Origin of the sequence: Nonomuraea sp. NPDC049750 (assembly GCF_040659625.1) — a bacterium.
In the GTDB taxonomy this organism is placed as follows: domain Bacteria; phylum Actinomycetota; class Actinomycetes; order Streptosporangiales; family Streptosporangiaceae; genus Nonomuraea.
In genome coordinates this window covers 1-54472 of sequence record NZ_JBFANB010000018.1, presented here as the reverse complement: position 1 = coordinate 54472, position 54472 = coordinate 1, and the positions used below count along the sequence as shown (strand labels likewise).

General features: G+C 69.1%; 59 protein-coding genes and 2 pseudogenes (1 of these 61 cut by a window edge). 37 read left to right on the top strand and 24 right to left on the bottom strand.

The window, feature by feature from the left end; all coding sequences use genetic code 11:
- Positions 1-302: the beginning of an FtsK/SpoIIIE domain-containing protein gene (locus tag AB0J16_RS37095; RefSeq protein WP_358548549.1), read on the bottom strand. Its footprint begins 5179 nt before the window's first position; 302 of the gene's 5481 nt are visible here — the first part of the coding sequence; it begins with the start codon at positions 300-302; the stop codon falls past the left edge of the window.
- A 453-nt stretch (positions 303-755) separates the two neighbouring features.
- Here AB0J16_RS37095 and AB0J16_RS37090 point away from each other — a divergent pair, with 453 nt between their 5' ends.
- From AB0J16_RS37090 to AB0J16_RS37035, 12 genes are all read left to right on the top strand, one after another.
- Positions 756-1421 (top strand): hypothetical protein, encoded by a 666-nt coding sequence (locus AB0J16_RS37090; RefSeq protein WP_358548546.1) that lies wholly within the window; start codon positions 756-758, stop codon positions 1419-1421.
- A gap of 1 nt (position 1422) precedes the next feature.
- Positions 1423-2139 (top strand): hypothetical protein, encoded by a 717-nt coding sequence (locus AB0J16_RS37085; RefSeq protein WP_357948777.1) that lies wholly within the window; start codon positions 1423-1425, stop codon positions 2137-2139.
- Positions 2140-2224: 85 nt separating this feature from the next.
- Positions 2225-3523, top strand: a complete 1299-nt coding sequence (locus tag AB0J16_RS37080; protein ID WP_358548543.1) for an ATPase, T2SS/T4P/T4SS family — start codon at positions 2225-2227, stop codon at positions 3521-3523.
- Complete coding sequence (locus AB0J16_RS37075) at positions 3520-4362, top strand: type II secretion system F family protein (RefSeq protein WP_358548541.1); 843 nt, start codon at positions 3520-3522, stop codon at positions 4360-4362. The genes AB0J16_RS37080 and AB0J16_RS37075 overlap by 4 nt, the downstream gene beginning before the upstream one ends.
- Before the next feature lie 66 nt (positions 4363-4428).
- Complete coding sequence (locus AB0J16_RS37070) at positions 4429-5349, top strand: type II secretion system F family protein (RefSeq protein ID WP_358548539.1); 921 nt, start codon at positions 4429-4431, stop codon at positions 5347-5349.
- Positions 5349-5570, top strand: a complete 222-nt coding sequence (locus AB0J16_RS37065; protein ID WP_358548536.1) for a hypothetical protein — start codon at positions 5349-5351, stop codon at positions 5568-5570. Before AB0J16_RS37070 ends, AB0J16_RS37065 begins: the two co-directional genes overlap by 1 nt.
- 89 nt (positions 5571-5659) lie before the next feature.
- Positions 5660-6052: a TadE/TadG family type IV pilus assembly protein gene (locus tag AB0J16_RS37060; protein ID WP_358548533.1), complete on the top strand. Its 393-nt coding sequence runs from the start codon at positions 5660-5662 to the stop codon at positions 6050-6052.
- A complete protein-coding gene (locus tag AB0J16_RS37055; RefSeq protein WP_358548530.1) occupies positions 6049-6513 on the top strand; it encodes a TadE family protein in 465 nt (154 codons plus the stop codon). The genes AB0J16_RS37060 and AB0J16_RS37055 overlap by 4 nt, the downstream gene beginning before the upstream one ends.
- Positions 6514-6548: 35 nt before the next feature.
- Positions 6549-6977: a flp pilus-assembly TadE/G-like family protein gene (locus AB0J16_RS37050; protein WP_358548528.1), complete on the top strand. Its 429-nt coding sequence runs from the start codon at positions 6549-6551 to the stop codon at positions 6975-6977.
- 75 nt (positions 6978-7052) lie between these two features.
- Positions 7053-9749: a BTAD domain-containing putative transcriptional regulator gene (locus AB0J16_RS37045; protein WP_358548525.1), complete on the top strand. Its 2697-nt coding sequence runs from the start codon at positions 7053-7055 to the stop codon at positions 9747-9749.
- Positions 9746-10336 (top strand): hypothetical protein, encoded by a 591-nt coding sequence (locus AB0J16_RS37040; RefSeq protein ID WP_358548523.1) that lies wholly within the window; start codon positions 9746-9748, stop codon positions 10334-10336. Before AB0J16_RS37045 ends, AB0J16_RS37040 begins: the two co-directional genes overlap by 4 nt.
- Positions 10336-11265: a hypothetical protein gene (locus tag AB0J16_RS37035; protein WP_358548521.1), complete on the top strand. Its 930-nt coding sequence runs from the start codon at positions 10336-10338 to the stop codon at positions 11263-11265. The genes AB0J16_RS37040 and AB0J16_RS37035 overlap by 1 nt, the downstream gene beginning before the upstream one ends.
- 8 nt (positions 11266-11273) lie before the next feature.
- On the opposite strand, the gene AB0J16_RS37030 is transcribed toward AB0J16_RS37035, so the two are convergent.
- A complete protein-coding gene (locus AB0J16_RS37030; protein ID WP_358548519.1) occupies positions 11274-11705 on the bottom strand; it encodes a MarR family transcriptional regulator in 432 nt (143 codons plus the stop codon).
- A gap of 90 nt (positions 11706-11795) precedes the next feature.
- Between AB0J16_RS37030 and AB0J16_RS37025 the strand changes: the two genes are divergently transcribed.
- The gene (locus AB0J16_RS37025; protein WP_358548517.1) at positions 11796-12956 is read left to right on the top strand and encodes an MFS transporter; all 1161 of its coding nucleotides are present in this window, start codon (positions 11796-11798) and stop codon (positions 12954-12956) included.
- 21 nt (positions 12957-12977) lie between these two features.
- Here the strand turns inward: AB0J16_RS37025 and AB0J16_RS37020 are convergent, their stop codons facing one another.
- The 6 genes from AB0J16_RS37020 to AB0J16_RS36995 form a co-directional block, all read right to left on the bottom strand.
- A complete protein-coding gene (locus AB0J16_RS37020; RefSeq protein ID WP_357948808.1) occupies positions 12978-13175 on the bottom strand; it encodes a hypothetical protein in 198 nt (65 codons plus the stop codon).
- Positions 13176-13219: 44 nt separating this feature from the next.
- A complete protein-coding gene (locus AB0J16_RS37015) occupies positions 13220-13720 on the bottom strand; it encodes a methylated-DNA--[protein]-cysteine S-methyltransferase (protein WP_358548515.1) in 501 nt (166 codons plus the stop codon).
- A complete protein-coding gene (locus AB0J16_RS37010) occupies positions 13717-15171 on the bottom strand; it encodes an Ada metal-binding domain-containing protein (RefSeq protein ID WP_358548513.1) in 1455 nt (484 codons plus the stop codon). The genes AB0J16_RS37015 and AB0J16_RS37010 overlap by 4 nt, the downstream gene beginning before the upstream one ends.
- A gap of 107 nt (positions 15172-15278) precedes the next feature.
- A complete protein-coding gene (locus tag AB0J16_RS37005) occupies positions 15279-16220 on the bottom strand; it encodes an NYN domain-containing protein (RefSeq protein ID WP_358548511.1) in 942 nt (313 codons plus the stop codon).
- 104 nt (positions 16221-16324) lie between these two features.
- Positions 16325-16525, bottom strand: coding sequence for an acyl-CoA carboxylase subunit epsilon (locus AB0J16_RS37000; RefSeq protein WP_358548508.1), 201 nt, complete (start codon positions 16523-16525; stop codon positions 16325-16327).
- Entirely contained in the window at positions 16522-18111 is a 1590-nt protein-coding gene (locus tag AB0J16_RS36995; protein WP_358548506.1) for an acyl-CoA carboxylase subunit beta, read from the bottom strand. The genes AB0J16_RS37000 and AB0J16_RS36995 overlap by 4 nt, the downstream gene beginning before the upstream one ends.
- A 35-nt stretch (positions 18112-18146) precedes the next feature.
- Here AB0J16_RS36995 and AB0J16_RS36990 point away from each other — a divergent pair, with 35 nt between their 5' ends.
- From AB0J16_RS36990 to AB0J16_RS36970, 5 genes are all read left to right on the top strand, one after another.
- Positions 18147-18920, top strand: a complete 774-nt coding sequence (locus tag AB0J16_RS36990; RefSeq protein WP_358548504.1) for an ABC transporter ATP-binding protein — start codon at positions 18147-18149, stop codon at positions 18918-18920.
- Positions 18917-20476 (top strand): hypothetical protein, encoded by a 1560-nt coding sequence (locus AB0J16_RS36985; RefSeq protein ID WP_358548502.1) that lies wholly within the window; start codon positions 18917-18919, stop codon positions 20474-20476. The genes AB0J16_RS36990 and AB0J16_RS36985 overlap by 4 nt, the downstream gene beginning before the upstream one ends.
- Before the next feature lie 67 nt (positions 20477-20543).
- On the top strand, positions 20544-23165 hold the full coding sequence (locus AB0J16_RS36980; RefSeq protein ID WP_358548499.1) for a phosphoenolpyruvate carboxylase: 2622 nt from the start codon (positions 20544-20546) through the stop codon (positions 23163-23165).
- Between the two features lie 29 nt (positions 23166-23194).
- Positions 23195-24430: an AAA family ATPase gene (locus AB0J16_RS36975; RefSeq protein WP_358548496.1), complete on the top strand. Its 1236-nt coding sequence runs from the start codon at positions 23195-23197 to the stop codon at positions 24428-24430.
- A 44-nt stretch (positions 24431-24474) separates the two neighbouring features.
- Positions 24475-25098, top strand: a complete 624-nt coding sequence (locus tag AB0J16_RS36970; protein WP_358548493.1) for a hypothetical protein — start codon at positions 24475-24477, stop codon at positions 25096-25098.
- Positions 25099-25148: 50 nt separating this feature from the next.
- Here the strand turns inward: AB0J16_RS36970 and AB0J16_RS36965 are convergent, their stop codons facing one another.
- Genes AB0J16_RS36965 through AB0J16_RS36955 form a run of 3 tightly spaced genes read right to left on the bottom strand, consistent with a single transcriptional unit; the run spans position 25149 to position 29339 of the window.
- The gene (locus tag AB0J16_RS36965; protein WP_358548491.1) at positions 25149-26228 is read right to left on the bottom strand and encodes an epoxide hydrolase family protein; all 1080 of its coding nucleotides are present in this window, start codon (positions 26226-26228) and stop codon (positions 25149-25151) included.
- 58 nt (positions 26229-26286) lie between these two features.
- Positions 26287-27138, bottom strand: a complete 852-nt coding sequence (fdhD, locus tag AB0J16_RS36960; protein ID WP_358548488.1) for a formate dehydrogenase accessory sulfurtransferase FdhD — start codon at positions 27136-27138, stop codon at positions 26287-26289.
- Entirely contained in the window at positions 27135-29339 is a 2205-nt protein-coding gene (locus AB0J16_RS36955) for an FdhF/YdeP family oxidoreductase (protein WP_358548485.1), read from the bottom strand. The genes fdhD and AB0J16_RS36955 overlap by 4 nt, the downstream gene beginning before the upstream one ends.
- A gap of 61 nt (positions 29340-29400) precedes the next feature.
- On the opposite strand from AB0J16_RS36955, the gene AB0J16_RS36950 reads away from it, so the two are divergent.
- The 9 genes from AB0J16_RS36950 to AB0J16_RS36910 all read left to right on the top strand — a co-directional run bounded on the left by AB0J16_RS36950 (position 29401) and on the right by AB0J16_RS36910 (position 36494).
- Positions 29401-30222, top strand: a complete 822-nt coding sequence (locus AB0J16_RS36950; RefSeq protein ID WP_358548482.1) for a biotin--[acetyl-CoA-carboxylase] ligase — start codon at positions 29401-29403, stop codon at positions 30220-30222.
- Positions 30223-30254: 32 nt separating this feature from the next.
- Complete coding sequence (locus AB0J16_RS36945; RefSeq protein WP_358548480.1) at positions 30255-30767, top strand: PH domain-containing protein; 513 nt, start codon at positions 30255-30257, stop codon at positions 30765-30767.
- A gap of 41 nt (positions 30768-30808) precedes the next feature.
- Complete coding sequence (locus AB0J16_RS36940) at positions 30809-31729, top strand: adenylate/guanylate cyclase domain-containing protein (RefSeq protein ID WP_358548850.1); 921 nt, start codon at positions 30809-30811, stop codon at positions 31727-31729.
- 15 nt (positions 31730-31744) lie between these two features.
- Entirely contained in the window at positions 31745-32830 is a 1086-nt protein-coding gene (locus AB0J16_RS36935) for an S-(hydroxymethyl)mycothiol dehydrogenase (protein ID WP_358548477.1), read from the top strand.
- A complete protein-coding gene (locus AB0J16_RS36930; protein ID WP_358548474.1) occupies positions 32831-33451 on the top strand; it encodes an MBL fold metallo-hydrolase in 621 nt (206 codons plus the stop codon).
- Positions 33452-33549: 98 nt separating this feature from the next.
- On the top strand, positions 33550-33726 hold the full coding sequence (locus AB0J16_RS36925; protein ID WP_357651140.1) for a (2Fe-2S)-binding protein: 177 nt from the start codon (positions 33550-33552) through the stop codon (positions 33724-33726).
- 16 nt (positions 33727-33742) lie between these two features.
- On the top strand, positions 33743-34228 hold the full coding sequence (bfr, locus tag AB0J16_RS36920) for a bacterioferritin (protein ID WP_358431745.1): 486 nt from the start codon (positions 33743-33745) through the stop codon (positions 34226-34228).
- A 316-nt stretch (positions 34229-34544) separates the two neighbouring features.
- Positions 34545-35213 carry a response regulator transcription factor gene (locus AB0J16_RS36915; RefSeq protein WP_043620820.1) on the top strand — a complete coding sequence of 223 codons (669 nt, stop codon included), beginning with the start codon at positions 34545-34547 and terminating at the stop codon, positions 35211-35213.
- Positions 35214-35216: 3 nt separating this feature from the next.
- Positions 35217-36494, top strand: coding sequence for an ATP-binding protein (locus tag AB0J16_RS36910; RefSeq protein WP_358431747.1), 1278 nt, complete (start codon positions 35217-35219; stop codon positions 36492-36494).
- Here AB0J16_RS36910 and AB0J16_RS36905 read toward each other — a convergent pair.
- A complete protein-coding gene (locus tag AB0J16_RS36905) occupies positions 36478-36951 on the bottom strand; it encodes a GtrA family protein (RefSeq protein WP_358548472.1) in 474 nt (157 codons plus the stop codon). The genes AB0J16_RS36910 and AB0J16_RS36905 overlap by 17 nt on opposite strands.
- 250 nt (positions 36952-37201) lie before the next feature.
- On the opposite strand from AB0J16_RS36905, the gene AB0J16_RS36900 reads away from it, so the two are divergent.
- Genes AB0J16_RS36900 through purE form a run of 3 tightly spaced genes read left to right on the top strand, consistent with a single transcriptional unit; the run spans position 37202 to position 39755 of the window.
- The gene (locus AB0J16_RS36900; protein ID WP_358548469.1) at positions 37202-38056 is read left to right on the top strand and encodes a hypothetical protein; all 855 of its coding nucleotides are present in this window, start codon (positions 37202-37204) and stop codon (positions 38054-38056) included.
- Positions 38057-38080: 24 nt separating this feature from the next.
- A complete protein-coding gene (locus AB0J16_RS36895) occupies positions 38081-39229 on the top strand; it encodes a 5-(carboxyamino)imidazole ribonucleotide synthase (RefSeq protein WP_358548466.1) in 1149 nt (382 codons plus the stop codon).
- 28 nt (positions 39230-39257) lie between these two features.
- Entirely contained in the window at positions 39258-39755 is a 498-nt protein-coding gene (gene purE / locus AB0J16_RS36890; RefSeq protein WP_357948859.1) for a 5-(carboxyamino)imidazole ribonucleotide mutase, read from the top strand.
- An 80-nt stretch (positions 39756-39835) separates the two neighbouring features.
- On the opposite strand, the gene AB0J16_RS36885 is transcribed toward purE, so the two are convergent.
- A complete protein-coding gene (locus AB0J16_RS36885; RefSeq protein WP_358548464.1) occupies positions 39836-41149 on the bottom strand; it encodes a UDP-glucose/GDP-mannose dehydrogenase family protein in 1314 nt (437 codons plus the stop codon).
- A gap of 123 nt (positions 41150-41272) precedes the next feature.
- On the opposite strand from AB0J16_RS36885, the gene AB0J16_RS36880 reads away from it, so the two are divergent.
- The gene (locus tag AB0J16_RS36880) at positions 41273-42436 is read left to right on the top strand and encodes an acyl-CoA dehydrogenase family protein (RefSeq protein ID WP_358548462.1); all 1164 of its coding nucleotides are present in this window, start codon (positions 41273-41275) and stop codon (positions 42434-42436) included.
- Between the two features lie 267 nt (positions 42437-42703).
- On the opposite strand, the gene AB0J16_RS36875 is transcribed toward AB0J16_RS36880, so the two are convergent.
- From AB0J16_RS36875 to AB0J16_RS36835, 9 genes are all read right to left on the bottom strand, one after another.
- Positions 42704-43087: a hypothetical protein gene (locus AB0J16_RS36875; protein ID WP_358548460.1), complete on the bottom strand. Its 384-nt coding sequence runs from the start codon at positions 43085-43087 to the stop codon at positions 42704-42706.
- 90 nt (positions 43088-43177) lie between these two features.
- Positions 43178-44455 (bottom strand): site-specific integrase, encoded by a 1278-nt coding sequence (locus AB0J16_RS36870; protein ID WP_358548457.1) that lies wholly within the window; start codon positions 44453-44455, stop codon positions 43178-43180.
- A 3-nt stretch (positions 44456-44458) separates the two neighbouring features.
- Positions 44459-44635 (bottom strand): helix-turn-helix domain-containing protein, encoded by a 177-nt coding sequence (locus tag AB0J16_RS36865; RefSeq protein ID WP_358548455.1) that lies wholly within the window; start codon positions 44633-44635, stop codon positions 44459-44461.
- Entirely contained in the window at positions 44632-45975 is a 1344-nt protein-coding gene (locus tag AB0J16_RS36860) for a replication initiator (RefSeq protein WP_358548453.1), read from the bottom strand. Before AB0J16_RS36860 ends, AB0J16_RS36865 begins: the two co-directional genes overlap by 4 nt.
- Before the next feature lie 211 nt (positions 45976-46186).
- A complete protein-coding gene (locus AB0J16_RS36855) occupies positions 46187-46348 on the bottom strand; it encodes a hypothetical protein (RefSeq protein ID WP_358548450.1) in 162 nt (53 codons plus the stop codon).
- A gap of 18 nt (positions 46349-46366) precedes the next feature.
- Positions 46367-46693, bottom strand: a complete 327-nt coding sequence (locus AB0J16_RS36850; protein ID WP_358548448.1) for a hypothetical protein — start codon at positions 46691-46693, stop codon at positions 46367-46369.
- 13 nt (positions 46694-46706) lie between these two features.
- Positions 46707-47414 carry a DUF2637 domain-containing protein gene (locus AB0J16_RS36845; protein ID WP_358548445.1) on the bottom strand — a complete coding sequence of 236 codons (708 nt, stop codon included), beginning with the start codon at positions 47412-47414 and terminating at the stop codon, positions 46707-46709.
- 27 nt (positions 47415-47441) lie between these two features.
- Positions 47442-48776 carry an FtsK/SpoIIIE domain-containing protein gene (locus tag AB0J16_RS36840; protein ID WP_358548443.1) on the bottom strand — a complete coding sequence of 445 codons (1335 nt, stop codon included), beginning with the start codon at positions 48774-48776 and terminating at the stop codon, positions 47442-47444.
- Positions 48769-49098 (bottom strand): hypothetical protein, encoded by a 330-nt coding sequence (locus AB0J16_RS36835; RefSeq protein WP_358548441.1) that lies wholly within the window; start codon positions 49096-49098, stop codon positions 48769-48771. The genes AB0J16_RS36840 and AB0J16_RS36835 overlap by 8 nt, the downstream gene beginning before the upstream one ends.
- A gap of 152 nt (positions 49099-49250) precedes the next feature.
- Here AB0J16_RS36835 and AB0J16_RS36830 point away from each other — a divergent pair, with 152 nt between their 5' ends.
- From AB0J16_RS36830 to AB0J16_RS36820, 3 genes are all read left to right on the top strand, one after another.
- Positions 49251-49643: a winged helix-turn-helix domain-containing protein gene (locus AB0J16_RS36830; RefSeq protein WP_358548438.1), complete on the top strand. Its 393-nt coding sequence runs from the start codon at positions 49251-49253 to the stop codon at positions 49641-49643.
- A 544-nt stretch (positions 49644-50187) separates the two neighbouring features.
- Positions 50188-50919, top strand: a complete 732-nt coding sequence (locus tag AB0J16_RS36825) for an AAA family ATPase (RefSeq protein WP_358548435.1) — start codon at positions 50188-50190, stop codon at positions 50917-50919.
- The gene (locus tag AB0J16_RS36820) at positions 50916-51482 is read left to right on the top strand and encodes a guanylate kinase (RefSeq protein ID WP_358548433.1); all 567 of its coding nucleotides are present in this window, start codon (positions 50916-50918) and stop codon (positions 51480-51482) included. The genes AB0J16_RS36825 and AB0J16_RS36820 overlap by 4 nt, the downstream gene beginning before the upstream one ends.
- Before the next feature lie 285 nt (positions 51483-51767).
- On the opposite strand, the gene AB0J16_RS36815 is transcribed toward AB0J16_RS36820, so the two are convergent.
- Positions 51768-51977 (bottom strand): hypothetical protein, encoded by a 210-nt coding sequence (locus AB0J16_RS36815; RefSeq protein WP_358548431.1) that lies wholly within the window; start codon positions 51975-51977, stop codon positions 51768-51770.
- Between the two features lie 140 nt (positions 51978-52117).
- Here AB0J16_RS36815 and AB0J16_RS36810 point away from each other — a divergent pair, with 140 nt between their 5' ends.
- Both AB0J16_RS36810 and AB0J16_RS36805 read left to right on the top strand, forming a co-directional pair.
- Positions 52118-52357, top strand: coding sequence for a winged helix-turn-helix domain-containing protein (locus AB0J16_RS36810; protein ID WP_358548429.1), 240 nt, complete (start codon positions 52118-52120; stop codon positions 52355-52357).
- Positions 52358-52378: 21 nt separating this feature from the next.
- Positions 52379-52631 (top strand): annotated as a pseudogene (locus AB0J16_RS36805) (NUDIX domain-containing protein); the annotation flags it as partial.
- A 55-nt stretch (positions 52632-52686) separates the two neighbouring features.
- Here AB0J16_RS36805 and AB0J16_RS36800 read toward each other — a convergent pair.
- Entirely contained in the window at positions 52687-53928 is a 1242-nt protein-coding gene (locus AB0J16_RS36800; protein ID WP_358548426.1) for an IS256 family transposase, read from the bottom strand.
- Between the two features lie 123 nt (positions 53929-54051).
- Here AB0J16_RS36800 and AB0J16_RS36795 point away from each other — a divergent pair.
- Positions 54052-54246, top strand: a pseudogene (locus tag AB0J16_RS36795) (NUDIX hydrolase); the annotation flags it as partial.
- Positions 54247-54472: the final 226 nt, after the last annotated feature.

Genomic DNA, 54472 nt, shown 5'->3' with positions numbered 1-54472 from the left:
GCGCGGCCGAGGCCACGTCCATCAGGGCTGCGGGCGCCCGGGATGTCAGGTGAGTGGGGAGCGTCGAACCGGCTGGTCTCGGACGATCCGCCGGACCGGGTGTGCCGCGCCGAGGGGCGGGCGCCGGGCTCGGTCGCCGACATGCCGTAGGGGGCTCGCGCCCTGGGCAGGCGGACGACCTCGGCCAGCGGCGCCTGACCACTGAGGGCTTCACTCACCCTCGCCACCGTGGCGCCGTTGTCACCCTCGATCACAACGTCACGATCGCCTTGCTCGCCGAGCACGGTGAGCATGATCCGCATGTGCCGTCTCCTCGATCGGGCCTGGGCGCAAAGGTAACGCCAGAACAAAGGGTAGGTCCCGAGGTTGTCGGCAATGGCATGGATGGGCCGACCTGTGGATAACCGCGGACGGTAATTACGGCCTGTGGAAAGCGGCTGATTCGGCTGCCCTTTTAGGGTCCAGGAGCCATCGCGCGTTAAGGGAGGGAATGATGTGAGAAAAGGGACGCAAGGGATCGCCCCACGTCAGCAACCTTTAGTTCGCCAAAAAACCCTGCTCTGTCCCGTCATTGCGGCGCTTATCCTGAAAAACCACCCAGGTCAACTCACTGTAAACAATAGGCATTGATTATTTCTTGTTGACACCACGCCACCTGCGAAACGAGCATGGTTCCTCGCATTCCAGCCCCGCCCCCACCGGCGGGTGCACATAATGGCGTGAATTCGACAATTCACAATGGGAGCCCCCCACCCATGAGGACCAGTGAAAAGCCTGCCGTCAACACGGCGGGGTTGTCCGGCCCTGCCTCGCGCAAGCTCCCCGTGCCACCCCGCGAACGCAAACCCGCCCTGGCCGCTCTCGCCGTGCTCCTGATCCTCGGCGGCGCGCTCGCCACGACGCTGCTCGTGCTGCGCAGCGGCGACCGCGTCTCGGCGATCAGGGTCACCCAGCAGATCGGCGCCGGCCAGCAGTTCACCCCGGCCGCGCTCGAAGAGGTGCAGATCGCCAACACCGGCCTCGACTACGTCTCCTGGTCACAGAGGTTCGAGGTGGTCAAGAGCTTCGCGGCCGTCACGATCGTGCCCGGCACCCTGCTGACCCACAACATGGGCGTCAGAGCCAGCAGCGAGCTGGTGCCCGGCAAGGCCAAGGTGGGCCTCTCCCTGAAACCGGGACAGTTCCCAGCGGGCCTGGACAGAAGCCATCGAGTCCAGATCGTGTACGTCCCGGGCCGCACCGACCAGGCGGAAAGCCGCGTACTCGCACAGAGCGCCCTCGTCGAGAGCGTCAGCGACGGCGGCAGAGCCGGCGGATCCATCCTGATCACCGTGATCGTCGACGCCCCGGCGGCGAAGACCATCGTCCAATACGCCTCCAGTGGCGAGATCGCCGTGGCCGACCTGCCCGGAGTAAGTTGACGTGGCGCTGATCGTACTGGCCGCCGACAAAGGCGCGCCTGGTGTGACCACTGCCGCGACGGCCCTCGCGGCGGTGTGGCCGCGTCCCGTACTCCTCGCCGAATGTGACCCCGCAGGGGGCGACCTCGCCTACCGGCTGCCCGCGGCCGACGGCGGCGTGCTCAACCCGGGCAAGGGCCTGCTCACGCTGGCCGCGACCGCCCGGCGCGGCCTGGAGCCCGCGCAGATCCACCAGCACACCCAGAAGATCGTCGGCGGCCTCGACGTGCTGGCCGGGCTCACCCACGGCGAGCAGGCGGCCGGGCTCACCTGGCTCTGGGGTCCGCTGGGCAGGGCGCTGGCCGCCATCCCCAACGCCGACGTGATCGCCGACTGCGGGCGGCTCGGCGGCCATCCGCAGCTCGGCGACCTGATGGCGCAGGCCGAGCAGGTCGTGCTGCTCACCAGGGCCACCCTCGACCACGTCGCCCACCTGCGCGAACGCCTGTCCATCACCAAGGCCCACGGCGTGGCCGTGATCGCCGACCCGCGCAACTACCGTTCCTCGATCGACGACGTACGCAGGATCGTCGGTCCGAGCGTCAAGTTCGTCCACGGTCTCGCGCACGACCCCAAGGGCGCTGAGCTGCTGCGCGGCCAGTGGGGCGGGCGCCTCGACCGCTGTCTGCTCATCCGCACGGCGCGCGATCTCGCGGGACGGTTGGTGAGCAACCTATGAATTTCGGCATGGCATTCAACCTCGCGAGAGGTCCGCTACGTACAACCGGGAGTACGACACGCGTCCTCGCGAAAGTGAGCAGCCCGTGATCGATCACTCCCTGGTCAAGCGCTTCCGCCAAGAAGTCGGCGACCGCCTGGCCCACCAGCGCCGCCTCGACCAGGTCAACGGCCTGGTGTCGATGACCGGCGAAGACGAGCGCCAGTTCGCCAGGGCGCTGATCTCCCAGGTCCTGGAGGAGCACGCGCGCAGCGAGATCGGCCTGGGCCGCACCCCTCCCACGGTCGAGGAGGAGGAGGCGCTGGCGGCCGGCATCCACGCCGCGCTGTTCGGCGTGGGCCGCCTGCAGCCGCTGCTCGACGACACCGAGGTCGAGAACATCGACATCAACGGCTGCGACCGCGTCTTCGTCAGCTACGCCGACGGCCAGGAGCTCATGCGGGAGCCGGTCGCCGAGTCCGACGACGAGCTCATCGAGCTGATCCAGATCCTGGCGGCCTACTCGGGACTGTCGAGCAGGCCCTTCGACACCGCCAACCCGCAGCTCGACCTGCGCCTGCCCGACGGCTCGCGGCTGAGCGCCGTCATGGACGTCACGCTCAGGCCGGCCGTCTCGATCCGCCGCGCCCGTCTGGGCAAGGTGTTCATGTCGGACCTCGTGGGCAACGGCACGTTGAGCCCGGAGGTGGGCAGGTTCCTCAGCGCGGTGGTCGGCGCCCGCAAGAACATCATGATCGCCGGCTCCACGAACGCCGGTAAGACGACCCTGCTCAGGGCCCTGGCCAACGAGATCCAGCCGCACGAGCGCCTGATCACCGTCGAACGCGCCCTGGAGCTCGGCCTCGACCAGTTCCCCGAGCTCCACCCCAACGTCGTCGCCTTCGAACAGCGCCTGCCCAACTCCGAGGGCCAGGGCGAGATCAGCATGGCCGAGCTGGTCAGGAGATCGCTCCGGATGAACCCCAGCCGGGTGATCGTCGGTGAGGTGCTCGGCGACGAGATCGTCACGATGCTCAACGCGATGACCCAGGGCAACGACGGCTCCCTGTCCACCATCCACGCCAACTCCAGCATGGAGGTGTTCAACCGCATCTCCACCTACGCCCTGCAGGCCCGCGAGCGGCTGCCGATCGACGCCACCCACATGCTCATCGCGGGCGCGATCGACTTCGTGGTCTTCGTCGAGAAACGCAACGACTACAGCCGCGGCGGCACGTTGCGGCGCTACGTCTCCAGCATCCGCGAGGTCAACGGCTGCGACGGCCGCGTCCTGTCGAGCGAGGTGTTCATCCCGGGCCCCGACGGCACCGCCCTGCCCCACGCCCCCGTCTCCTGCCTGGAGGAGCTCGCCGCCCACGGATACAACCCCGGAGGCTGGCTGTGATCGACCTCGACCCCCTCGCCCTGCTCGCCGGCGCGCTCGTCGGCGGCGGACTGTTCCTGTTCTTCCTCTCCCTGTACGGCATGCGCGTCCGGCCCGCCCGCCCCAAGCGCGAGCTGCTCAAGACGCTCACCACCCGCACCGCGATCGCCGCCGTGGCCGCCACCCTGGTGCTGGTCGTGACCGGCTGGGCGGTCGCGGCGGTGGGCACGGTGCTGCTGGTGTTCGCCTGGCGCGGCCTGTCGGGCGGCGCCGCCGAGGAACGAGCCGCGATGCGCCGCCTCGAAGGGCTGGCCGCCTGGACGGAGTCGCTACGCGACACGATCGCCGGCGCGGCCGGGCTCGAACAGGCCATCCCGTCGTCGATCAGGGCCGCCGCGCCCACGCTCAAACCGCACCTGCGCGCCCTGGTCGACCGCCTGCACACCCGCATGGCGCTGCCGGAGGCGCTCGCGCTCTTCGCCGACGAGCTCGACGACCCCTCGGCCGACCTGGTGGTGGCCGCGCTGATACTCAACTCCAAGTTGCGCGGACCCGGCCTGCGCGACGTGCTCGGGGCGCTGGCCGTGTCCGCCCGCGAGGAGCTCGACATGCGCCGCCGCGTCGAGGCCGAACGCCGGGCCACCAGGCGCAGCGTCCAGATCGTGGTGATCACCGCGCTGGTCTTCGCCGGGCTGCTCGTCGTCTTCAACCCCTCCTACGTCAGCGAATACCGCGGCCTCCTCGGTCAGGCCGTGCTGGCGGTCGTGGCGGGGCTGTTCGGCGCCGGATTCGCCTGGATGCGGCGACTGGCCCGGTTCGACAAGCCCACCCGCCTGCTCGTAGGAGGCGGCAATGGATAGCAAGCCCACTCGCCTGCTCGTCGGAGACGGTCATGGATAGGGCGGCAATGGAGAGAGGGGGCGGTCATGGTTGAGGGTGTGCTGGCCGGCTGCGTGCTGGGGCTCGGCCTGTTCCTGCTGCTCCGGGCGCTGTTCCCGGCCCGCCCCGGCCTCGTGTCGCGGCTGTTGGCGATCGAGGCCGTCCGCGAGGACGCCGACGCGCCGCGCATCCAGCTGGCCCTGCCCGACGAGGAGGTCTCCGCCTTCCGCCGCGGCCTGGGCGTCCGGCTGGCCCGCCTCTACCACGCGCGGGGGTGGGAGGTCCGGTCGGTCAAGGCCGACCTGGCGCTGGTCGGGCGGTCGTTCGAGGGCTACCTGGCCACGAAGGCGTTGCTCGCGTCGGCCGGGCTGCTGGCGTTCCCGGTGCTGCTCGGCTGGCTGGTGCTGATGGAGTGGGGCACATCCCTGACCATCCCGTTCTGGTCGGCCGTACTCGTGTCGCTGGTCTTCTTCTTCCTGCCCGACGTTCAGGTACGGCGCGACGCGGCGGCCAAGCGGCGTGACTTCCGGCACGTCGTCGGCGCCTTCCTCGACCTGGTCTCGATGAACCTCGCGGGCGGCCGCGGCGTGCCCGAGGCGCTGATGATGGCGGTCTCGGTCAGCGGTGACCAGCCCAACTGGGCGATGTCGCGCATCCGCGAGGCGCTGGCCGGCGCCAGGATCGTCGGCATCACCCCCTGGCAGGCGCTCGGCCAGCTCGGCGAGGAGATCAACGTCGACGAGCTGCGCGACCTGTCCGCCGCGCTCGGCCTGGTCGCCGACGACGGCGCCAAGGTACGCGCTTCCCTGACCGCGAGGGCCGCCACGCTGCGTCGCCGCGAGCTGGCCGAGATCGAGGGCCGCGCCGGTGAGCGCTCCCAGTCGATGCTCGTCGCCCAGCTGCTGCTCTGCGCGGGCTTCGTGATCTTTCTCAGTTATCCCGCCGCTATGAAGATGTTGGGGTCCTAATGAATCATCCCTGGGTCATCTACCTGCAGGCATGCCTCAGCGTGCGTATCCAGCGCGCCCGCAACGCCCCCAGCCGGGGCGCCTCGGCGGTCGAGTGGGTGATCATCTCCGCGATCATCGCCGGCGTCGCCCTCGGCCTGGCCACGCTGATCAAGCAGCTGGTCGAGGGGAAGCAGAACGACCTCCAAACCAGCTTCGGCCAGACCGGCGGGCGCACGTGACAGGTGCCCGGCGCCCGCGCGGGCAGCCTCGGCGACCGAGCCGACCTCCGGGGCGGCGCCGCCGGGCACGACGCGACCGCGGCGCCTCCGTGATCGAGCTCGCCCTGCTGATGCCGGTCATCCTGGCGGTCGTGCTGCTCATCGTGCAGGTGGCGCTCTGGTTCCACGGCCGTCAGGTGGCCGAGGCGGCCGCCAAGGAAGGCGCCAGGGTGGCCAGGTCGGCCCCCTTCGACTCGGGCGACTGGGAGGGCGCGGCCTCCACCAAGGCCACCGACATCGTCCGGGCCATCGGGCCCCGCCTGCTCTCCAACGCCGCGGTCACGACCGCGGAGAAGGAGCCCGACGAGCGCTTCGTCACCGTGACCGGCAGCGCCGTACAGGTCATCCCGCTCCTGCCGGAGCTCACGTTCACGATCACGGCCACCTCGGGCGGTCCCGTCGAGTGCTTCCGCCCGGACGACGGGGGTGACGACTGCGGATGAACCAGAACCGGGTGCGGACGAACCAGAACCGGCTGTGGACGAGCCAGCACCGGCGGCGGATGAGCCAGAACCGGTGGCGTGAGCGCGGCTCGATGGCCGTGGAGACGGTCATGCTGGCGCCCATCTTCTTGCTGTTCCTGATGTTCCTGGCGGGGGCGGGCCGGCTGGTCGAGGCGCAGGGCGAGGTCAACGGCGCGGCACGGGACGCGGCGCGGGCCGCCTCGGTGCGGCGGTCGTTCGGCGACGCGGGCGACGCGGCCGACAGGAGCGTCAAGGCCGCGCTCGACGGGCGGTGCCAGAGCCCGGCGGTGTCCCTCGGCGGCTCCAAGTGGGAGGAGGGCGGCCAGGTGCAGGCCGCGGTCACCTGCGAGCTGGACCTGAGCTTCCTGGGGTTCTCCGGCACCAAGCGGATGACCGGCACCTCGGTGGTGCCCCTGGAGCAGTTCAGGAGGACCGAATGAGCCGCCGTGTCCCTGGAACGGTTCAGGAGCGGCGAATGAGCCGCCGCGACCGCGTGAGCGACCGCGGGACGATGTCGGTCTTCACCGTGCTGTTCTCCGTGGCGGTGTTCCTGCTGGCGGGGCTGCTCGTCGACGGCGGCGGGGCGATCAACGCGCGGCTGCGGGCCGCCGACGTCGCCGAGCAGGCCGCGCGGGCGGGCGCCGACCAGATCGACGCCGACCACCTCCACGAGACGGGCGAGATCCGGCTGCTCGGCGACGGCCAAGTGTGCGACCGGGCCGACGAGGTGATCGCGGCGGCGGGCAGCGCCGACGTGACCAGGGGAACCTGCACCGTCGCGCAGGGACAGGACGGCGTGACCGTCTCCGTGAAGGTGCGGTGGACGGCCTTCTTCCTGCAGGCCATCGGCTTCCCCGGCACCGAGATGGAGGGCGAGGCCACGGCCGGGCCGCAGGCCAGGTGAGCCAGACCGATTCCGCTCACTCGATGGATCAGAACACCACCACGCAGGACCCTGAACACGGAGAAGGGAGAGGCGATGCCGACGCGAGACCCAGCGCGTCCAGCGGGCCGGCCGCGCGGGCCCGGGCAGGCGCCCGTGCGCATCCCGGCCAGGCGGAGCGTGGGCGACGTGCTGGCCGGCCTCGGCGCGCTCGCGGTGCTCGTGGCGATCGTCGGCGGTGTGCCGTACGCGCTGCTCACGTTCGTCGGGCCGCCGATCTCTCCCGAACTGCTCGATCTCGACGTGCTCAACAGCCGCGTGGGGCCGAGCACGATCATGGCCGTCCTGGTGCTGTTCGTGTGGCTGGCCTGGCTGCAGTTCTTCTCGTGCGTGATCGTCGAGGTCTACGCGGGCGTACGCAGGGTGGGCATGCCCGCCAGGGTGCCGCTCTCCGGCGGGTCCCAGGCGCTGGCCAACAAGCTCGTCTCGGCCGTACTCGTGCTGTTCACCGCCGGGGCCATGGTCGTGCCCATCATCAAGCTGGCGGCGCCGCCGCCCACCGCGCCGCCCATGACGACGGTCGCCTACTCCGCGCCGATCGTGGAGCAGCCGGTGCAGGCGCAGGCCACCAAGAAGGTGTACGTGGTCCAGCCGCCCCACGGCCGCCACCACGAGAGCCTGTGGGAGATCGCCGAGAAGTGCCTGGGCGACGGGCGCCGATATCCGGAGATCTACCGGCTCAACCAGCACAAGGAGCAGCCCGACGGCACCCGCCTGCGGATGGCCGACCTGATCAGGCCGGGCTGGGTGCTCGACATGCCCGACGACGCGCGCCACGCGCATGTCGTACCCGTGAACCAGGCGCGGGCCCAGACGCTGAAGCAGCACCCGGCGGGGTCGCACAGCGAACACCGGCGAGTCGCCGACGAGGCGCGCCAGACCTCCAGCGTCAAGCAGGGCCCGGCGCACGCGCGACACGAGACCGGAGCCGAGCAGCCCGTGGTGCAGAGCCCAGGAGTCGACCTGACCGACTACCTGGCCGCCGCGTCGCTGGCCGCGGCCGGTCTGCTGGTCGTGCTGGCCAGGCGGCGGCGCGAGCAGTTGTGGCGGCGCGCGTTCGGCCGCCGCATCGTCCGGCCGCGCGACGACGCGGCCCAGGCCGAGGTAGCGCTGAGGTTGGGCGCCGACGCGCCGGGCACTCGCATCCTCGACATCGGGCTCAGGCTGCTCGGCGCCGAGCTGGCCACGCAGGGCCGTACGCCGCCGACCGTCTACGCCGCCCACCTGTCGCCACGCAACCTCGACCTGTGGATCCACCCGCCTGACGGCGACGCGCCCGCGCCGTGGATCGCCCAGGACGGCGGCCAGGTGTGGCGGCTGGCCGCGCACGAGGGCCGCCTGCTGGAGGAGCAGCCCGGCGGCGCCCCGTACCCCGGGTTGGTCTCGCTCGGCGCCGACGAGAGCGGCCGGGTGCTGATCGACCTGGAGGCGGCGCAGGGCCTGATCAACATCCGCGGCCCGCAGACCACCGCGGCGCTCGCGGCGCTGGCCGTGGAGCTGGCGACCAACCGCTGGTCCGACCGGATGCGCATCACGCTCGTCGGCTTCGGCGACGAGCTGACGGCGATCGCGCCCGATCGGATCAGGGCCGTGGGCAGCCTGGCCGAGGTGCTGCCCGAGCTGGAGGCGACCGCCGCCCCGCGCCAGGAGGTGCTCACCGGGCGCGTCACCGGCAGCCCGCGCGACGCCCACTACCTGTTGTCCGCCGTGGCCCCCACCCATGAGGAGGCGCGCCGCCTGGCGCTGCTCGCCCGCAAGGACACCGCCGGATACGTGGTGACGGGCGACGTGCCGCACGCCACCTGGACCCTGGAGATCACCGAGGACGGCAAGGCGAAGATCGCGGAGCTGGGCTTCGAGGTGACCGCGCAACTGCTGCCGCGCCGCCACTACCAGGCGCTGATCGACCTCTTCCGTACGGCGGAGCAGCTCGACGGCGAGGCGGTGCCCGAGGCGGAGCCGCTGGAGGAGCTGGCGCCGCCCGCGGTGGAGGTCAGGATGCTCGGCCCCATCGAGATCGTCGGCCGCGACCCGCTCGAAGAGGGGCGGATGGCGCTGGCCACCGAGCTGCTGGTCTACCTGGCCACGCATCCCGGCGGCGTGCATCCCGTCGTGCTGGGCGGCGTCCTGTGGCCGCGTGGCGTGCAGCCCATGGTCAGGGACGCCACGATCGCCAGGGTCGTCGACTGGCTGGGCCGCGAGCACCTGCACGTCGACGAGGCGGGCAGGCTGCGGCTGGGGCCCGCGGTACGCACCGACTGGGCGCTCTTCCGCGAGCTGGTCCGCCGCTCGCACGGCGATCCCACGGCGCGGACCGTACTCCTGGAGAAGGCGCTCGGCCTGGTCAGAGGCCCGCTGCTGAGCGGGCGGCCGCTCGGGAGATACGCGTGGCTGGCGGGCGACGACCTTGAGTACGACGTCGCGGCCGGCGTCGCCGACGCCGCCCACCGGCTGTGCGAGCTGCGGCTGGCGCACGGCGAGCCGGACGCCGCGGTCGCGGCCGTACGCGCGGCCCTGCTGCTGGCCACCGACGACGAGGGGCTCTGGCGCGACCTGCTGCGGGCCACGCATGCCACCGGGGACATGCTGCGGCTCCGGACGGTCGTCGAGGGGCTGACCAGGCGCTCGTCCTCCCACCCCTATGGCGGCGGGATGGCGCCCGAGACCGAGGCGCTGATCGACGAGCTGCTGCCGTCGTGGCGTATCCACATAGTGAGGGAGTCGACGGCATGAGGCGGATGGCGGTAATGCTGGCGCTCCTGCTCGCGGCGGGCTGTGGGCCGCCCGACCGGCCGTACACCCCCGGCGACGTGCCGACCCCCGTCACCGGCGAGACCACCGCGGCGCCCGCTCCCACGTCCACCCAGGGCAAGACGGTCGATGTCGGCGACGAGCTGAAGGTCAAGGTGGAGAAGGGACCGTCGGCCGGCGCGCTGCAGCGGCTCTTCGCCGACTACTACGTGGAGCGGTGGAAGGCGGTCGTCACCGGCGACACCGGCTACCTGCGTCATGTCGAGCCGTCGGTGATTCCGCAGGCCGGCGAATGGGTACGCGGGTTCGCCGACCGGCAGGAGTCGGCGCGCGGCGTCGCGCGTCTCTCCAGACTGCGGATCACGTCGGTCATGGGTAAAGGTGCCCAGGTCGACACCTGCGTGGACGAGCGGGGCGTACGCCTCGTCTCCACGCCCACCGGCAAGGCGGTCGCGCCCCAGCCCGACTGGGTGCGCGCTCCTTACCTCCAAACCGTGCTCGCGCATCGCGGCGACGACGGTGTGTGGCGGATCAGGGAATTCCGCCAGGACAAAGAAGGGTGCACCTGATGAACCCCCTGATCCCGGTGCTCATGGCAGGGTCGCTCCTGCTGGCCAACCCCACGCCCGCCCCCCAATCCACCACGGAGGTCAGGACGGGCCAGCACGGCACGACGGCGTTCGTCAACCTCAAGCACTCCGATGTCGTGTTCAGCGGCGATGTGGGCAAGGGCGGCAAGCGCGACGGCTACCGGGTCAAACGGCCCTGCTGGTACGAGCCGGGACTCGACGCCGACGAGATGCTCAAGTTCCAGACGGACTCGAAGACCCAGTTCGCCAGGGTGAAGGCCGACGAGGAGAGTTTCAATAAGTTCGTCCAGCAGTTCAAGGACAAGAAGGGGAAGCCGGGGCGCTGGTGGACGCCCGCCTACGACGCGTCCGACCCCGACGGCGCCACCTGCTGGGCCGGGCTCGAACTGTTCGTCTTCGTGCCGCCGAACGACACGCCGCCCTCCGGGATCACCTTTGAGCAATTGGCCGAGCTCGCGCGGGCGGCGATCACCGTGCCCGAGCCGACGGTCAAGCTGAGCCCGGACGCCAAGAGCTTCGTCAACCTGCCGACGTTCGTGTGGCTCGAAGGCATCGGCCAGCCTCGGCGTACGGCGACCGCGACGCTGCCCGGCGTCATGAGCGCGACCGTGGTCGCCACGCTCCAGGACATCAAGATCGACGCGGGCACCGGCAAGGACCGGGCCGAGGTGCGCGAGCAGTGCGGGGCCACCGGCAAGCCGTACGCCAAGGGGGCCCCGTTCACCTGCGGCGTGCAGTATCTGCGCTCGTCGATCGACCAGCCGCGCCAGGTCTACCAGTTGACCGTGACGACCGTGTGGCCGGTGACGGTTGCGGGCCAGGCGGCGCCGGTCCAGTTCGCGCCGATCGAGGTGGGGGCGACCCGCGACGTGCCGGTGGGTGAGGTACAGAGCAACGTCCGGCCGTAGAGGCTGCCTCAGGCGATGACGGCGGCGAGCGGGGCGAGCTCCGGCAGCTCCGCCGCCTCCGCCAGCACTTCCTTGAGCACGGTGTCGTGTGTGGGGCTCGCCTGGGCGAGCAGCTCGCGGCCGGCCGGGGTGACCTCGGTGTAGATGCCCCTGCGGTCGTCGTCGCACAGGTAGCGGGCCAGCAGCCCACGGTTCTCCAGCCGCGTCACCAGCCGGGTCGTGGCGCTCTGGCTCAGCACGACCGCGCGGGCGAGTTGCTGCATGCGCATGTGCCAGCCGTCCTGGCGGCCCAGCACGTCGAGCACGGTGTACTCGCTCACGCTCAGCTCGTGCTCCTTCTGCAGGGCCCGCTCCAGCCGGTCCTCGATCCTGGCGTGCAGCGCGGCGAGCGTGCGCCAGCCCTGGGCGCGCGCCTCGACGGCGTCATCGGCTAGCGGCATGTGACACCTTCCCGGACAAGGTTGTATGGTCGGTTAGTCGGCGTGTGCAAATAATGTCTACGCTGACTAACGTCGTCTGAGGAGTATTCTATGCCACTCGCCCTGTTCGCCCTCGCGATCAGCGCCTTCGGCATCGGCACCACCGAGTTCATCATCAACGGGCTGCTGCCGGAGCTGGCCGCGGACTTCGCCGTCACGATCCCCGCCGCCGGCCTGCTCGTGTCCGGCTACGCCCTGGGCGTGGCCATCGGCGGGCCGCCACTGACCATGCTCGGCGGCCGGTTGTCCCGCAAGACCATGCTGCTGTCGCTGATGGTGCTGTTCATCGTGGGCAACCTGCTCTCCGCGCTCGCGCCTTCGTACGGTGTGCTCATGGTCGGCCGGTTCCTGTCGGCGTTCGCGCACGGCGCCTACTTCGGCGTCGGATCCGTGGTGGCCGCCGACCTGGTCGCTCCGCAGAAGCGGGCCAGCGCCATCGCGCTCATGTTCACCGGCCTGACCTTGGCGAACGTGCTCGGGGTGCCGCTCGGCACCTGGATCGGGCAGGCGTTCGGCTGGCGGGCGACGTTCTGGGTCGTGGTGGCCATCGGCGTCGCCGGGCTGATCGGCGTGCTCGCCCTGGTGCCCGCCCAGCCGCGGCCCGAGGGCGGCGGGATGCTGCGCGAGCTGGCGACCTTCCGCAAGGGCGGCGTATGGCTGGCGCTGGCCATGACCGTGTTCGGGTTCGCGCCGGTGTTCGCGGTGATCACCTTCATCTCGCCGATCATGACGAGTGTCGGCGGATTCTCCCCTGGCGCCGTGCCGGTCGTCATGGCCCTGTTCGGGGTGGGGCTCGTAGTCGGCAACCTGATCGGCGGCCGGCTCGCCGACCGCGCCGTCATGCCGAGCATCTACGGCTCGGTGGCCCTGCTCACGCTGCTGGGCGTGGTCCTGGCGCTGGTGGCGGGGAACCAGGTCGCGTTCATCGTGACGATCACCCTGTTCGGCGTGGCCGCCTTCGCGACCGTGCCGCCACTGCAGACCCGGGTCCTGGACGCCGCCGCGGGCGCCCCGACGCTGGCCTCAGCGGCCAACATCGGGGCCTTCAACCTGGGTAACGCGATCGGGTCGTTCGTGGCGGGGCTGACCATCGACGCGGGCTTCGGCTACACGGCTCCGGCCTGGACCGCCGCGCTGCTCGGGCTGACCGGGCTGGCGGTGGCGGGACTCGCGGGCGTGCAGGCCCGCCGCCAACTTGTCCCGGCCACCTGACACGGGCTTCGTGGGTTCGGTTCAGCTGAACAGCTCGTCCACGCTCAGCGCGGTCACGGCCCTGACGGTCCAGCGGTCGAGGAGGCTCTGATCCGTGCATGTGCGGATGCGGGCCCGAGCCTCCTCGGGCACCGAGATGTCGCGTGCGTCCAGAAATCCCAGGATCAACTGAGCCGGCGTCCGTTCCGGCTCGCCCCTGTATTCGTGTGCTCCGGCCATCCACCCAATCGTACAGAGCGCTGCCGCGCCATGACGGGGAGTTGCTAGAGCCGGCCGGACTCGTGGGCGAGCAGCCACTCCTTGACCGGTACGCCGTAGTAGTAGCCGCCATAGCCGCCCGAGCCGGGCAGCACCCGGTGGCAGGGGACGAAGGGGGCGATGAGGTTCTGGGAGCAGGCCGACCCGGCCGCGCGGGCCGCCGTCCTGGGCATGCCGGCGCGTTCGGCCAGCTCGGCGTACGTCACCGTGGTGCCCGGCTTGACCTCGCGGAGCGCCTGGTGGAGGCGCTTGCGGGTGGCCGTGCCCGGCTGCTCGACCGGGATGGCGTCCAGGGCCAGGAGGTCGCCGTCCAGATAGTCGCGTACGGCCTGCGCGGCGGCGCCGAGGTCGTCGACCACGTCCAGCCCTTCGGCCTGCAGCGCGGGCGACAGCCGGACGAACATGTCCGAGGGGTCGGCGGTGAAGCCGGCCGCGACCAGTACGCCGTCACGGCACAGCACGGACAGCGGGCCGATCGGGGTCGGCATGACTTGGGCGTCGATCATGATGAGCTCCAGAGATGCAGGGCGGCGTAGGCCCGCCAGGGCCGCCACCGTTCGATGTGGTCGTCGGGAATGCCCAGGCAGGCCATGCGCTTCTTGAGCACCAGGTCGCCGATGGGCCAGGCGTCGGGGTCGCGCAGCGCGCGCAGCGCGACATAGCTGGCGGTCCAGGGGCCGATGCCGGGAACGTCGAGCAGCTCGGCCACGGCCTCACCCGGATCCTGGCCGCCGTCGAGGTCGATCCGGCCCTCGGAGACGGCGATGGCCAGCTCCTTGAGCGTCGCGACGCGGCGGTTGGTGAGCCCCAGCCCCGTGAGGTCCGCCTCGAGCAGCTCCGCGGCGGTGGGGAACAGGTGGGTCAGGCCGGGGCGCTCGGTGAGCCGCCCGGCTCGCTCGACGATCCGGCCGAGCAGGGTGCGGGCGCCCGCGACGGAGATCTGCTGGCCCACGACGGCGCGTACGGCCAGCTCGAAGCCGTCGAACGTGCCCGGCACCCGCAGCCCGGGCCGGGACTCGATGAGCGGGCGCAGCGAGGTCTCGCCCAGCGCGGCCGCGATGGCGTCGGGGTCGGCGTCGAGGTCGAGCAGGCGGCGGCAGCGGGCCACTATGCGGGCCAGCTGCCGGGTGTCGTCCACGGCGACGTCGAGCGCGATGTGACCCGGCTCGGGGGTGAGCGTGATCGTCCCGCCGGGGACGGCCCGGCTGTAGGACGTCGGGCCGGCCACCTCCAGGCCGGGGATCGCGCGCGAGGTCAGGAAGGAGAGCACGCCCGCGATGTCGTACGGCTCCCGCCGGTGCAGGCGCAGCCGGAGCGTCGCGGGCCCGGCCACGACCTCGACCGCCGGCGTCGCGGAAACAGCGGAAACGGAGGGGCCTGAAGGGCCGCCCGCGGTCGCGCGCAGCTCGCTCGGCGTGAACCCGTACGTCTCCCGCATCGTGGCGTTGAACTGCCGCACACTCCCGAACCCGGCCGCGAACGCCACCTCGGTGACCGGCAGCCGCGTCTCGGTCAGCAGCTGCTTGGCCAGCAGCAGCCGCTTGGTCCTGGCCACCGCCAGCGGCCCCACGCCCAGCTCGGCCACGAACAGCCGGTGCAGGTGCCGCTCGGTGATGTGCAGCCGCGTGGCCAGACCCGCCACGCCGCGCTCGTCGGCGGCCCCGTCGTCGATCAGCCGCAGCGCCCGCCCGATGAGGTCACCGCGCAGGTCCCATCCCGGATCGCCGGGGGAGAGCTCCGGGCGGCAGCGCTTGCACGGGCGGAAGCCCGCCGCCTCCGCCGACGCGGCGTGCCGGTAGAACCGCACGTTGCGCGAGGCCGGCGTGCGAGCCGGACAGATCGGACGGCAGTAGATCCGCGTCGAGGTCACCGCCGTGTAGAAGCGCCCGTCGAATCGGGCGTCCCGGGCGGCTACCGCCCGGTAGCAGGAGTCGAAGTCGAGCTCAAGTGGTGACATGACACCGAGCGTATGTGTTCGCCCGGCCTGTCGACTGGCGGGAATCGGACCTGATCGTTAAATCGCTGGTCAGCAGGTCAAACCCGCCGACCAGCGGAAATCAGACGTCACTTGGACGAGACGCCCACGCCCAGGTCGAACTCCCGGTAGACACGCGCCCAGAACCCGTCGCGCAGCCACACCCGCGCCTCGGGGAACGGCCGCAACGAGTGGCCGAGCTCCTTCTCCGCCTCGATGAGCAGTTCGGTGTCGATGACCGTCGGCAGGATCGGCCCCGGCAACAGGTCGCGGATGTTGTCGCGGCCACGCGTGAGGATCCACTTCTGCGCCACGTGCTCGCCCACGTCCTCGACACGTGGCCGGCTGGGCCCGAGCTTGGCCACCTGGCCGGGCTTGACGTGCGGTTTGACGGGCGCACGGCCGGCGAACACCTGCGCGGGCGACGGAGCGGCCACCGGCGGGGCGACCGGAACGGGTTGTGGAGCACGACTGAAAAAGGGCCTCAGGAATTCAGCAGTGATCACTTCCACGGTGTCCGACTCCCAAACCAGCCGTTCGGCCTGGTTGGTGCCGTACGGCGGCTCGACGCCCCACAAGTGGATGCGCACCCCGTACGCCTGCGCCGCCTCCACCGCGGGGACCATGTCCTCGTCTCCGGCGAGCAAGATCGTGTCAGTCACCGCGTGATGCCGGGCCAGGGCCTCCAGATCGCTCCTGATCTGCGCGTCCACGCCCTTCTGCTGGCCACGGGCGTTCAGGTTGCCAAGCCGTACCTTGACCCAGGGCAACTGGGCGATTACCCGCTGATCGACGGTCGGCACACGGTCGCGAGCGGCGTCATACCAATAGATCCGCAGCAGTTCGCCAGATATACGTTCCAGCGCATGTTTCTGTAGACTCTGGATCAGCTCATCGGCGGCCACTCGATATTCTTTGCGCTCCTTGGCGCCCAGCAGCACTTCGCCTGCGGCAGCATAGAGATAACCGACGTCCACCAGGACGGCGTACTTCGCTGCCACAGCATGCGGCATGAGGTCTGGGATGGCCATGTGTCCTCCAGGCCGCGGTTAGTTGATCGGCTGACTATATACGCCTACTTTCTCTAGATAGTCCCAACTCCTCGAGAACTTGACACCCGATTCCCGGGATCTATCTAGGGCAGGGCGCTCATCCGCCAACCCGACTTCCCCGGTGGGGCTGCCTTACGCATCGCTCTCGCCGGGTTTCGCCATGTTTGACTTCGCGGTATGACCGCCGGCTCCGGCACGGCCTGCCGCGTCGCGAGAACGGTCACGAGGGCGGCGATCTCCTCCGGCGTGGCGTCCCCACGAACAATCCGCAGATAGGCGTTCATAGCGGGATGTTCCCATGCTTCTTCGGCGGCAGCGAGGCCCGCTTGTTCCGTAGTGCCCGCAGCGCCCTGACGACCTGAGCCCGGGTCTCGGCGGGTCGGATCACCGCGTCGACGTAGCCGCGCTCGGCCGCGATGTACGGGTTGGCCAGCGTGTCCTCATATTCGGTCACCAGCCTGGCCCGCTCGGCGTCGGCATCGTCGCCCGCCGCGCTGAGCTCGCGCCGGTAGAGGATGTTGACGGCGCCCTGCGCGCCCATGACCGCGATCTGCGCCGTGGGCCACGCCAGGTTGACGTCGGCGCCCAGGTGCTTGGACCCCATGACGTCGTACGCCCCACCGTACGCCTTGCGGGTGATGACCGTCACCAGTGGCACGGTCGCCTCGGCGTAGGCGTAGAGGAGCTTGGCGCCGCGGCGGATGATTCCGTTCCATTCCTGATCGGTCCCTGGGAGGAATCCCGGGACATCTACAAAAGTCAGGATCGGGATATTAAAAGCATCACATGTTCGAATAAAACGGGCTGCCTTCTCGGAGGCGTTGATATCCAGGCACCCGGCGAAATGCATGGGCTGGTTGGCCACCACGCCCACCGCCTGCCCGTCGACCCGGCCGTACCCGACCACCACGTTGGGCGCGAACAGCGCGTGGACCTCCAGGAACTCACCGTCGTCGAGCACGTGCTCGACGACCCGGTGCATGTCGTAGGGCTGGTTCGCCGAGTCAGGGATCAGCAGGTCGAGCTCGGGATCCGGCTCCAGGTCACCGGCGCCCTCGAACACCGGCGCCTCGTCCAGGTTGTTGGAGGGCAGGTAGGACAGTAGCGCCTTGACGTAGTCGAGCGCGTCGCTCTCGTCGGTGGCCTGGTAGTGGGCCACGCCTGACTTGGTGTTGTGCGTGTGCGCGCCGCCGAGCTCCTCGAACGTGACCTCCTCGCCGGTCACCGTCTTGATCACGTCGGGCCCGGTGATGAACATCTGCGACGTCTGGTCGACCATCACCACGAAGTCGGTCAGCGCGGGGGAGTAGACGTGCCCGCCGGCCGCGGCGCCCATGATGAGCGAGATCTGCGGGATCACGCCCGAGGCATGCACGTTGCGCTTGAAGATCTCGGCGTAGAGGCCGAGCGCGACCACGCCCTCCTGGATGCGGGCGCCGCCGCCCTCGTTGATGCCGATGATCGGGCAGCCGGTCTTCAGCGCCAGGTCGAGCACCTTGACGATCTTCTCGCCGTAGACCTCGCCGAGCGAGCCGCCGAACACGGTCACGTCCTGCGAGAACACGCACACCTGGCGCCCGTCGATCGTGCCATGGCCGGTGATCACGCCGTCGCCGTACGGTCGCCTGCTCTCCAGCCCGAACATCGTGGACCGGTGCCTGGCGAACTCGTCGAACTCCACGAACGAGTCCTCGTCGAGCAGCGCCAGCACCCGCTCCCGCGCGGTCATCTTGCCCTTGTCGCGCTGCTTGGCCACGGCCGCCGCCGAGCCGGCGTGGACCGCCTCGTCCAGCCGGCGCTCGAGGTCGGCGATTTTCCCGGCGGTGAGGTGAATGTCCGGCGGGTCCGGTACGGCCTCGGCAGCAGTCATGCGCGCAACATTAACCCGGCTCCTACAGTGGATCCATGACGGAGGCGGTTCACACGCACGGCCTGTTCAAGCGATACGGCCCGCAGATCGCGGTGGCCGGCATCGACCTCGTGGTCCCGGCGGGCAGCTTCGCCGGGCTCGTCGGCCCCAACGGCGCCGGCAAGACGACTTCCCTGAGCATGATCACCGGACTGCTCCGCCCCGACGGCGGCCAGGCCGAGATCGACGGCTTCAACGTGTGGCGCGATCCCGTCGAGGTCAAAGCCCGCATCGGCGTGCTGCCCGAGGGGCTGCGGCTGTTCGAACGCCTGTCGGGGCGCGAATTACTCCTCTACAACGGCAGGCTGCGCGGCATCGCCAAGGCCGACGTCGAGCAGCGCGCCGAGGAACTACTGCGGGTGATGGACCTGGCCGACGCCGCCGACAAGCTCGTCGTCGACTACTCCACCGGCATGCGCAAGAAGATCGGCCTGGCGGCGGCGCTGCTGCACAACCCCTCTGTGCTCTTCCTCGACGAGCCGTTCGAGGGCGTCGATCCGGTCAGCGCCAACACGCTCACCGAGGTGCTCCGGCGCTTCACCGCCTCGGGCTCGACCGTCATCTTCTCCAGCCACGTGATGGACCTCGTCGAGCGGCTCTGCGACTGGGTGTCGGTGATGAGCGCCGGGCACATCGTGGCCCAGGGCCCGCTGGAGAAGGTACGCGCCGGACGCAGCCTCAACCAGGCGTTCCTGGAGCTGGTCGGCGGTCCGCGCGACAACGGCGACGCGGGCCTGAACTGGCTCGGCCGGGGGAAGGAACCCGCGTGAGCACCGTCGCGCTCTTCGCCCAGCTCAAGCTCCGGCTGCTGGCCGGCAACCTCCGCGGCGACATACAACGCAAGCTCGGCTTCATTTTCACCCTCATCATGTCCGTGTTCGTGAGCGTCATCGGCTTCCTGCTCATGAGCCTGCTCCGGCTGGCGCCGCACGACGTCGCGGCGTCGATCGTCGTCGTGGTGTTCTCGGTCATGCTCATCGGCTGGATGGTCGTGCCGCTGCTGGCGTTCGGCCTGGACGACACGCTCGACCCGGCGCGGCTGTCGCTGTTCCCGCTGCCCACCCACCGGCTCGCGGTCGGCATGTTCACCGCCTCCGCCACCGGCGTCTGGCCGCTGGCCACCCTGATCGTCACGGCGGGCGCCCTGGTGGGGCTCGCCACCGGCGTGGGCGGCGTCCTGCTCGGGATCGTCGCTGTGCTCCTGCAGTTCGCGCTCTGCCTGGTCGCCTCCCGGCTGGTCACCACGGCGCTGTCCAGCGCCCTGCGCACCAGGCGCGGCCGGGACGTGCTGGCCGTGGCCGCGATCTTCGTCGTGCTGCTCGCGCAGCTGCCGAACCTGCTGCTCAACAGCAACATCGGCGACCCGGCGGGGATGCTGCGCCAAGTCGCGGCCCTGCTCAGGTGGACGCCCTCGGGCATGGCCGCGCACGCGATGGCCGACGGCGGCCTGACCGGCCTGGCCGAGCTCGTCGTCGTGGCCCTCGTGGTCGTGGTGGTCGGCTGGCTGTGGATCAAGGCGCTGAGCCGGGCCCTGGTCACACCCGACTCCTCCACCCGCGCGGCCTCCGTACGCAGGGGGAGCGGCCTGGTCGACCGGTTGGTGCCGAGCGGGCCGCTGGCCGCCGTGGTCACCAAGGAGCTCAAGTACATCATGCGCGAGCCCCGCTACCGGGTCGGCTGGTTCTCCTCCGTCCTGGTGGCCGTCGTGCTGGGCTTCTCGGTCACCCGCTCCGGAGACGCCGGAGCGTCGACGCCGATCCTGCTCACCGCGTCGGCCGGGATGATGATCGCCCTGCAGTCGGCCAACTCGTTCGGCATCGACGGCCGCTCGCTCTGGATGAACGCCGTGACCATCGGCTCGGAACGCGGCCTCAGCACCGATCTGGCCGGCCGCCACCTGGCCGGCGCGCTGGTCGCGACGCCGCTGCTCACGCTGATCGCCGTCGCCGCCGGGCTGTTCGCCGGCCACCCGGAGGGGATCGTGCCGGCGGTGCTCATCGGCCTGGGCGCGCTCGGGACCGGGTTCGGCGTCGGCTCCGTGACCAGCGTCGTCATCCCGTACACCATGCCTGAGCGGATGAACGCCTTCAGCGGAGCCGCGCCCGGTCAGGGCGGCCAGGCGTTCGTCTCCGGCCTGGGCGCGCTGCTGGGCATCTCCCTCCTGTCGTTGCCGTTCGTGGTGCCGCTGCTCTTCGGGCTGCTCTGGGTGTCGGTGCTCGCGCCGTTCTACGGGCTGCTGGCCGAGGTGCTGGGCCGGCGGCTTGGCGCGAAGATCGGCTTCCCCCGCCTTCCCGAGCTGCTCGCCGCCGTGTCCCGGCCCACCTGAGCATTGGTCTAGTCCAATACGTGAGACCGCCTTACCGACATTCCTCGCTTGTGGATACCTTTGAAGCATGATTGACCAGGGGATTGAGCGTCGCAGTGCCGCGGTCACCGAGATGCCCGATGAGCTGCGCAAGGACGTGCGATTGCTCGGCAAGCTGCTCGGGCAGGTGATCGCCGAGCAGGGCGGCGAGGATCTGCTGGCCGACGTCGAACGCCTGCGCAAGGCCGTGATCGCCGCCCGCAGGGGCGAGGTCACCGGCGACGAGATCACGGCCATGGTCGCGCAGTGGGAGATCGACCGGGCCGTGCAGATCGCCCGCGCGTTCACCTGTTACTTCCATCTGGCCAACCTGGCCGAGGAGCACTACCGCATCCGCATCCTGCGCGAACGTGACACCGAGGGCCGGGTGGAGCGGGAGTCGCTGGCTCAGGCCGTACACGAGCTGGGCCCCGAGCGCGTCGCCGAGCTGGTCGAGGGGCTGGAGCTGCACCCGGTCCTGACCGCGCACCCGACGGAGGCGCGCCGGCGCGCGGTCGTCACCGCGATCCAGCGGGTCAGCGGCCAGCTCAGCGAGTACAACGCCGCCGGGCGCGGCGCCTCCGAGCGCGCCGAGAGCCGCCGCCGGCTGCTGGAGGAGATCGACCTGCTGTGGCGTACGGCCCAGCTGCGCTCCACCAAGCTCGACCCGCTCGACGAGGTACGCACCGCCATGGCCGCCTTCGACGAGACGCTGTTCCGCATGGTGCCGCAGGTCTACCGCTCGCTCGACGCGGCACTCGGCGAGGGCACCGGCACCCGCCCGCCGCTGGCCAGGCCCTTCATCCGCTACGGCAGCTGGATCGGCGGCGACCGCGACGGCAACCCCAACGTGACCGCCAAGGTCACCCGCGAGACCGTCCAGATCCAGTCCGACCACGTGCTGACCGCCCTCGAGACGGCCTGCACGCGCATCGCCCGCACGCTCACCTCGGCCGAGCAGTTCGCGCCGCCGTCGCCGGAGCTCAGGGCGGCGCTGGCCGCGGCCGTCGACGCCCATCCCGAGGTGGTCTCGGAGATGGCCACCCGCTCGCCGCGCGAGCCGCATCGGCAGTGGCTGATGTTCGTGGCCGCCCGCATCGCCGCCACCCTCCGCCGCGACCTCGACCTCGCCTACCGCGCCCCGGCCGAGCTGCTCGCCGACCTGCGCCTGGCCCAGGACTCGCTCTCCGGCCACGCCGCGCGTCAGGCGTACGGGGAGCTGCAGCAGCTCATCTGGCAGGTCGAGACGTTCGGCTTCCACCTGGCCGAGCTGGAGGTACGCCAGCACTCCCAGGTGCACGCGGCCGCGCTGGAGGAGATCAGGGCGGGCGGCGAGCTGTCGGAGCGCACCGAGGAGGTGCTGGCCACGATCCGGGTGATCGCCTGGATCCAGGAGCGGTTCGGTGTCACGGCCTGCTCCCGCTACGTCGTCTCCTTCACCCGCTCCGCCGACGACATCGCCGCCGTCTACGAGCTGGCCGAGCACGCGCTCGGCAAGCGCGCGCCGGTGCTCGACGTGGTGCCGCTGTTCGAGTCGGGCCAGGACCTGGCCAACTCCCCGGACGTGCTGTCCGGCATGCTGGAGCTGCCGCCGATGCGCGAGCGGCTGGCCGCCAACGGCCGGCGCATGGAGATCATGCTCGGCTACTCCGACTCGGCCAAGGAGCTCGGCCCGGCCGCCGCGACACTGCGCCTGTACGAGGCGCAGGAGCAGCTGACCGCCTGGGCGCTAAAGCACGACGTCAAGCTGCGCATGTTCCACGGCCGCGGCGGCGCGCTCGGCCGTGGCGGCGGCCCCGCCAACCGCGCGGTGCTCGCGCAAGCACCCGGCTCGGTCGCCGGTCGCTTCAAGGTCACCGAGCAGGGCGAGGTCATCTTCGCCCGCTACGGCCACATCGCCATCGCCCGCCGCCACCTGGAACAGGTCACCAACGCGGTGCTGATGGCCTCCTCACCCACGGTCGGCTCCCGCACCGCCGCCGCGGCCGACCGCTTCCGCTCGCTCGCCGAGCAGGTGGCCACGGCCTCGGAGCAGGCATACCGTGCGCTCACCGAAGCCCCCGGCTTCCCGGAGTGGTTCGCCTTGGTCAGCCCGCTGGAGGAGATCGGCTCCCTGCGCCTCGGCTCCCGCCCCGCCCGCCGCGGCCTCGGCGCCCCCCGCTCACTCGACGACCTGCGCGCCATCCCCTGGGTCTTCGCCTGGGCCCAGACCCGGGTCAACCTGCCCGGCTGGTACGGCCTGGGCACCGGCCTGGCCGCGGTCGCCTCACTCGACGAGCTGAAGGCGGCCTACGCCGAATGGCCGCTGTTCAACGCGCTGCTCGACAACGCTGAGATGTCGCTGGCCAAGACCGACAGATCGATCGCCGAACGCTACCTGGCTCTCGGCGGCCGCGGGGACTTCGCCCGCCAGGTCATGGAGGAGTATGACCGGACCCGCAGCCTGGTGCTGCAGGTCACCGGCCACACTCGCCTCCTGGAGAACCGCAAGGTCCTCTCCCGCGCCGTCCAGCTCCGCGACCCGTACGTGGACGCGCTGTCCCACCTGCAGCTACGCGCGCTGACGGCCATGCGCACCGGCACCTTGTCGGACCACGAACGCGAACGCCTGTCGACGCTGCTCCTGCTGTCGGTCAACGGGGTGGCGGCGGGCCTGCAGAACACCGGCTGAGTCGCCGCCCAGATGAGAAGATGACCAGCATGGCGGAGCAGCGGCTTACCGAGCTACGGGTGGAGAACTTTCGCAGTCTGCGACAGATCACCATGCCTCTCGGGCCCGTCAACGTGCTGGTCGGGCCGAATGGCGCGGGTAAGACGAATGTGCTGAAGGTCTTCGACTTTCTGGCCGACATCGTCAGGACCGACCTGGAGCCTGTGCTGGCCGCCCGCGGTGGCTTCGATGAGTTGGTGTTCAGGGGCGGCGCCGAGCGGCCTGATCATCTTCTCATCGGGATCAAAGGAGCATGGTCTTCCTCTTTGGCAGGGGCTCCCGACGAATACGTATTGAAGATCACAAATGCTCCTCTCGCCAGGGAGGAGGTTTTCCGGTCTGCCGACGTGCAGCATCGCTTGCGGACCATCACTGTGGAAGGGACGAGGGCGAAGGCTCAGCTACAGACCCTCGGCCAAGGCGGTTTCGAGAGTCGTTCCGAATGGCCGTCGCTCGAGGTCGGCACCGCTGACCGGAAGTCGGACGAGGTCGGTATTCAGCCCCTGAGCAGCGGACTTTCGACACTCCCGCGACTGGCGGAGAAGAAGTTCAGCATGGCGCCCACCCTTGTGGCGGACATGCTGCGGGCCTTCAGGGTCTTCGACGTTGACGTCTCCAAAGCGAGCATGCCATCGCGGGTGCATCGTGGCGGGCAAGAACCGATCGCCGACAACGCCGCCAATCTCGCGGCGTTCCTCCTCGCCCTCCGAAACTCGGATGAGGACGCGTGGAGTCGGCTCCAGGCCGATGCCGTGGAGGCGCTTCCCCAAGTCGAATCCCTCGATTTCGAGTATCCGTCCGGGGGGGCTCACTCGGTCGTGGTCGTACTCAGGGAGCGCGGTCTGCGCGAACCCACCCCCCTGCTCGACGCCTCCTACGGAACCATCCGCCTGCTCGGCCTCCTAGCCATGCTCTACGACCCCGCTCCACCCGCGCTGACCTGCGTGGAGGAGATCGACCACGGACTTCACCCGCAGGCACTCGAACTGCTGGTGGAACGGGTCCGGGAGGCGAGCGAGAAGACCCAGTTCATCATCGCCACTCACTCTCCCGCTCTCGCCGACCGGCTCAAGCCCGAGGAGATCGTCATCTGCGAGCGTGGTGACGACGGTTCCTCTCTGATTCCGGCCATCTCCACGGTCAAGGTCGAGGAGATCGTCCGGGCCAGCGAAGGACTCCCGCTTGGCGAGCTGTGGTTTTCCGGTGTGCTGGGCGGCGATCTGTGAGCCGACGGGGAGGCACCCGTGTCCGGCCCACGAAGAAGCCTGTCGTGGTCGTAGCGGGAGAGGACAGGAACGACCGCCTCGCCCTTCGTGTGCTCTTGGAGGAGTTCTGTCCGCAGATGGCGGGTCGGATCGTGGAAATCAATGACAAGGTGCGGTTGCACCAGGCCGGTGACGCGAACCTAGCCGCCCGCGCGGAGACCCTGGCGAGCAAGGTGCGGGCGCGGGCTGTACGGGATGACACCAGCGTGGCATGCGTGTTCGTCCACGAGGACCTTGACGACACTGATAGCGACGCCTATCCGATCATCCGTGAACGCGTCCAGAAGGATCTCGAATCCGCCCTCGGCAACGTCCACTACGCCCTCGCGGTGTCGGAGATCGAAGCCTGGCTGTTGCTCTTCCCCGATGCGTTGTCGGCCATCGCCGCGTCCTGGTCTCTCCCCGCCAAGCACAAGGGCAAGGACACAGGGCGATTCCCAGACCCCAAGAAGATTTTGATGAACGAGGTCAGTGGAGTCGGCCGCCGCTACCGCGAGTCCGATGCTCCCGAGATCCTCGATCGGGCGGCGAAGCTCGGCGTGCTGGGCAGGCCGGTGGGCCGTAACCGATCGTTCGACCAGATACGCGTGGACGCGGCGCGATGCTGCGCAGAACACATACGTAAGTGAGCGGCCCGGTCGAAGGAGCATGACCGGGCCGCTTCTTGCTTGCCGAAAGCTCAGCCAAGGCCATCGAAGAAGGCTTTGATGTCGGCGGTGACGGCTTCTGTGGCGGTGTGGGCCGTGTAGTGGCCGTGGGCCGGGGCTTCGAGGGTCTTCCAGGAGACGATGCCGGTGTGGTCGCGCTCGGCGAACGCGCGGATGGACTTGAAGTCGCCCTCCGCCATGGCCAGCGCCGTCGGCACCGTGGTGGGCTCCTTCGGCGTCTCCATGCGGGCGTTCTCCCAGTACAGGCGCAGGGCCGAGCCGGCGGTGCCGGTGAACCAGTGGATCGCCGCGTTGGTCAGCACGAAGTCGTCGTCCAGGTCCTCGTCGAAGAGCTGGGCGAGCCAGCCGAGCAGCCCGGCGGGTGAGTCGGTGATGGCGTGGGCGAGCGTCTGCGGCTGCTGCGACTGCAGGACGTTGAAGGCGCCCTTCTCCTTCCAGAACCAGTCGAGTACGGCCAGCCCGGCCTGGTCCTCCTCACTCAGGTTCGCGAACTCGGCCGGGTCGCCGGAGGGGAAGGAGAACAGCTGCGTCACATGGACGCCGACGACGCTGTTGGGGGCGAGCCGGCCGAGTTCGGGGGAGATCATCGAGCCCGCGTCGTTGCCCACCGCGCCATAGCGGTCGTAGCCCAGGCGGGACATCAGCTCGGCCCAGGCCCGGGCGATGCGCTGGTTGTTCCAGCCGAGCTCGGTGGTCGGGCCGGAGAAGCCGTAGCCGGGGAGTGAGGGCACGACGAGGTGGAAGTGCCGCGACAGCGGTTCGATGGCGTCGAGGTATTCGACGATCGAGCCCGGCCAGCCGTGGGTCAGGATCAGGGGAAAGGCGTCGGCCGAAGACGAGCGGACGTGGATGAAGTGGATGTTCTGCCCGTCGATCTCCGTGGTGAACTGCGGGTAGGCGTTGAGCCTGGCCTCCTGGGCCCGCCAGTCGAAGCCGTCGAGCCAGTGGCCGACCAGGCGGCGGACCCGCCCCACGCCCACGCCCTGGTCGGCGTCCGCGATCTCGTCGGTGAAGCGGGTCATGGCGAGTCGGGTCCGCAGGTCGTCGAGGTCGGCCTGCGGGATCTCGACGCGGAAGGGGTGAACGCTCATCGCGGGGCTCCTTGTCGGAACGGGTTGTTCTGTTCCAACAGTAGCAGAACGGAACGCTTCATTCCACTAATACGCGCTCCTGACCCGCGTACACGTTGCACCGCTGCCCGCGCAGGAACCCGACGAGCGTCATGCCGAACTCCCTGGCCAGGTCAACGGCCAGCGACGAGGGGGCCGACACCGCGCACACCGCCGGTACGCCAGCGGCCAGGGCCTTCTGCATGATCTCGTAGCTGGCCCGGCCGCTGACCATCAGCACGTGCTCGGTCAGGGGGAGCCGCTGGCCGAGCGATGCCCAGCCGACCAGTTTGTCCACCGCGTTGTGCCGGCCCACGTCCTCCCTGAGCGCCACCAGCGTCCCGTCGGGCCGGAACAGCCCGGCCGCGTGCAGGCCGCCCGTCTTACCGAAGACGCCCTGGCCCGCCCGTAGCGCGTCCGGCAGGCCGTACAGGACCTCGGGGGTGAGGACGAGATCGCCGCGGGGAAGCGGCGAGCAGCGGTCGTGCAGGTCGTCGAGGCTGGCCGAGCCGCACACGCCGCAGGCGCTGGAGGTGAGGAAGTGGCGGTCCAGTGTGGGCAGGTCGGGGATCGGGCCGTGCAGGCGTACGGTGACCGTGTTGTAGCGGGCCTCCGGCGGGAGGTCCTCGTCGGTGCAGTACGCGATGGCCGCGATGCCGCCGGGCTTGACCAGGCCCTCCCCGTGCAGGAACCCGGCGGCCAGCTCGAAGTCGTGGCCGGGGGTGCGCATGGTGATGGCGACGGTCTTGCGCGTCCCGTCCAGTGCGCTGAGGCGGATCTCCAGCGGCTCCTCGGTGGCGAGGTCGTCGCGCCGGTCGCGGACCGTGGAGCCGGACAGCTCGCGGACGCGGATGCGGGTGGTGGGACCCACGCGGGTCAGCCGGTCGGTCATAGTCGCCGCACGGTGACGAGCGCGTTGTAGTCGGGGATCCTGGCCTGGGGCGAGCGCCTGGTCTCGTCGAGGAGTACGTTGCCCTCCGGCCAGTGGATCTGCAGGTTGCCCGGCATCAGTGGCGCGCGGAGGACTTTGCCCCCGTACGTACGCTCGCCCGAACGCAGCTCGACCGGAGTGCCGTCGGGCAGGCCGAGGCGGTCGGCGTCATAGGGGCTCATCAGCACGGCCTCGCGCATCGCGCCGTTGAAGCCGTCGAGGCGCTCGTGGACCATGCTGTTGAACTGCTTGCCGCGCCGCGTGGCCACCATGAACGTGCCGTCGGGGCGCTCCAGCGCGGGCGGCTCGACGGCGGAGAACACGCCGCGCCCGTCAGGGGTGTTGAAGCGGCCGTCGGCGAACAGGTGGCGCCCGCCGTACTGGACGTTGTCCCCGAACGCCTTGAGGTCGGAAATGCCCTGGTAGAACGGCACGGCCTGCTCGATCTCCTCGCGGATCCGCGAGGTCCCGGTGAAACGGACTTTTGCCGAAATTTCGGGGTTTGTGTGGGCGGCCAGTTCGCCGAAGATCTTCCACTCCGGCCACGCCTCGCCGATCCGCGGCCCCTCGATCTCGGGCGAGAAGATGATCCGGCGCTCGGTGGAGGTCTCGGTCACCCCGCCGGTCATCTCGTAGCGGGTCTGGGCGGGCAGCAGCAGCACGTCGCCCTCGGACGGCACCAGCATCTGCGAGGACAGCACGATGTCGATGTGCACCCGGAGCTTGAGCCGGGACAGCGCCTCCCGGCAGTAGCTGGGATCGGGCAGCACCTCCAGGAAGTTGCCGCCCGAGGAGATGAGCGCGTCGAGGTCGCCCGAGTGGGCCGCGTCGATCATGTCGGTCGCGGTCAGACCCGGCGCCGTCGGCACCTCAAATCCCCAAATATCGGTAAATCTTGCGGCGTTTTCTGGGGTGATCGGCAGGCCACCCGGCAGGCCGGTGGCGTACGCGCCCATCTCGGCCCCGCCCTGCACCCCGCTGTGCCCGCGGATCGGCATCAGCCCGCAGTTGTCGCGCCCCAGGAATCCGCGCGCCAGGGCCAGGTTCACGATCGAGCGGACGTTGTCCTCGCCGAAGGCGTGCTGCGTGATGCCCATCGACCAGACCAGCACCGCCGACTTCGCCTCGCCGAGCAGCCGGGCCAGCCGGAGCATCTCGTCGCGGGTCGCCCCGGACAGCGCCTCCAGAGCCTCCCACGACTGGTCGGCCAGCGCCTGGCGTACCTCCTCGAAGCCGGAGGTCCGCTGGTCGACGAACGCCTTGTCCACCCAGTCGTTCTCGATCAGGTGCTTGAGCACGCCGTTGAGGAAGCCGATGTCGCCGCCCACGTTCACGCCGAAGAACTCGTCAGTGATCTTCGTCCCGAACACCGCCGACTCGGCGTTCGACGGCACCCAGTAGCGGTCCATGCCGGGCTCGCGGTAGGCGTTGACCATGGCCACGCGCGTGCCGGCCTTCTTGGCGTGATAGAGGTACTTCATCGCCACGGGCTGATTGTTGGACGGGTTCGACCCGATGAAGACGATCAGGTCGGAGCCGATCCAGTCGGTGTAGGAGCAGGTGGTGGCCGCCGCGCCGATCGTCTGCTTGAGCGCGACGGTCGAGGGGGAGTGGCAGATGCGCGCGGCGTTGTCCACGCTGTTGGTGCCCAGCGCGCGGACCGCCTTCTGCGCCACGTAGTAGTTCTCGTTCGGCATGCCGCGGCTGGTCAGGTAGGCGCCGAAGCGCGCGTCCCGCAGCCCGCCGGCGGCCACCCCCAGCGCCTCGTCCCACGAGATCCGCCGGAAGCCCGGCTCACCCGCCCGCCGGAGCATGGGGTACGGAAGCCGCCCGAGCTCTCGCAATTCGGCGCTCTTCTTACCGGCCAGCCCGGAGACGTCACCCAGCAGCGAGACGTCGAGCGCCGGCATCGTGTTCAGCGGCAGCAGCCGCAGCCGGATGTTGCACAGGTGGATCTCGTCCATGGTCCAGTCGCGCATGCCCCGCGTGCCCAGCGCGCACCCGTCACACGTGCCCTGCTGGAGAATCCGCCAGGCGTAACGCCTGTTGCCCTTGACCGATCGAAACGCCTTCAGCAGTTCCAGATAGTTGTTCGGCTTGCGCAACCCGAGGCCGAACGGTCGCCACGAGGCCCAGTTACGTGGATCCAGACGTCTGCTCATCTCCCCATCTTCACCCGCGTGGGGCGTCAGAGGACAGCCGACCTTGGGCGAAGATGGAGGAATGCCGGACTCGCGCTACTCCGACCTCGACCGTCCGCCCCTGTCCGAGGTGGCGCTCAACCACGCCCTCGTACGCCCCGGCAGCCTGTGGACCGGCGTGAGCGTCGTCGAGAGCACCGGCTCGACCAACGCCGACCTCGCCGAGACCGCCAGACAGGGTGTCGAGGAGGGCCGGATCCTGGTCGCCGAGTCGCAGGTGGCCGGCCGGGGCCGGCTGGGCCGCACCTGGATCGCGCCGCCGCGCTCAGGGCTGACCGTCTCCGTCCTGCTGCGCCCACGGGTGCCCATCGCCGCGCAGGGATGGCTGGCGCTGCTGTTCGGCGTGGCGGCGGCCTCGGCCGTGCGCCGGCTGGCGGAGGTGGACGTACGGCTCAAGTGGCCGAACGACCTGCTGATCGGCGAGCGCAAGCTGGCCGGGATCCTGGCCGAGCGGGCGGAGGACGCCGTGGTCATCGGAATGGGCCTGAACGTCTCGCTCAAGCCCGAGGAGCTCCCCGTGGAGACGGCCACCTCGCTGGCCATCGAGCAGGCCGCGTGCGTGGACCGGGATCCGCTGCTCAGGGCCGTGCTCAGGGAGGTCGAGAGGCACTACCGCGACTGGTCCGAGGCGGGCGGAGACGCCGACGCGTGCGGCCTGCGCGCCGCCTACCAGGCGTCGAGCGCCACCATCGGGCGGGAGGTACGCATCGAGCTGCCCGGCGACCAGGTGCTGACCGGCCAGGCGACCGGCATCGACCAGGCCGGACACCTCCAGGTGACCGCCAGCGGCCAGCGGCACACATTGAGCGCGGGCGACGTCGTCCACGTTCGCGCGTCCTCGTAGCCCCGGCGGCGCGGAGGTGACACCATTTGCCCATGACCCTCCCCGACCACCACTTGACGCAGGGTGAGCGACGCATCAGGTCGTTCCACCCGCACTGGAAGCGGCTCGTGGTGCCCTTCATCGCGCTCGTGCTGATCGTCGCCGCCTCGGGCGTGGCGATCTTCCTCATTCCCGGCAGCTTCGAGTACGCCAACTACGCCAGGATCGCCGTCGGCGTCGTCGCCGTGCTGCTGCTGACGGTCTGGTCGTTCGTGCCGTACCTGCAGTGGAAGAACACCGGCTACGTGCTCACCACCCACCGCTTCACGATCAGCATGGGCGTGCTCAACAAGTCGACGGACGAGATCCCGATGGCCAAGGTCAACACGGTCAGCTCCGACCAGACCTTCTTCGAGCGCATCCTGGGCTGCGGCACGCTCACCGTCGAGTCGGCGGGCGATCGGGGGCAGATCGCGCTGCGCGACATCCCCCACATCCAGGACGTCAGGACCGACCTGTTCCGCCTCCTGGAGGACGCCTCCGACGGAGATATCGACGGCCATTGAACAGGCCCACCGCTGAGGAGATCGACCGGCTGCTGGTCGGCATGCCCGCCCGTCACACCAAGGCGGAGGTGTCGGCCGAGGCCGGCGTGTCACCGGCGCTGGCCGAGCGCATCTGGCGGGCGCTGGGCTTCGCCTCCCTCGCCGACGACGCGGTGGCCTTCTCCGACGGTGACGTCGACGCGCTGCGGCGGGTGAGCGGGATGCTCGCCAACGGCCTGCTCGACGAGCCGACCGTCATCCGGATGGCCCGCGCGCTCGGCCAGACCACCGCCAGGCTGGCCCAGTGGCAGGCCGAGATCATGATTGGCGCGATGCTGCCGCCCGGCGAGCGGCCCTCCGACGACGACCTCGGCCGGGTGCTCGACACGGCCCGGCAGCTCCTGCCCGACTTCGAGCAGGTGCTGATCCACGTCTGGCGGGCGCAGCTGGCCGCCGCGGGCACCCGGCTGCTATCTGTCGCCGACCTCGATGAGGAGAACATCCCCGCCCGCGTGTCGATCGCCGTGGGCTTCGCCGACCTCGTCTCCTTCACCCGGCGCTCCCGCGAACTCGACGAGCGGGAGCTGGCCGCGCTGGTCGAGGGGTTCGAGGCGCGGGCCTCCGACGTGGTGGCCGCGCACGGCGGCCGGCTGGTCAAGACGCTCGGCGACGAGGTCCTGTTCACCGCCCACACCCCGGCCGACGCGGCGGCGATCGCGCTCGATCTGGTGGAGCCGGGCGACTTGCGCATCGGCCTGGCCTACGGGCCGGTCCTGCCCATGATGGGCGACGTCTTCGGCACGACGGTAAATCTTGCCGCCCGGCTCACCGCCATCGCCCGGCCGGGCACCATCGTCGTGGACGCCGAATTGGCCGAGGGTCTCGACGGCGACACGGGCTTCGAGCTCCGCAGGATCCGGCGCAGGCCGGCGCGGGGGATCGGGATGGTGCAGCCCTACGCCTTGCGGAGATCATCCCCTTGACACAAGATGGCTGCCATGCCGTACGAAGTGCAGGGAGTCATCGCCCGAGGTAAGGGCCAGGAAGTATCGGTCGAGACGGTGCTGGTGCCCGATCCCGGACCAGGGGAGGCGGTGGTGACCGTCAAGGCCTGTGGGGTCTGCCATACCGACCTGCACTACCGGGAGGGCGGCATCAACGACGACTTCCCGTTCCTGCTCGGGCACGAGGCCGCGGGCGTGGTCGAGGCGGTGGGCGAGGGTGTCACCGGGGTCGCGCCCGGCGACTTCGTGATCCTCAACTGGCGGGCCGTGTGCGGCCAGTGCCGGGCCTGCCTGCGCGGGCGCCCGTGGTACTGCTTCAACACCCACAACGCCGCCCAGAAGATGACACTGGCCGACGGCACCGAGCTCTCGCCCGCGCTGGGCATCGGCGCGTTCCTGGGCAAGACGCTGGTCGCCGCGGGGCAGTGCACCAAGGTCTCCGCCGACGCGCCCGCCGAGGTGGCCGGGCTGCTCGGCTGCGGCGTCATGGCCGGGCTCGGGGCCGCGCTCAACACGGGCAACGTCTCCAGGGGCGACACGGTCGCCGTCATCGGCTGCGGCGGCGTGGGCGACGCCGCGGTCCTGGGCGCGTCGCTCGCCGGCGCCGCGAAGATCATCGCGGTCGACGTGGACGACAGCAAGCTCGAATGGGCGCGCGGCTTCGGCGCCACCGACACGGTCAACTCGCGGGCGAACGACCCGGTTGAGGCGATTCGCGACCTCACCGGCGGCTTCGGCGCCGACGTGGTCATCGAGGCCGTCGGCCGCCCCGAGACGTACAAGCAGGCGTTCTACGCCCGCGACCTGGCCGGCACCGTCGTGCTCGTCGGCGTGCCGACGCCCGAGATGGCGCTGGAGTTGCCGCTGCTGGATGTGTTCGGGCGCGGCGGCTCGCTCAAGTCCTCGTGGTACGGCGACTGCCTGCCCTCGCGCGACTTCCCCATGCTGATCGACCTGTTCCTGCAGGGGCGGCTCCCGCTCGACAAGTTCGTGTCGGAGACCATCGCGCTGGACGAGGTCGAGGAGGCCTTCGCCAAGATGCATCGCGGCGAGGTGCTGCGCTCGGTGGTGGTCCTCTAGATGATCGACAGGGTCATCACCTCGGGGACGTTCTCGCTCGACGGCGGCACCTGGGACGTCGACAACAACGTCTGGCTGGTCGGCGACGCCCGCGAGGTGGTCGTCATCGACGCGGCGCACGACGCGCGCGCCATCGCCGACCGCGTCGGCGAGCGTACGGTCAAGGCCGTCCTCTGCACGCACGCGCACAACGACCACATCAACGCCGCGAAGGAGCTCGCCGAGCTGACCGGGGCGCCGATCCGGCTGCACCCCGCCGACCAGGTCCTCTGGGACCAGGTGTACGGCCAGGAGGTGCCGTACGAGCCCCTGGCCGACGGCGAGAAGGTCGAGGTCGGCGGGATCGCGCTGGAGGTGCTCCACACCCCCGGCCACGCGCCGGGCGCGGTCTGCCTGTACGCCCCCGACCTCGGCGTCCTGTTCAGCGGCGACACGCTGTTCAAGGGCGGGCCCGGGGCGACCGGCCGGTCCTACTCGTCGTTCGACAACATCGTCGACTCGATCGCCCGGCGGCTGCTGGGTCTGCCCGGCGAGACGGTCGTGCACACCGGCCACGGTGACTCGACGTCGATCGGGGCCGAGGCGCCGCACCTGGAGGAGTGGATCGCCCGGGGTCACTGATCTGTGTCGTACCTAACATAGGCAAGCCTTACCGAAGTGGGTTACCTTAGGTGTGCCTAACCTCTGGTGTCCCTTCGTCGTGAGAGGCTTTTCCCCGCATGTACGTCTGTGTCTGTCGTGCCGTGACCGAGAACGAGGTCCACGACTGCATTGCCGCGGGCGCGAGGAGTGCCAAGCAGATCCGCGACACCACGGGCGCCGGGGGCGACTGTGCGACTTGTGTCAGGAAGATATGTGCGATCCTGAAGCGGTCTGAGGAACTCGCAACCGCATAGCACGAGGAGCCCGTTCATGCAGGGCGACATCCAGATCATCGAGCTGCTCAACGAGCAGCTCACTGCGGAATTGACCGCGATCAACCAGTACTTCCTGCACGCCAAAATGCAGGAGAACTGGGGCTACACCAAGCTCGCCGAGCACACCCGAGCCGAATCCATCGATGAGATGCGCCACGCCGAGCGTCTCACCGATCGCATCCTTTTCCTTGAGGGACTGCCCAACTACCAGCGTCTCGGCACGCTGCACATCGGCCAGACGGTCGAGGAGCAGCTGCGGGCCGACCTGGAGGTGGAGCTGTCGGTCGTGGCCCGGCTGCGGCCGGGCATCCAGCTCATGCGGGAGAAGGGCGACGCCACCTCCGCGCGGATCTTCGAGGACATCCTCGCGGACGAGGAGCTCCACATCGACTACCTGGAGACCGAGCTGTCTCTGATCAGGGCGCTGGGCGAGCAGCTCTACCTCGCCCGCTACGCCGAGCCGCCCTCCAGCGACGACTGAGTCTCCATCGCTTTGAGTCTCCATCGCTGGAGTCTCCATCGCTGGAGTCTCCATCGCTTGAATCTCCATCGAGCCCGTCCCACGCGCCCGCCGGTACTCCCGGCGGGCGCGCGCGTTTTCGCGACACGCCGGGCGGCACAGAAGGTTTTGCGATTCTGCAAGATCGGGAATCGCCTTTGTCTCCGACGAGTGCGGTAATTTAAGCGGGACTAACTGACATTTATCTGTGTTTGCCCAGGTCAATGGATAGGTCAACGACGAGTCAAACCGCGCGCTGTGACCGGGAAACGATCGCCTAAGGTCCTACGATCGCTTTATGACCTGCGTACTTCTCGCCGAGGATGACACCTCGATTTCCGAGCCGCTCGCGCGTGCGCTGCGCCGCGAGGGCTATCAGGTTGAGGTGAGCCCCGACGGCCCGCAGGCCCTGGAAAGGGCCCTGTCGGGTGGCATCGACCTCATCGTTCTTGACCTCGGCCTGCCAGAGATGGACGGGCTGGAGGTCGCGCGCCGGATCCGCGCCGAAGGGCACGGCACCCCGGTCCTGATACTCACCGCCCGCGTCGACGAGGTCGACACCGTCGTCGGCCTCGACGCCGGCGCCGACGACTACGTCACCAAGCCGTTCCGGCTCGCCGAGCTGCTCGCCAGAGTGCGCGCGCTGCTGCGCCGGGGCACCTCGGAGACGCCGGTGGTGCAGGGCGTCCGCATCGACGCCGACTCCCGCCGAGCCTGGATGGGAGAGAAGGAGCTGCATCTTACGACCAAGGAATTCGACCTGCTGCGCGTGCTCGTCCGCGACGCTGGCAAGGTCGTCACCCGTGAGCAGATCATGCGGGAGGTGTGGGACACCAACTGGTGGGGCTCCACCAAGACCCTGGACATGCACATTTCCTGGCTGCGTCGCAAGCTGGGCGACGACGCGGCCAAGCCTCGCTACATCACCACCGTCCGAGGAGTCGGCTTCCGCTTCGAACGCGAGTAGGAGATGCGCCGACGCCTGCTCACATCCACCCTGCTCGTCGCGGTCATCGCGGTCCTGCTGCTGGGGGTCCCCCTGGGCATCGTGGTCAGCCGTCTGATCGTCGACGAGGCGGCCCAGGAGCTCAGGGCGGAGGCGACGCGCCTGGTGGGGGAGGTCGAGTACGCCCGCATCCAGGACACACCTCTCGATCCTCAGCAACTCAAACAGAAGTACCCCGACCGCTACATCCAGATCTACGAGCGCGCCACCCAGCCCAAGGCGACCATCGTCGGCACCCCACCGCCGCCCGGCCACGAGATGACCGCGGACGCCCAGTCCGAGAACGGGATCTATGTCCGGGTGAGCCGCGACCGGGACCAGGTGGAGCAGGATGTTCGAGCACGCCTGCTCCTGATCGTGGCCCTGGCCGTCGCGGCTCTGGCGGTGGCGGTGGGCCTGGCCATCGTGCAGTCACGCCGCTTGACGCTGCCCTTGCAGGACCTGGCGAAGATCGCCGACCGGCTCGGGTCCGGGGACGCCCGGCCCAGCAAACATCGCTACGGCATACCCGAGCTCGACCGGGTGGCCCAGGTGCTCGACCGCAGCGCCACCCGCATCTCCGACCTGCTCACCAGAGAACGCGAGTTCGCCACCGACGCCTCCCACCAGCTCCGCACCCCGCTCACCGGCCTCACCATGCGCCTGGAGGAGATCGTCGCCGCCTGCGAGGAGCCGGAGGTGGTCCGCGAGGAGGGGGAGGCGGCCATCGTGCAGGCCGAGCGCCTCACCGCCGTGATCGACGAGCTGCTGGCCGCCGCCCGCCGCCAGCGGCACGCCCAGGCCAAGCCCGTCGGCATCGACGAGGTTCTGGTCCAGCAGGTCACCGAGTGGGAGCCGGTCTTCCGCGGCGAGGGCCGCTCGCTGCTGCTCGAAGGCTCACGCGGGCTCAGGGCGCTGGCCACCACCGGCGGGTTCGGCCAGGTCATCGCCTCACTGCTGGAGAACTCCCTGCGCCACGGCGGCGGCACCGTCACCGTCACCACGACCAGTGGCGACAACTACGTGGTGACCGAGGTCTCCGACGAGGGCCCCGGCATCGCCGACGACATCGCCCCCAAGGTCTTCGAGCGCAACGTCAGCGGGGCCGGGGGCACCGGCCTGGGGCTTACCCTGGCCCGCGCGCTGGCCGCCGCCGACGGCGGTCGTCTGGAGCTCGTACGGCGCCGGCCGGCGACGTTCGCCATCTTCCTGCGCCACGCAGAGGAGAACGACAGGACCCGCGTGGTCAGCGGTCCTGCTTGACCCCGGGCAACTCCGTGGGGATGGGCTCGGTGGCCTCCAGGAACACCCACTTCTTGTACGACCAGTAGCGGAACAGCGTGCCGAGGCCGACGCCGACGAAGTTGGCGATGTTGAGGCTGAGCAGGTCGTGCAGGTGCAGGGTGTACTTGGTGAACCCGATGGTCAGCAGCCCGAACAGCAGCGCGATGCCGTTGAGCAGGAAGAACAGGAAGTATTCGCGGCCCAGGCCGCTCTGCTCGCGATGCCGGAAGGTCCAGAAGCGGTTGCCCAGGTAGGCGAACGTCGCCGAGATGACCGTGGCCGCCACCTTGGAGGTCAGCGGACCCATGCCGAACGCCAGGAACACGTTGTACAGGCCGGTGTCGACCACGAACGCGATGGCACCGATGGTCCCGAACTTCGTCAGCTCATGCAGGAGAGACGAGAACCGCTGGTAGAGCCCCTTGGCGAAGTTCACGTCTGCTACTCGGCCCTTCCCGGTCGTGGCGCAAATCAGGTCATGACCACTTCAGCGTACCGGCCGTCAGGCTGGTGGTGGGCCACGGCGGATGACGTCCCACCCCTATCAACACGCTTACAAATATCGCCTTATGCCCGACAATTACGAATCTGTAGCGTTACGCTGCGGTGGCAGATCGCCGGTACGTACCGGCGATGGGCTCAGACGGACCGCCGTCGCAGACGGCCACGACCCTCGGGGTTCACCTGTGCCGCTTCGACTGCTCGTCCTGCTCGTCGGCCTGACCGTCATGGCGGCCGGTTGCGGCACCACAGGCGTCGCCACGGTGGCGCCCCCCGAGGATCCGACCTCCGCTCCGGCGGCCGCCCACAGCGTCGACACGGCGACGGCCGAACAGGCGTTCCAGCTGCTCGGCCAGCTCGACCAGGCATGGAAGCGGCGGGACTGCGCCGCCGTCGCCGAGCTGACCACATGGGTGGAGAGGACGCTGGGCGGTCGTGCCTGTGAGGGCACCCGGAACGGCCGCCCGGCTCTCTACAGCGAGCCCAGCTTCTTCCTGCCCGGCGAGGGTGACTGGTTCGCCGCCCTGGCGAGCAAGCCGTCGCCGGCGTACTTCGTGTTCCTGCGTGAGGGCGGACGCTGGCGGCTCGGCGCGGGACCCATCCCCGCGCGCGGGGCGGCTCCGGAGACGCCGACCACCATCACCCCCGACGCGGGGCTGATCAGCCAGGCCCGCGTGGTCGCGCAGCGTCACCTCACCTACCTCACCGACCCGGCCGGGGTGGCGGGCGTGCGCTTCCCGGCAGGGGATCCCGTACGCGGCCTGCGAGACGAGCTGGCCGCGCTTCCCGGGCGGGTACGGCCGGACCGGCTCGACATCGACGTCGAGCTGCCCGAACAGCCTACGATGGCGCTCCCCCTGTCGGCCGACACCATGCTCGCCTTCGACGCGCTGCGCGTCGTCTACCGGCAGCGCCCGAAGGCGGGCTCGTCAGCCCTGGCCCACCCGCTGAAGAAGGACGCCGAGATCATCGTCCTGGCCGGCGTCATCAAGGCGGCGGAGGGCCTGACCACGGTCGGTGTGCGGCGCGGCCCCGCCTGAGCAGGTTGGGTAAGCTCAGCTGGCGTGAGTGCAAACAGTCCAATCGGGCCGGTCGTCGGCATGGTCGGCGCCGGCCAGCTGGCCAGGATGACGCAGCAGTCCGCCATCGCGCTGGGCGTCGAATTGCGGGTGCTGGCCAACACCTCTGACGAGAGCGCCGCCAGGGTCGTCGTCGATACGCGGCTCGGCGACTACCGCGAGCTGGCCGACCTGCGCGAGTTCGCCACGGGCTGTCACGCGATCACGTTCGACCACGAGCACGTGCCGACCGAGCACATCAGGGCGCTGGCCGCCGAGGGCCACGCGGTGCGGCCCGGGGCCGACGCGCTGGTGCACGCCCAGGACAAGGCCGTGATGCGCGAGCGGCTGACCTCGTTCGGCGCGCCCTGCCCGGCCTGGGCCCGCGTGTCGAGCGTCGAAGATGTCTCCGCCTTCGCCGCCGAGCACGGATGGCCGGTCGTGCTGAAGGCGATCAGGGGCGGCTACGACGGGCGCGGGGTGTGGGTCTGCCGGACTCCCGCCGAGGTCGCGGAGGCCCTGAGCAGTGGTGTGCCGATGATTGCCGAGGCGTTCGTGCCGTTCGAGCGGGAGCTGGCCGTACTCGTCGCCCGCTCGCCCCACGGACAGGGCGTCAGCTACCCGGTCGTGGAGACCGTGCAGCAGGACGGTATCTGCGTCGAGGTGCTCGCGCCCGCCCCCGGCCTCGACCCGGAGGAGGCCGCGGAGGCCCAGCGGATCGCGCTGCAGATCGCGCACGAGCTGGGCGTGACCGGGCTGCTGGCCGTGGAGATGTTCCAGACGGCCGACGGGCTGCAGGTCAACGAGCTGGCCATGCGGCCGCACAACAGCGGCCACTGGACGATCGACGGCTCCCGCACTTCGCAGTTCGAGCAGCACCTGCGGGCCGTGCTCGACCTGCCGCTCGGCTCGCCGTCGATGAGCGCGCCCGTCGTCGTCATGGCCAACCTGCTCGGCGGCGACGACCCCGACCTGTTCAAGCGGTACGAGCACGTGATGGCTCACGATCCCGGCATCAAACTGCACTTCTACGGCAAAGAGGTCCGGCCCGGCCGCAAGATCGGCCATGTGACCGCTGTCGGCGATGACCTTGAGACCGTACGCGCTCGTGCCAGGCACGCCGCCGTCTACCTGACCACTGGGGAGTACACGTGAGATCTCTGTGGGCAAGGAGGGCGGCGTGATGATCGGCATTGTGATGGGCAGTGACTCCGACTGGCCGGTGATGAAGGCCGCGGCTGAGGCGGTGGCGGAGTTCGGCGTACCGTTCGAGGCCGACGTGGTCTCCGCGCACCGGATGCCGACCGAGATGATCGAGTACGGCCGTCAGGCCGCGGCGCGGGGTGTCAAGGTGATCATCGCCGGCGCGGGGGGCGCGGCCCACCTGCCGGGGATGCTGGCCTCGGTGACGCCGCTGCCGGTGATCGGGGTGCCGGTGCCGCTGAAGTACCTGGACGGGATGGACTCGCTGCTGTCGATCGTGCAGATGCCGGCCGGGGTGCCGGTGGCCACTGTGGCGGTGGGCGGGGCACGTAACGCGGGGCTGCTGGCCGTACGCATCTTGGGGGTGTCGGACCCTGAGCTGCGGGAACGCATGGAGGAGTTCCAGGGCGAGCTGAAGGAACAGGCCCACGCCAAGGGCGAACGCCTGCGCGCCGAAGCGGCTCGCCTGGGCGGCTAGCACCTCGCTGGCCGGCCGTTGGGCGGCTGCCTTTCGGCCGGCGAGCATGGTCCTGGTGCTTTGCGGTGCTTTGCGGTGCTTTAGGGGCGGCCCAGGGCGCGATAGTGCCAGCCGGCAGAGCGCCAGGTTTCGGTGTTCAGGGCGTTGCGGCCGTCGACGATGCGGCGGGTCGCGACCACCTGGCCGAGCTCCTCCGGGTCCAGGTCGACGAATTCCGGCCACTCCGTGAGCAGGAGCACCACATGTGCCCCTTGGACGGCCTCCAGAGCCGATTCGCCGTAGTGCAGCTCAGGGTGTGCCTTTCGGGCGTTGTCCAGGGCGATCGGGTCGTACACGGTCACCTGGCCGCCCTGCTGGCCGATCGTGACGGCCACGTCGAGCGCGGGGGAGTCGCGGATGTCGTCGGAGTTCGGCTTGAAGGCGGCGCCGAGCACGCCGACCGTACATCCGTGGAAGGAACCGCCCGCCAACTCGCGCGCCAGGTCGACCATGCGGGCGCGGCGGCGCATGTTGATCGCGTCGACCTCGCGCAGGAACGTCAGCGCCTGGTCCGCCCCCAGCTCGCCCGCCCGCGCCATGAACGCGCGGATGTCCTTGGGCAGGCAGCCGCCGCCGAACCCGAGCCCGGCGTTGAGGAATCGGCCACCGATGCGGTCGTCGTACGACAGCGCCTCGGACAGCTGCGTGACGTCGGCGTGGGCGGCCTCGCAGACCTCGGCCATCGCGTTGATGAAGGAGATCTTGGTGGCGAGGAACGCGTTGGCGGCCGTCTTGACCAGCTCGGACGTCGCGAAGTCGGTGACCACCATCGGGATCTCCCCGAGCGGTTGGTAGACGTCGCGCAGCACCTTCTCCGCCCGCTCGGAACGCACACCGATCACGATGCGGTCGGGTTTGAGCGTGTCCTCCACGGCATAGCCCTCACGCAGGAACTCGGGGTTCCAGGCGAGCTCGACCTCGGACCCGGCCGGGGCGAGCCGGGCCAGCTTGTCGGCTAGCCGCTCCGCGGTGCCCACCGGCACCGTCGACTTGCCCACCACCAGGCACTCACGGTCGAGGTGCGGGGCCAGCGACTCGATGGCGCTGTCCATGTAGGAGACGTCGGCGGCGTACTCGCCGCGCTTCTGCGGTGTGCCCACACAGACGAAGTGCACGTCACCGAACGCCGCCGCCTCCTCGTAGGAGGTGGTGAAGCGCAGGCGGCCGGAGTCGAGTCCACGTCGGAGAACGGGTTCGAGCCCCGGTTCGTGGATCGGGAGCTCACCGCTGTTGAGCCGGCGAACCTTGTCGGCGTCTATATCAAGGCCCAGGACGTCGAATCCGAGATCCGCCATGCAGGACGCATGCGTGATGCCCAGGTATCCGGTCCCGATCACCGTGAGGCGATATGGCACGAGGAGCTCCTTTCGAGTGCCAGGCATGTTACCGGCCCGCGCTACCTCGTTCTGTGCCACCTGGGCATTTCCGCAAACTGTACCGCCTAGTAGCAAGATGGTCGGACGTCCTAGTATTTCGCCATGGACTTCCCTTTGTACGCGCCCGCCGAAGAGCACGACATGCTCCGGGAGACGATTCGAGCCCTCGCCGACGAGAAGATCGCCCCGCGCGCCGCGGAGACGGACGAGACCGAGGAGTTCCCCTGGGACGTCTACAAGGCGCTCGTGGCGGCTGACCTGCACGCCGTTCACGTCCCGGAAGAATACGGGGGCGCCGGGGCGGACGCGCTGGCCACGGTGATCGTGATCGAGGAGGTGGCCCGCGCCTGCGCGTCGTCCTCGCTCATCCCGGCGGTGAACAAACTCGGCACGGTGCCCCTGCTGCTGTCGGCCTCGGCCGACCTCAAGGCCCGTTACCTGGCGCCGGTGGCCCGTGGGGACGCGATGTTCTCGTACGCGCTCTCGGAGGGGGAGGCCGGCTCGGACGCCGCGGCCATGCGCACCCGGGCGGTGCTGGACGGCGACCACTATGTGGTCAACGGCACAAAAATGTGGATCACGAACGCGGGCGTCTCGGAGTACTACACGCTGATGGCGGTCACGGACCCGACGGCCGGCCCTCGCGGCATTTCCGCATTTATCGTGGAAAAATCCGACGAAGGCGTCTCCTTCGGGCCAAAGGAGAAGAAGCTGGGGATCAAGGGCTCGCCCACCCGCCAGGTCATCCTGGAGAACGTCCGCATCCCCGCCTCCCGCATGATCGGCGACCCCGGCACCGGCTTCAAGACCGCCCTGGCGACCCTCGACCACACCCGCATCACCATCGCCGCCCAAGCCCTGGGAATCGCGCAGGGGGCACTGGACTACGCCATCGGGTACGTCAAGGAACGCAAGCAGTTCGGCCGGCCGATCGCGGACTTCCAGGGACTGCAGTTCATGGTCGCGGACATGGCGATGAAACTGGAGGCGGCTCGGCAGCTGACGTACCACGCGGCGGCCAAGTCCGAACTGGCCATGCACGGCCAGCCCCAGAAGGACCTCACGTTCCTGTCGAGCGCCGCGAAGTGCGCGGCATCGGACGCGGCAATGGAGATCACCACTGATGCGGTGCAGTTGCTGGGCGGGTACGGGTACACACGGGACTTCCCGGTGGAACGGATGATGCGCGACGCCAAGATCACCCAAATCTACGAGGGCACCAACCAGATCCAGCGCATGGTCATGGCTCGGCAGCTGCTGAAGTAGGTCTTGACCTGCTCAAACCTCGGTACGCCGTAAGGAACTGCGGGGTTGTCGTGCCCCGAAAGCAGCCTCCACGGGATCCTGTTCCGTGGCTGTTCCGTGAGAGCCGCTGCGTGTGTGCTCTGATCACTGAGGCCCCTCTGCGGTGCGATCGAGAAGTGTCTGCCGACTCTCGCGGCGTTGAGTGCTCAGGAAAGCGATGAGCCGCCGGACAGTCCTGATCCCGGCGGCTCATGTGCGTGTGCTTGTTGTCTTCGAGGCCTCGTCGTCTCAGGACCTCGCATCCGCCAAGCGGCGAACGAGGCTCTCGACAAGGTTGAGATCCTCGTCGGAGAGTTGGTTGAGCGGGGCTTGGAGTCGTTGCACGGCGGCGGAGGTCTGCTGCTGGGAGTGGGTTCCGTACCAATCGGCGGCGATCATCGCCTGAACCTCCTCCCTTGTCACCTTGAAGAGGTGAGCGATTCCGTCGAATACTTCTGGGGCAGGCGGGCCCACGCGTGCGCTTGGGCCGCCGCCCCACGCGCCGTGTAGGGCTATGGCGTTCCACCAACTGTCGGAGCGGACGCCCAGTGACTCTCGATGCATGTCGACGTAGCTGAGGCCGTCCTGGCGAAGCCTGAGGACCTTGTCCCTGAAGGGGGTTGCTGTGTTCATGCCACCATCATCAAATCTACTTGGCATTGCCGCAAGTATTTTTCCCCAGTTGATTTGGCAGATCTTCCTGAAGTTCTTGGTGGATTGGCCCTATCTGCAGGAATCGGCCTGTGACCACTTCTCCAAGCGATTCGATACTGCTCTCGGGCGGAGAAGACGATCATCGATGGCGCTACGGGCGCGGTCGTGGGAGCCCGGCATCATGTGGGCGTACACGCGGAGAGTGAAGCCGGGATCGGCGTGCCCGAGGTACTCGGCGAGTTCCGTGACCGACACGCCTCCGGCCAGCATGACGCTCGCGTAGTAGTGCCGGAGTTGGTGCAGGCCCTCCTTGCGAGAGGTGGTGTAGCGGCTTCGCTGGCGCGTGTCCTTTTCCGGCGCCGGGATCACGCTCGCGGACACGAGAGCGGGCTTCCAGACGGTTTCGCTGTAGCTCCTGGCCTTGATGAAGCGGTCGTCCGTCCAGCGGAACAGCAGGTTGTGCGTGCGGAGCTTGCCGTCCACCTTCTCCCAGGGCAGGGAGCAGGCCAGCGGGGGATAGGCCGAGACGTGCCGCTTGACGGCCTCGGCCGCCCAGTCAGGCAGGGGTACGACGCGCTCACGATCGTTCTTCGGCAGGGCGAAGACGTGGTCGGCTCCCAGCTTCTTGACCTGCCGTCGGACGCGGAGAAGGCGCTCCTCGAAGTCGATGTCTTCGAGGGCCAGGCCGAACAGTTCACCCTGCCGTAGCCCGCACGCGGCCCCGAGCATCGGGAGCAGACGGAAGAGGGCGGGGTGAGCGTCGATCAGGGCATGGACTCGTTCATCCGACCAGGCAGTGATCTCTTCGACGGCGCGCTTCGGAACCTGGACGATTGGCGACTTGGCGGGACTTCGCTTGATCGCCTCGTCGGCGACGGCCAGGTCGAGGATGCCCTGAAGGACCAGAAAGGCCGTCTGTACGGTCGAGGTCTCGAAACGGCTGCTCAGGTCACTGATCCACGCCTGGATCTGGGACGGCTTGATGCTCTTCACCTGGCGCTTGGCGTAGGTCGGTGCGACGTGAAGGCGGTGGATGTACTCGTATCGGATCTTGGTTGATGGGTCCACGATGCGCGAGGCGAGCCACCGTTCGGCGAGGTCGCCGAAGAGCACCTTGCCGGCGTTCGGGTCGATGTAGTCACCGCGCGCGATGTCGGCGCCCATGGTGGCGATCTTGCGCTCGGCGTCGGCCTTGCGGTCGTACGCGGTTGAGCGCTCGTTGCCATCGGGGTCTACCCAGACGGCGAGCCAGCGCTTGCCCTTGCCGTGGCGTGCGGTCTTGACCTTCTGCGGCTTGCCGTCCGGGTTCCGGACTGTCTTGGTCCACAGGTCCTTGACGAAGGCCATGGGCTACTCCTGGTCCTGGACCCAGGACATGACGTCCTCGGGCATGTAGCGCAGGTGCCGGCCGATCTTGCGGCCTCTCGGACCCGTCCTGTGATGTCGCCACTGGTAGAGCGTCGCGATCGGAACACCGAGGAAGGTGGACACGTCTTCGACCGTCCAGAGCTTGTGTAGGGCGTTCATCGATAACCTCCCTCGATCGCCGCAGCGAGGATCGCGTCACCGAGGGACAGCCCTTGCCCGGAGTACTGCCAGTGGGTGACGACGAGGACGGTGTCCTCGTCGAAGAGCGGGAGCCGTCCGGTGGTGATCTGTTCGGTGCGCATGTGTTCTTCGCGTGCGGCGCGGAGCGCGCCGAGCGTGGTGGAGTAGTGACGACTCTTGGTGGAGAAGTGGCCGCGGAAGCCGAGCATGTGAGCCCAGTGAGTGAGCCGCAGGTCGGCCAGGCCGGGGTGTTCGCCCAGGCGTATGCAGGCGGTGATGAGTCGGCGGGCGTGGTCGCGGATGGGTAGGGCGTCGAGGTTGTCGAGGGGTTGGATGCGGCGGTCCAGGGTGCCGACGCATTCGGCGGCTTTGGTGGCGTATTTGGCGATGTAGGCGGCGACGGCTTGCTCGGTGAGGTCGCCGTCCATGGTGATGCGGCGGACGTCGAGTTGGGTGCCCCACTGGAAGGTGCGGTTGAGCGGCTTGATCTCCGCTGTCACGGCTGCTGTCGCGTGCTGGACGGCTTGGGTCAGAGCATCGGCTGTTGCCCAGGTTGGTGGTGGTGAGTTGGGGCCGTCGGGTCCGTCGAGGCGGATGACGGCGTGGAAGTGGACGACGCCGCGGCGTTGGTATTCGGCGACCTTGGCGAAGGCGATGGTGACGTGTTCGCGCAGGGCCTTGATGGTCAGCCCGTTGAGCTTGGCGAAGCGGCGGCGCAGGGCGAGCGTGAAGCGTCGCCACAGCTCCGGGCTGATGGCGTTGAACAGAACTGAGCCGTCGTAGTCGTAGCAGTCGGGGCATAGCGGTTCGCCGAGCCGTTTGTCGTCGGCGGTGTGCCGGTCGGTGCAGGACATCACTTGTCCGTGTGGGCAGGTCTGGGCGTCGCGGCGGGCGTGGCAGGGCAGGACCTTGCCGTTCTTGCCCCTGCGGATGTGGACCGCGCCGAAGGAGGGTGCGGTGAGGGTGACGAACAGGCAGGGGTGTGTGCTGACGGTCTCGGGCACGCCTTTGCCGCCGACGAGGCCGGCGCGGACGAGTTGGTAGGTGTCGGCGCGGTAGACCTCGGCGCAGGCGGGGCAGCGGGAGGCGCGGCGGGTCTTGCACGGGACGCGTAGGACGCCGTTCGGCTCGGTGGTGGTGCTGTAGCGGTGGAGGAGGTGGCCGGTGGCCTGGTCGTAGTGTTCGATCTTGCCGCGTAGGTGGATGGGCTGGCGGCAGCCGCCGGTGCGCTTGATCTGGTGGGCCCAGCGGTTGTAGTCGGGTTGGTTGAGCCGGTCGATCATTCCGGCTACGGCATGGCTGTGGGCAAGGTGGGGCACGATGGGATCCGTCCTATCCAGTGACGCTGGTGTGGATGGCCCCCGGCCTGGCGCGGATCTTGGCGGATGTGTGGCCAGGCGGGGGGCGCTACGGCTATGCGCCGTGGTTGTCGATGCCGCTGCCGTGGCAGTCGGCGCAGGTCTGGTCGTCGGTGAGGCCGGTCCCGTTGCAGGTGCAGCAGCGGTAATGGGCGAGTACGGCGTCCATGGGTCAGTGGTCCTTGCGCGGGATGATGCGGACGTAGACGCGGTAGGTGCGCGGGCGGGAGCGGTCGGGGTAGGCGCGTGACATCGCGGTGACGGTGAACACTTCGCGCAGGTGGATCATGCCGAGGGTGATTTCGGCGCGGTTTCCTTCGAGGCGGATGCGCATGGTCGGGTTCTCCTTGGTTCAGTGGGTGTCGGGTGTGACGCAGCCGTGGTAGCTGTCGTGGGCGGCGTAGCGTGCGCGGGCGGCGGACAGGATGGCCACGGCGCGGTATTCCACGGGGCCGAAGGTCAGGGAGGTCGTCACGTGGCCGCCGTCGCTGTCGACAGGCGTGCCGAGTAGGGCAGCGAGGCGTTCGATTCCGGCGCGCATGTCGGCGTCGTCGGCTCGCGGGATGAAGTGGTGGACGATGACCTGGTCGGGGGTGGGGATGTCGGGGCGTACCTCCAGGAATCCGGCCAGAGCGTGAAGGCCGACGATGAGGTGAAGACGCGGGTGCGCGACGGGCATGGGGTTCTCTCTTTCAGTGGATGTCGGCGGTGCCGAGGGTGCGGAGCAGGTCTGCGGCGAGTTGGCTGGACACGCCCAGGCGGGCGCGGAGTTGGTCGCGGGTGATGGGCTTGCCGTGGGCGGTGTGGTGTTCGTCGGCGATTCGGCGGGCGTAGTCGACCAACGCGGGGTCGGGAGCGGGGCCGTCGCCGGGGTGGCCGTCCTGGTCGTTGTCGTGGCCGGGGACGAGGGCGGGCCGGTCGGCTTGGGGGACGGCTTGGGGACGCTCCGGGACGGGCGGGGACGCCGCCGTCCAGGATGGGGACGTCTGCGAGACGTCTGAGGGCGGCTCGGGATGGGTTGTGCTGGCGCGACGCTCCAGCATGGAGACGGCGATGAGGAAGGCGGCGGCCGGGGTGGCGGCGGTGATCCGGCCCCAGGTGGTCGGGTCGGCTTGTTGCAGGTTGGCGGCCAGGGACAGGACGATGCCGCCGGTCAGTACGAGCACCGGCCAGGACACAGGCCCGCGCCGGGCGCGGCCGGTCTTCTTGTCGCGTTGGCGTTCGCGGGCGGCCATGACGCAGGTGAGGTCGATGCATACCGCGATGGCCCAGGACATCCATCCGTGCTGGCCGTGCTGGGTGGCGGTGTCGCGGATGTGGGTGAAGGATCCGGCTCCGGCGATGAGGGCCAGGACCAGGATGGGGCCGGTGTCGAGTAGTCGGGCGGTGAAGTGGCGCATGGTCTGTCCTCCTCTCAGTGGTTCCGGTCAGGCCGTTTGCTGGTCGGGGGTCTCGTATGGCTGGCCGGCCATGACGTCGGTCCAGGCTGGGGCGAGGTCGGCGTAGGTGTGGGCGGCGTGTTCGGCCGCTTTCTCGCTGACGTAGAAGGATCGGGCGCGGTACCACTGGCCGTCTTGTCCGGCGACGATGGCGACGCCGGGTGTCTCGGCGGCGATGGCTCGCGCGGAGTCCAGCGCGGCGGGGTCGAGGTCGCCGAGGGTCATGGTGGCGGTTTCGGGGTCGTTGACGCGGTGGCAGATCCGTCCGGAGCATTGGGCGCGTAGGGCGGTGACGCCGGGGCCGAGGTCGGAGCCGATCCTTTGGCCGCAGCAGAACAGGTAGATGCCGAACGCCCGCCCGAGTTGGGCGACCCGCAGTAGGGCGGTGGAGGTTTTGGCGATCTCGTCTTTCTCGGACTTGTCGGCCATCAGGTAGAGCTCGGCCAGTTCGTCCACCAGGACCACGACGGGGACGGGGCGCAGGGTGGGCGGGAGTTGCCAGATGTTGCGGGCGCCGGTTATCCGGCACACGCCCATCCGGTCGGTCATCAGTGTCACCAGGTCATCGAGCAGCCCGCCGCATTCAGCCCTGCTGGTCGCGAGTGCGGACAGGCGGGGTGCGTACGGGGTGAACTCCACCCCGCCTTTGAGGTCGAACCCGATCAGCGCCACCGGCTGCGGTGCCAGGCCGACGATGAGGGCGTTGGCCAGGTTGGACTTGCCGGACTGCGTCGCCCCGGCATTCAGCCAGTGCGGCACCGTACGGAAGTCGACGACCCACGGGCGGCCGGTCTCCAGACGGCCCACGGTGATCTTGAGCAGTTCGGTCGAAGGCGGCAGTTCATCGACCTTGACCAGCGGGTCGCGGATGGTCGCGGCCAGGCGTACGCGGCCGGGTTTGTCGGAGGTGACGCGGATGGCGTGCACGCCCCAGGAGTGCGCCAGCCGTTCGGCCACGTCGGCGTAGTCGGCCGGGATCTGCCCTTCCAGGGTGTGCAGGGTGACCCGCCAGCCGTGCCGGGTCGGCAGGGGCAGCCACATGAACGGTTTGGTGTCCACGGCGATGCGCTGCCACTTGCGCCGGACGCGGACGACGCCGGTCGAGGCGACCAGGCCGGGGACGGTGGTGAACCAGAAGCGCTGCCGCTTCTTGGTCAGGCCGCAGCCGAGGGCGACCTTGCGCCATGAGGCCCGCACGCTGATCGCCGTGATGGGGAACGCGACGACGAGCCAGAACGACGGGTAGTGGAAGCGGCGCCAGGCCCAGAGCCCGGCCGCGACAGCGGCCAGGACCCCGAGCATCGACATGGGCTGGTCAGACATCGGCGGCCTCCCGTAGCGGGAGGAGCGCGGTGGCGCGGTAGGAGATGCCCCAGCGGCCGGCGATCTCCCAGACGTAGCCGAGCAGGCCGACGGCGTTGACCTGGTTTCCGGCGGTGATGGGCGGCTCGCCGGTGATGCCGATCTTGACGAGTTCGATCCGGCCGAACTCGTCCTCCACGGAGACGGTGACCTCGTAGACGGTGTTGCCGTTCTTGTCGGTCTTGATCTCGCCGGTGTCGCGGTTGAGCACGCGAGGCCGAGGGGCCTTCACGCAGGTGATGGTGAGCTTGTTGGTGTCCACAGGGATGGGGACGGTGCGCATGGTCGGTTCCTTTGAGTAGTTGAGACGTCACTCTATGAATACATAGAACGCTTAGAATTCTAAGTTGTCAAGGGCTTCCACGCAGACTTGGTTGGCATGTCAGGTGGGCTGTGCTGAACTGGAGGGGCAGACACCCTCGCGGAAGGCTTCGCATGGTCGAGAAGACCGGTCGGCCCGGCTATCTCCAGATAGCCGATGACCTGCGCACGCAGATCAGGACGGGCTCACTCGCGCCCGGTGCCGCTCTGCCGTCGACCGCCCAGCTCTGCCAGCGCTATGACGTATCCGCCAGCGTGGTCAAAGCGGCCATCAGCGTGCTGCGCACCGAGAACCTGATCGTGGGCCAGCAGGGCAAGGGCGTGTTCGTCCGCGAGGACGCCGCCACTGTCGCCGCCGCCGCCGGGGCGAGGGCCGGCGATGAGGGGGCCGGCTCGTCGGCGGTCATGGAGCAGCTCGCTCAGATGCGGCACACGATGGCGGTTCTCGGAGACCGGATCGCCGATCTGGAGAAGGCCGTGTTCCAAGGGCCGAAGCGATCTCGCTGACCCGGCAGGCCAACTCCTCCATTTCAGACCGGATGGCCTGAAGCTCGTCCAAAATCCGCTCGTTTGTGGTCACTCCCGGCACCCCTTTTCTGGTCGATCGTTATCCCGGCGGGGATGCCGTAAGTTCATCGCGCATTCGCGCTGTTGAGTATCACGCAGCGTTAGCTAAGCTTCTGCATGGCCGCCTGCACGGCGGTTACACATGCGCTTACACGCGCCTGCCCCTCAAAGCGCGCAAAAGGATGCGATGAAGACAATTCACCGCCCCGGCTGGCAGCCCGTGATCCTGCGCCGGCACCGCGAAGCGCACGGCCTCACCCTCGAAGCCGCAGGTGACCAGCTCCGCCAGGTCGCCCACCGACACGGCCTGACCGCGCCGGCCGCCAACTTCCAGACACTCTGGGCACACGAACAGGGATCGGTATATCCAGGACCTCACTACCGACGCGCCTATTGCCTCCTATACCAGGCGAATGAGCCAACCCTTGGTTTCCGCCTGCCGCTTCCCGGCGAAATACCCGAAGTGGAAAATTCCATCTCCGATTTGCCTGCCCCCACCGACCCCGCCGCCGACACAGCCGCCGCCCAGGTCATCGAACAAACACTGATCAAAGTGTCCGGCACGCCCTCGAATGGCGAACAGAACGCGCTGCTGAATCGCGTCGTGGACGCGTGGCGACGCCGCCACGGCCAAGGCAGCCCCAAACCGATCCTCACCCTCGTCGGCGGCTACGCCGGATGCGGCAAGACCGAGTTCTCCCGCTTCCTGTCCGACATCACAGGGTGGGCGTTCCTGGACAAGGACTCGCTGACCCGCGCCATGGTCGAACGACTGCTCGTCTCCCTCGGCGGCGATCCGCACGACCGGCACACCGAGTTGTACCTACGCGAGGTCCGGCCGCTGGAGTACCGGTGCCTGATGGAGACCGCGTTCGACAACCTGAAGGTGGGGACATCAGCCATCCTGTCCGCACCCTTCATCGCCGAACTGGCCGATCCCGACTGGGTGTCGCGGCTGACGAATCGGTGCGCGGCCAAGGGCATCGACGTGGCGGCGGTGTGGGTCCGCTGCGATGTCGCGTCCATGCGCGAGTACATCGAGTTCCGTGGAGCCCCTCGGGACGCGTGGAAGCTCCAGAACTGGGAGACGTACGTCAGCGGCATCACCACCGACACGAGCCCCGCGACCGCGCACATCACCGTGGACAACCGTCTGGGGGCCGCGATCAGCCTCGCCGACCAGACCCGCGAGACGCTGAGGCGGATCTTGTCGTGATCGGCATCGTCCTGTACGGGCCGCCCGCCAGCGGCAAGAGCACCGTCACCGCCGCCCTGACCGCCCTCGATCCACGCTTCGCCCTGCTGCGAAAGCTCAAGGCCGGCAACCGGCGCGGCAGCGAATACGACTTCGTCACCATCGAGGAACTGGAAGAGCTGCGGGCCACCGGACGACTGCTGGTCGAGACCCACCGCTACCGCAGCACCTATGCCGTCGACCGACACAGGGTCGAGGAACTGAGCCAGGCCGGACAGGTGCCCATCGTTCACATGGGCAACGTCTCCGACATCCGGCGCCTCATGGAATCCCACCCGTGGTGGGTCACCCTGCTGTGGATACCTCGCGAGATCTGCGAACAGCGGTCCCACCAACGAGGCGACCACAACACGGGCGAACGCCTGCGAGCCTGGGACGAAACGCTGTCCGACCTCCAGGCCCACGACGGCGACATCTTCCCGCTGCGTATCCGCACCGACCAGACGACACCCGAGGAGGCGGCACGGCGCATTGCCAGCGGCTTCTTCGCCTGGCAAGCGCCGGCACCGAGTCATACCGCCTGACCAGTCAAGATCCGCAACCACAGGTCTCGGGCGGCCTTGGCGGACATCCACGTACTTTCGACAACCGGTGAGGGACGTCCATCAGGAATCCGCCGGACGAACCACAACCCGCCCGCAGTACACAGCTCGAAGACAGGACGCCGACAGATACAGGTGTGCTCCCGGATCCGCACCCGCGAGGCACGTGGCATGCTCCGCTCCCACGCAACCCGCTCAGCCTCCGCTTGCGGAGCAGCCGTGTGCAGGCCGTGATAGGCCGTCACGAACTCCGAGGCCGCCACGACATCACCCCCGGGCCCGCTGCTCTTGCAGCAGCGCTACGAACGTCGCCATATCATCGGCGCTCACTGTCTGCTGGAGGCCCGCGTCAATCTCCGCGTTACGCAGCCGCACCCCACGCCTGGTCGCGTAGAACACGCCCGCGTCACTGCGGAAGAACGACCAGCCAGGGAACGTGACGCGAAGCGCGTCGAGGTCATAGGTGGGCGTCGACATGGCATCAGGCTAGAAGCGAGAACCGAAGCCTGTCTACCCCTAGGGGCCCCATTAGATCTAAGGGGACGGCGATGGATCCCAATAGATCCCGAGAGGCGAGTGAAGGCGGGTGGTGCCCCCTTTCTACCCTTAGAGACGTGATGGACTTCGAGCCAGACCGGCCCCGCTGGCAGCAGATCGCCGACGTGCTCCGCACACGCATCACCAGCGGCGAGTACCAACCCAAGTACCTGGTGTCCGAGGTCCGGCTCGTCCAGGAGTTCGGCGTAGCCCGCGAGACCATCCGCAAGGCCATCCGCCAGCTCCGCGAAGAAGGCCTGATCTACACCGTGCCCAACCTCGGCAGCTTCGTCAGCCCAACCGACTCCACAGACTCCTGAGCTCCTACCAAGCTCGTGCCCATGGCCGGCACGATCGACTTCTACGACGACCCCCACGCACCAGCCGCAAACAGCCTCGCGCCCTCGGCCAATCGTCGTCACCAACGCCTCCGGCAACTGGGCTCTGCCCGGCGGAGCCATCGACCTCGGCGAATCGATTCCAGCCGCTGCCATCCGGGAAACCCTGGAAGAGACCGGAATCAGCTGCGAGATCGCAGGATTCGTCGGCACGTACAGCGATCCCAAGCACGTCATCCTCTACACCAGCAACGGTCACGTCCACGGACGTGGTGTATGAGTGGATCTTCGCGTGATCCTGTTTCTGCAGGTTAAGCGGTCAGTGTTTGCGGCAGTGGGTTCTGGGCTGGTGTGTCGCCCGGGATCACGCGCAGGCGGGCCTTGGCCAGGGCATCCAGGCCCATGTAGCGGCGGGCTTCGACCCATTCGTCGGTCTGTTCGGCCAGCACGGCGCCGATCAGGCGGATGATCGCTGTTCGGTCGGGGAAGATGCCGACCACGTCGGTGCGGCGGCGGATCTCCTTGTTCAGCCGTTCTTGCGGATTGTTGGACCAGATCTGGGTCCAGATCTCGCGCGGGAAGGCGGCGAAGGCGATGAGGTCTTCGCGGGCGGCGTCCAGGTGCTCGGCCGCGGCCGGATGCTTGGTCTCCAGGGTTTGCACGACCCAGGCGTGCTGGGTGCGTACCAGGGCGGCGTCGGGCTGGTCGAAGATGGTGCGCACCAGGGTGGCCACGAACGGCTGCGCGGACTTGGTCACGCAGGTGAGCAAGTTGCGCAGATAGTGCGTGCGACACCGCTGCCAGGACGCGCCGGCCAGGGTGGCGCCGATCGCGGCCACCAGCCCGCGGTGGCAGTCGGAGACGACCAGCTGCACCCCCGACAGGCCGCGGGCGACCAGGCCGCGCAGGAACGCCAGCCAGCCCGCGCCGTCTTCGGTACTGGTGACCTCCAGGCCGAGGATCTCGCGCCGCCCGTCGGCGTTCACGCCGGTGGCCACCAGGCAGTGCACGTTGACGATGCGGCCGCCCTCGCGCACCTTCTGCGTCAACGCGTCCAGCCAGATGAAGGTGTACGGGCCGGCGTCCAAAGCGCGGGTGCGGAACGCCTCGACCTGCTCATCCAGCACCTTGGCCATCTGCGAGACCTGGCTCTTGGAGATGTTCTTGATGCCCAGCTGCTCGATGAGCTTGTCCACGCGCCGCGTCGAGACGCCCAGCAGATAGCTGGTCGCCACCACACTGATCAGTGCCTGCTCGGCCCGGCGGCGCCGCTCCAGCAGCCAGTCGGGGAAGTATGAGCCGGACCTGAGCTTGGGGATCGCGAGCTCCACGGTGCCTGCGCGGGTGTCCCACTCGCGCGCCCGGTAGCCGTTGCGCGAGTTGGTCCGTTCGCTGCTGCGCTCGCCGTAGCCGGCCCCGCACAAGGTGTCGGCCTCGGCCGACATCAATGCTTCGGCCATGGTCTTGACCATGGATCGCAACATGTCCGGGTCATCGCTCTCGATCTGCCTCGCCAGCCACTCACCGGGCGTCACACTGTTGTCTGCGGCCATCGCCTTGTTCTCCTTCGATCTTGAACTGCGCATTCGAAGGATCACGCGATGGCCGTCCTCATTTCACGACGCCACCCCTGTCACCAGGCCAAACTCATACACCACTTCCGTGGACGCAGCCCCAGCAACGGCGAGGTTCGGCAAGAGTTCTCCATCGTCCTGACGGCCCGAGCTATCGACGGCGAACCGAGACCCAGCCAGGAGTCACGCGAGGTCCGATGGGTGCCAAGAGGCCAAGTGGCGCAGTACCGCATGGACCGGTCAATGCGCCTACGGATCGACCGCTACCTCAACGGGGACGAACCGTACGGCGGCTGAAGCACAGGACCACCACACCCACCCGAGCGCCAACGTCAAGCATCATCCGATACCGACTCCGGACTGCATCGCCACAAAAGACCAGGTCAGAGACTATGCAGTTCGAATGGATGAGAACTTTCTCTACGATTTCAAGGGTGCGCCGTGCGGCGCACCGATTCGTGAGGAGGTGAAAGACCTTCTCCTGCGTCCTGTCGCAGCAGGGAGCAGAAGCTGAGGGCAGCCT

Bases quoted from the DNA above. Each gene is read 5' to 3' on its own strand.
- AB0J16_RS36810 (WP_358548429.1), top strand. From the start codon at position 52,118: ATGGACTTCGAGCCAGACCGGCCCCGCTGGCAGCAGATCGCCGACGTG.
- AB0J16_RS36875 (WP_358548460.1), bottom strand. From the start codon at position 43,087: ATGAACACAGCAACCCCCTTCAGGGACAAGGTCCTCAGGCTTCGCCAG.
- AB0J16_RS37005 (WP_358548511.1), bottom strand. From the start codon at position 16,220: ATGGCCATCCCAGACCTCATGCCGCATGCTGTGGCAGCGAAGTACGCC.
- AB0J16_RS37035 (WP_358548521.1), top strand. From the start codon at position 10,336: ATGAACCCCCTGATCCCGGTGCTCATGGCAGGGTCGCTCCTGCTGGCC.
- AB0J16_RS36930 (WP_358548474.1), top strand. From the start codon at position 32,831: ATGATCGACAGGGTCATCACCTCGGGGACGTTCTCGCTCGACGGCGGC.
- AB0J16_RS36955 (WP_358548485.1), bottom strand. From the start codon at position 29,339: ATGAGCAGACGTCTGGATCCACGTAACTGGGCCTCGTGGCGACCGTTC.
- AB0J16_RS36815 (WP_358548431.1), bottom strand. From the start codon at position 51,977: ATGTCGACGCCCACCTATGACCTCGACGCGCTTCGCGTCACGTTCCCT.
- AB0J16_RS36925 (WP_357651140.1), top strand. From the start codon at position 33,550: ATGTACGTCTGTGTCTGTCGTGCCGTGACCGAGAACGAGGTCCACGAC.
- fdhD (WP_358548488.1), bottom strand. From the start codon at position 27,138: ATGACCGACCGGCTGACCCGCGTGGGTCCCACCACCCGCATCCGCGTC.
- AB0J16_RS36855 (WP_358548450.1), bottom strand. From the start codon at position 46,348: ATGCGCATCCGCCTCGAAGGAAACCGCGCCGAAATCACCCTCGGCATG.
- AB0J16_RS37065 (WP_358548536.1), top strand. From the start codon at position 5,349: ATGAATCATCCCTGGGTCATCTACCTGCAGGCATGCCTCAGCGTGCGT.
- AB0J16_RS37070 (WP_358548539.1), top strand. From the start codon at position 4,429: ATGGTTGAGGGTGTGCTGGCCGGCTGCGTGCTGGGGCTCGGCCTGTTC.
- AB0J16_RS37030 (WP_358548519.1), bottom strand. From the start codon at position 11,705: ATGCCGCTAGCCGATGACGCCGTCGAGGCGCGCGCCCAGGGCTGGCGC.
- AB0J16_RS36870 (WP_358548457.1), bottom strand. From the start codon at position 44,455: ATGGCCTTCGTCAAGGACCTGTGGACCAAGACAGTCCGGAACCCGGAC.
- bfr (WP_358431745.1), top strand. From the start codon at position 33,743: ATGCAGGGCGACATCCAGATCATCGAGCTGCTCAACGAGCAGCTCACT.
- AB0J16_RS36880 (WP_358548462.1), top strand. From the start codon at position 41,273: ATGGACTTCCCTTTGTACGCGCCCGCCGAAGAGCACGACATGCTCCGG.
- AB0J16_RS37010 (WP_358548513.1), bottom strand. From the start codon at position 15,171: ATGTCACCACTTGAGCTCGACTTCGACTCCTGCTACCGGGCGGTAGCC.
- AB0J16_RS37090 (WP_358548546.1), top strand. From the start codon at position 756: ATGAGGACCAGTGAAAAGCCTGCCGTCAACACGGCGGGGTTGTCCGGC.
- AB0J16_RS36950 (WP_358548482.1), top strand. From the start codon at position 29,401: ATGCCGGACTCGCGCTACTCCGACCTCGACCGTCCGCCCCTGTCCGAG.
- AB0J16_RS36965 (WP_358548491.1), bottom strand. From the start codon at position 26,228: ATGAGCGTTCACCCCTTCCGCGTCGAGATCCCGCAGGCCGACCTCGAC.
- AB0J16_RS36865 (WP_358548455.1), bottom strand. From the start codon at position 44,635: ATGAACGCCCTACACAAGCTCTGGACGGTCGAAGACGTGTCCACCTTC.
- AB0J16_RS37015 (WP_358548515.1), bottom strand. From the start codon at position 13,720: ATGATCGACGCCCAAGTCATGCCGACCCCGATCGGCCCGCTGTCCGTG.
- AB0J16_RS36995 (WP_358548506.1), bottom strand. From the start codon at position 18,111: ATGACTGCTGCCGAGGCCGTACCGGACCCGCCGGACATTCACCTCACC.
- AB0J16_RS36840 (WP_358548443.1), bottom strand. From the start codon at position 48,776: ATGTCTGACCAGCCCATGTCGATGCTCGGGGTCCTGGCCGCTGTCGCG.
- AB0J16_RS36935 (WP_358548477.1), top strand. From the start codon at position 31,745: ATGCCGTACGAAGTGCAGGGAGTCATCGCCCGAGGTAAGGGCCAGGAA.
- AB0J16_RS37020 (WP_357948808.1), bottom strand. From the start codon at position 13,175: ATGGCCGGAGCACACGAATACAGGGGCGAGCCGGAACGGACGCCGGCT.
- AB0J16_RS36835 (WP_358548441.1), bottom strand. From the start codon at position 49,098: ATGCGCACCGTCCCCATCCCTGTGGACACCAACAAGCTCACCATCACC.
- AB0J16_RS36915 (WP_043620820.1), top strand. From the start codon at position 34,545: ATGACCTGCGTACTTCTCGCCGAGGATGACACCTCGATTTCCGAGCCG.
- AB0J16_RS36910 (WP_358431747.1), top strand. From the start codon at position 35,217: ATGCGCCGACGCCTGCTCACATCCACCCTGCTCGTCGCGGTCATCGCG.
- AB0J16_RS36845 (WP_358548445.1), bottom strand. From the start codon at position 47,414: ATGCGCCACTTCACCGCCCGACTACTCGACACCGGCCCCATCCTGGTC.
- AB0J16_RS37055 (WP_358548530.1), top strand. From the start codon at position 6,049: ATGAACCAGAACCGGGTGCGGACGAACCAGAACCGGCTGTGGACGAGC.
- AB0J16_RS36850 (WP_358548448.1), bottom strand. From the start codon at position 46,693: ATGCCCGTCGCGCACCCGCGTCTTCACCTCATCGTCGGCCTTCACGCT.
- AB0J16_RS37040 (WP_358548523.1), top strand. From the start codon at position 9,746: ATGAGGCGGATGGCGGTAATGCTGGCGCTCCTGCTCGCGGCGGGCTGT.
- AB0J16_RS36975 (WP_358548496.1), top strand. From the start codon at position 23,195: ATGGCGGAGCAGCGGCTTACCGAGCTACGGGTGGAGAACTTTCGCAGT.
- AB0J16_RS36800 (WP_358548426.1), bottom strand. From the start codon at position 53,928: ATGGCCGCAGACAACAGTGTGACGCCCGGTGAGTGGCTGGCGAGGCAG.
- AB0J16_RS36830 (WP_358548438.1), top strand. From the start codon at position 49,251: ATGGTCGAGAAGACCGGTCGGCCCGGCTATCTCCAGATAGCCGATGAC.
- AB0J16_RS36980 (WP_358548499.1), top strand. From the start codon at position 20,544: ATGATTGACCAGGGGATTGAGCGTCGCAGTGCCGCGGTCACCGAGATG.
- AB0J16_RS37000 (WP_358548508.1), bottom strand. From the start codon at position 16,525: ATGAACGCCTATCTGCGGATTGTTCGTGGGGACGCCACGCCGGAGGAG.
- AB0J16_RS36940 (WP_358548850.1), top strand. From the start codon at position 30,809: ATGCCCGCCCGTCACACCAAGGCGGAGGTGTCGGCCGAGGCCGGCGTG.
- AB0J16_RS37050 (WP_358548528.1), top strand. From the start codon at position 6,549: ATGAGCCGCCGCGACCGCGTGAGCGACCGCGGGACGATGTCGGTCTTC.
- AB0J16_RS37025 (WP_358548517.1), top strand. From the start codon at position 11,796: ATGCCACTCGCCCTGTTCGCCCTCGCGATCAGCGCCTTCGGCATCGGC.
- AB0J16_RS37045 (WP_358548525.1), top strand. From the start codon at position 7,053: ATGCCGACGCGAGACCCAGCGCGTCCAGCGGGCCGGCCGCGCGGGCCC.
- AB0J16_RS36945 (WP_358548480.1), top strand. From the start codon at position 30,255: ATGACCCTCCCCGACCACCACTTGACGCAGGGTGAGCGACGCATCAGG.
- AB0J16_RS36990 (WP_358548504.1), top strand. From the start codon at position 18,147: ATGACGGAGGCGGTTCACACGCACGGCCTGTTCAAGCGATACGGCCCG.
- purE (WP_357948859.1), top strand. From the start codon at position 39,258: ATGATCGGCATTGTGATGGGCAGTGACTCCGACTGGCCGGTGATGAAG.